This is a genomic window from Mesorhizobium sp. WSM4833, assembly GCF_055811095.1.
The window spans coordinates 1-57,671 of sequence record NZ_JBVVQG010000018.1 but is presented as its reverse complement, the minus strand read 5'-3'; the positions used below and the strand labels follow the sequence as shown (position 1 = coordinate 57,671).

47 protein-coding genes and 7 pseudogenes (1 of these 54 running past the window's edge) are annotated in these 57,671 nt (G+C 59.6%); 24 read left to right on the top strand and 30 right to left on the bottom strand.

Going from position 1 to position 57,671, the window contains the following annotated elements; genetic code table 11:
• The 15 genes from AC0L2D_RS27485 to AC0L2D_RS27415 form a co-directional block, all read right to left on the bottom strand.
• Positions 1-1,829, bottom strand: partial view of an ABC transporter ATP-binding protein gene (locus tag AC0L2D_RS27485; RefSeq protein WP_027162788.1) — the 5' portion only. It extends 76 nt beyond the left edge of the window; the window shows 1,829 of its 1,905 coding nt (coding positions 1-1,829); the start codon lies at positions 1,827-1,829; its stop codon lies off the left edge, out of view.
• Positions 1,829-3,691, bottom strand: coding sequence for an ABC transporter ATP-binding protein (locus AC0L2D_RS27480; RefSeq protein WP_063171287.1), 1,863 nt, complete (start codon positions 3,689-3,691; stop codon positions 1,829-1,831). Before AC0L2D_RS27480 ends, AC0L2D_RS27485 begins: the two co-directional genes overlap by 1 nt.
• Before the next feature lie 92 nt (positions 3,692-3,783).
• Positions 3,784-4,668: an SIR2 family NAD-dependent protein deacylase gene (locus AC0L2D_RS27475; protein ID WP_063173573.1), complete on the bottom strand. Its 885-nt coding sequence runs from the start codon at positions 4,666-4,668 to the stop codon at positions 3,784-3,786.
• Positions 4,669-4,706: 38 nt separating this feature from the next.
• Entirely contained in the window at positions 4,707-4,919 is a 213-nt protein-coding gene (gene nifT, locus AC0L2D_RS27470; RefSeq protein WP_027162785.1) for a putative nitrogen fixation protein NifT, read from the bottom strand.
• Complete coding sequence (locus AC0L2D_RS27465) at positions 4,916-5,236, bottom strand: nitrogen fixation protein NifZ (RefSeq protein ID WP_027162784.1); 321 nt, start codon at positions 5,234-5,236, stop codon at positions 4,916-4,918. The genes nifT and AC0L2D_RS27465 overlap by 4 nt, the downstream gene beginning before the upstream one ends.
• Positions 5,237-5,324: 88 nt before the next feature.
• Entirely contained in the window at positions 5,325-5,519 is a 195-nt protein-coding gene (locus AC0L2D_RS27460; RefSeq protein WP_027162783.1) for a 4Fe-4S dicluster domain-containing protein, read from the bottom strand.
• 31 nt (positions 5,520-5,550) lie between these two features.
• Positions 5,551-7,032 carry a nitrogenase cofactor biosynthesis protein NifB gene (gene nifB / locus AC0L2D_RS27455; protein WP_027162782.1) on the bottom strand — a complete coding sequence of 494 codons (1,482 nt, stop codon included), beginning with the start codon at positions 7,030-7,032 and terminating at the stop codon, positions 5,551-5,553.
• Positions 7,033-7,507: 475 nt separating this feature from the next.
• Positions 7,508-9,262: a nif-specific transcriptional activator NifA gene (gene nifA, locus AC0L2D_RS27450; RefSeq protein ID WP_027162781.1), complete on the bottom strand. Its 1,755-nt coding sequence runs from the start codon at positions 9,260-9,262 to the stop codon at positions 7,508-7,510.
• Between the two features lie 166 nt (positions 9,263-9,428).
• The gene (locus tag AC0L2D_RS27445) at positions 9,429-9,728 is read right to left on the bottom strand and encodes a ferredoxin family protein (RefSeq protein WP_027162780.1); all 300 of its coding nucleotides are present in this window, start codon (positions 9,726-9,728) and stop codon (positions 9,429-9,431) included.
• 12 nt (positions 9,729-9,740) lie between these two features.
• Positions 9,741-11,048 carry an FAD-binding protein gene (locus AC0L2D_RS27440; protein ID WP_027162779.1) on the bottom strand — a complete coding sequence of 436 codons (1,308 nt, stop codon included), beginning with the start codon at positions 11,046-11,048 and terminating at the stop codon, positions 9,741-9,743.
• Positions 11,049-11,059: 11 nt separating this feature from the next.
• Entirely contained in the window at positions 11,060-12,169 is a 1,110-nt protein-coding gene (locus AC0L2D_RS27435) for an electron transfer flavoprotein subunit alpha/FixB family protein (protein ID WP_027162778.1), read from the bottom strand.
• 18 nt (positions 12,170-12,187) lie between these two features.
• Positions 12,188-13,036 carry an electron transfer flavoprotein subunit beta/FixA family protein gene (locus tag AC0L2D_RS27430; protein WP_473543375.1) on the bottom strand — a complete coding sequence of 283 codons (849 nt, stop codon included), beginning with the start codon at positions 13,034-13,036 and terminating at the stop codon, positions 12,188-12,190.
• Positions 13,037-13,204: 168 nt separating this feature from the next.
• Positions 13,205-13,582 carry a nitrogenase stabilizing/protective protein NifW gene (nifW, locus tag AC0L2D_RS27425; protein WP_027162776.1) on the bottom strand — a complete coding sequence of 126 codons (378 nt, stop codon included), beginning with the start codon at positions 13,580-13,582 and terminating at the stop codon, positions 13,205-13,207.
• A gap of 563 nt (positions 13,583-14,145) precedes the next feature.
• Positions 14,146-15,366 carry a cysteine desulfurase NifS gene (gene nifS, locus AC0L2D_RS27420; protein ID WP_473543332.1) on the bottom strand — a complete coding sequence of 407 codons (1,221 nt, stop codon included), beginning with the start codon at positions 15,364-15,366 and terminating at the stop codon, positions 14,146-14,148.
• A 170-nt stretch (positions 15,367-15,536) separates the two neighbouring features.
• Positions 15,537-15,857, bottom strand: a complete 321-nt coding sequence (locus AC0L2D_RS27415; protein WP_063173574.1) for an iron-sulfur cluster assembly accessory protein — start codon at positions 15,855-15,857, stop codon at positions 15,537-15,539.
• Positions 15,858-16,178: 321 nt separating this feature from the next.
• Here AC0L2D_RS27415 and AC0L2D_RS27410 point away from each other — a divergent pair, with 321 nt between their 5' ends.
• The 5 genes and pseudogenes from AC0L2D_RS27410 to AC0L2D_RS27390 all read left to right on the top strand — a co-directional run bounded on the left by AC0L2D_RS27410 (position 16,179) and on the right by AC0L2D_RS27390 (position 21,759).
• Positions 16,179-17,240 carry a hemin-degrading factor gene (locus AC0L2D_RS27410; RefSeq protein WP_473543330.1) on the top strand — a complete coding sequence of 354 codons (1,062 nt, stop codon included), beginning with the start codon at positions 16,179-16,181 and terminating at the stop codon, positions 17,238-17,240.
• Positions 17,241-18,563: 1,323 nt separating this feature from the next.
• Positions 18,564-19,781, top strand: a complete 1,218-nt coding sequence (locus tag AC0L2D_RS27405) for a cytochrome P450 (protein WP_473543329.1) — start codon at positions 18,564-18,566, stop codon at positions 19,779-19,781.
• A gap of 31 nt (positions 19,782-19,812) precedes the next feature.
• A pseudogene (locus tag AC0L2D_RS27400) lies at positions 19,813-19,995 on the top strand (ferredoxin); the annotation flags it as partial.
• A 126-nt stretch (positions 19,996-20,121) separates the two neighbouring features.
• A complete protein-coding gene (locus AC0L2D_RS27395; protein WP_473543373.1) occupies positions 20,122-20,691 on the top strand; it encodes a nuclear transport factor 2 family protein in 570 nt (189 codons plus the stop codon).
• Between the two features lie 426 nt (positions 20,692-21,117).
• Positions 21,118-21,759 (top strand): nitrogen fixation protein NifQ, encoded by a 642-nt coding sequence (locus AC0L2D_RS27390; RefSeq protein WP_473543327.1) that lies wholly within the window; start codon positions 21,118-21,120, stop codon positions 21,757-21,759.
• On the opposite strand, the gene rpoN is transcribed toward AC0L2D_RS27390, so the two are convergent.
• Together rpoN and AC0L2D_RS27380 are read right to left on the bottom strand one after the other, a co-directional pair.
• Positions 21,738-23,147, bottom strand: coding sequence for an RNA polymerase factor sigma-54 (rpoN, locus tag AC0L2D_RS27385; protein WP_473543325.1), 1,410 nt, complete (start codon positions 23,145-23,147; stop codon positions 21,738-21,740). The genes AC0L2D_RS27390 and rpoN overlap by 22 nt on opposite strands.
• 178 nt (positions 23,148-23,325) lie before the next feature.
• Entirely contained in the window at positions 23,326-23,859 is a 534-nt protein-coding gene (locus tag AC0L2D_RS27380; RefSeq protein WP_473543323.1) for a redoxin family protein, read from the bottom strand.
• A gap of 1,616 nt (positions 23,860-25,475) precedes the next feature.
• Between AC0L2D_RS27380 and AC0L2D_RS27375 the strand changes: the two genes are divergently transcribed.
• Positions 25,476-26,684, top strand: coding sequence for a DUF418 domain-containing protein (locus tag AC0L2D_RS27375; RefSeq protein ID WP_473543321.1), 1,209 nt, complete (start codon positions 25,476-25,478; stop codon positions 26,682-26,684).
• 940 nt (positions 26,685-27,624) lie between these two features.
• Here AC0L2D_RS27375 and AC0L2D_RS27370 read toward each other — a convergent pair.
• Positions 27,625-28,842: an MFS transporter gene (locus AC0L2D_RS27370; protein WP_473543319.1), complete on the bottom strand. Its 1,218-nt coding sequence runs from the start codon at positions 28,840-28,842 to the stop codon at positions 27,625-27,627.
• Positions 28,843-29,472: 630 nt separating this feature from the next.
• Between AC0L2D_RS27370 and nifH the strand changes: the two genes are divergently transcribed.
• The 9 genes from nifH to AC0L2D_RS27325 all read left to right on the top strand — a co-directional run bounded on the left by nifH (position 29,473) and on the right by AC0L2D_RS27325 (position 39,331).
• Positions 29,473-30,366, top strand: coding sequence for a nitrogenase iron protein (nifH, locus tag AC0L2D_RS27365; protein WP_027162766.1), 894 nt, complete (start codon positions 29,473-29,475; stop codon positions 30,364-30,366).
• A 92-nt stretch (positions 30,367-30,458) separates the two neighbouring features.
• Positions 30,459-31,961 carry a nitrogenase molybdenum-iron protein alpha chain gene (nifD, locus tag AC0L2D_RS27360; RefSeq protein WP_063171297.1) on the top strand — a complete coding sequence of 501 codons (1,503 nt, stop codon included), beginning with the start codon at positions 30,459-30,461 and terminating at the stop codon, positions 31,959-31,961.
• A gap of 133 nt (positions 31,962-32,094) precedes the next feature.
• Positions 32,095-33,636, top strand: a complete 1,542-nt coding sequence (gene nifK, locus AC0L2D_RS27355) for a nitrogenase molybdenum-iron protein subunit beta (protein WP_473543317.1) — start codon at positions 32,095-32,097, stop codon at positions 33,634-33,636.
• Positions 33,637-33,698: 62 nt separating this feature from the next.
• Entirely contained in the window at positions 33,699-35,201 is a 1,503-nt protein-coding gene (gene nifE / locus AC0L2D_RS27350) for a nitrogenase iron-molybdenum cofactor biosynthesis protein NifE (RefSeq protein ID WP_473543316.1), read from the top strand.
• On the top strand, positions 35,198-36,580 hold the full coding sequence (gene nifN, locus AC0L2D_RS27345) for a nitrogenase iron-molybdenum cofactor biosynthesis protein NifN (RefSeq protein ID WP_473543314.1): 1,383 nt from the start codon (positions 35,198-35,200) through the stop codon (positions 36,578-36,580). Before nifE ends, nifN begins: the two co-directional genes overlap by 4 nt.
• Entirely contained in the window at positions 36,546-37,043 is a 498-nt protein-coding gene (gene nifX / locus AC0L2D_RS27340) for a nitrogen fixation protein NifX (protein ID WP_473543312.1), read from the top strand. The genes nifN and nifX overlap by 35 nt, the downstream gene beginning before the upstream one ends.
• A gap of 14 nt (positions 37,044-37,057) precedes the next feature.
• Positions 37,058-37,537, top strand: a complete 480-nt coding sequence (locus AC0L2D_RS27335) for a NifX-associated nitrogen fixation protein (protein ID WP_473543310.1) — start codon at positions 37,058-37,060, stop codon at positions 37,535-37,537.
• 149 nt (positions 37,538-37,686) lie between these two features.
• Positions 37,687-38,346 carry a response regulator transcription factor gene (locus AC0L2D_RS27330; protein ID WP_473543308.1) on the top strand — a complete coding sequence of 220 codons (660 nt, stop codon included), beginning with the start codon at positions 37,687-37,689 and terminating at the stop codon, positions 38,344-38,346.
• A 94-nt stretch (positions 38,347-38,440) separates the two neighbouring features.
• Complete coding sequence (locus AC0L2D_RS27325) at positions 38,441-39,331, top strand: universal stress protein (protein WP_473543306.1); 891 nt, start codon at positions 38,441-38,443, stop codon at positions 39,329-39,331.
• A gap of 696 nt (positions 39,332-40,027) precedes the next feature.
• On the opposite strand, the gene AC0L2D_RS27320 is transcribed toward AC0L2D_RS27325, so the two are convergent.
• From AC0L2D_RS27320 to AC0L2D_RS27295, 6 genes and pseudogenes are all read right to left on the bottom strand, one after another.
• Positions 40,028-41,962: an acyltransferase family protein gene (locus tag AC0L2D_RS27320; protein WP_473543305.1), complete on the bottom strand. Its 1,935-nt coding sequence runs from the start codon at positions 41,960-41,962 to the stop codon at positions 40,028-40,030.
• 530 nt (positions 41,963-42,492) lie between these two features.
• Positions 42,493-44,649 (bottom strand): peptidase domain-containing ABC transporter, encoded by a 2,157-nt coding sequence (locus AC0L2D_RS27315; protein WP_473543303.1) that lies wholly within the window; start codon positions 44,647-44,649, stop codon positions 42,493-42,495.
• Between the two features lie 32 nt (positions 44,650-44,681).
• Positions 44,682-45,764, bottom strand: coding sequence for an HlyD family secretion protein (locus AC0L2D_RS27310; RefSeq protein ID WP_473543301.1), 1,083 nt, complete (start codon positions 45,762-45,764; stop codon positions 44,682-44,684).
• A 116-nt stretch (positions 45,765-45,880) separates the two neighbouring features.
• On the bottom strand, positions 45,881-46,042 hold the full coding sequence (locus tag AC0L2D_RS27305; RefSeq protein WP_156949320.1) for a hypothetical protein: 162 nt from the start codon (positions 46,040-46,042) through the stop codon (positions 45,881-45,883).
• Between the two features lie 804 nt (positions 46,043-46,846).
• Positions 46,847-47,374 (bottom strand): hypothetical protein, encoded by a 528-nt coding sequence (locus tag AC0L2D_RS27300; protein WP_473543385.1) that lies wholly within the window; start codon positions 47,372-47,374, stop codon positions 46,847-46,849.
• Positions 47,349-47,439, bottom strand: a pseudogene (locus tag AC0L2D_RS27295) (IS5/IS1182 family transposase); the annotation flags it as partial. The gene AC0L2D_RS27300 and the pseudogene AC0L2D_RS27295, both read right to left, overlap by 26 nt.
• 16 nt (positions 47,440-47,455) lie before the next feature.
• Here AC0L2D_RS27295 and AC0L2D_RS27290 point away from each other — a divergent pair.
• Positions 47,456-47,634 (top strand): annotated as a pseudogene (locus AC0L2D_RS27290) (transposase); the annotation flags it as partial.
• 69 nt (positions 47,635-47,703) lie between these two features.
• Here AC0L2D_RS27290 and AC0L2D_RS27285 read toward each other — a convergent pair.
• Both AC0L2D_RS27285 and AC0L2D_RS27280 read right to left on the bottom strand, forming a co-directional pair.
• Positions 47,704-47,862, bottom strand: coding sequence for a hypothetical protein (locus AC0L2D_RS27285; RefSeq protein WP_198032124.1), 159 nt, complete (start codon positions 47,860-47,862; stop codon positions 47,704-47,706).
• Positions 47,863-48,051: 189 nt separating this feature from the next.
• On the bottom strand, positions 48,052-48,216 hold the full coding sequence (locus AC0L2D_RS27280; protein ID WP_156949319.1) for a hypothetical protein: 165 nt from the start codon (positions 48,214-48,216) through the stop codon (positions 48,052-48,054).
• Positions 48,217-49,190: 974 nt separating this feature from the next.
• Here AC0L2D_RS27280 and AC0L2D_RS27275 point away from each other — a divergent pair.
• The 6 genes and pseudogenes from AC0L2D_RS27275 to AC0L2D_RS27250 form a co-directional block, all read left to right on the top strand.
• Positions 49,191-50,666, top strand: a complete 1,476-nt coding sequence (locus tag AC0L2D_RS27275; RefSeq protein WP_473543299.1) for a lysine N(6)-hydroxylase/L-ornithine N(5)-oxygenase family protein — start codon at positions 49,191-49,193, stop codon at positions 50,664-50,666.
• A gap of 1,072 nt (positions 50,667-51,738) precedes the next feature.
• Positions 51,739-52,155, top strand: a pseudogene (locus tag AC0L2D_RS27270) (TlpA disulfide reductase family protein); the annotation flags it as partial.
• A 546-nt stretch (positions 52,156-52,701) separates the two neighbouring features.
• On the top strand, positions 52,702-52,905 hold the full coding sequence (locus AC0L2D_RS27265; protein ID WP_473543297.1) for a CCE_0567 family metalloprotein: 204 nt from the start codon (positions 52,702-52,704) through the stop codon (positions 52,903-52,905).
• On the top strand, positions 52,902-53,219 hold the full coding sequence (gene fdxB / locus AC0L2D_RS27260) for a ferredoxin III, nif-specific (protein WP_473543295.1): 318 nt from the start codon (positions 52,902-52,904) through the stop codon (positions 53,217-53,219). The genes AC0L2D_RS27265 and fdxB overlap by 4 nt, the downstream gene beginning before the upstream one ends.
• A gap of 67 nt (positions 53,220-53,286) precedes the next feature.
• Complete coding sequence (locus AC0L2D_RS27255) at positions 53,287-53,574, top strand: exopolysaccharide production repressor protein (protein ID WP_473543371.1); 288 nt, start codon at positions 53,287-53,289, stop codon at positions 53,572-53,574.
• Positions 53,575-53,754: 180 nt separating this feature from the next.
• Positions 53,755-53,955, top strand: a pseudogene (locus AC0L2D_RS27250) (IS21 family transposase); the annotation flags it as partial.
• Between the two features lie 3 nt (positions 53,956-53,958).
• On the opposite strand, the gene AC0L2D_RS27245 reads toward AC0L2D_RS27250, so the two are convergent.
• From AC0L2D_RS27245 to AC0L2D_RS27235, 3 genes are all read right to left on the bottom strand, one after another.
• Complete coding sequence (locus AC0L2D_RS27245) at positions 53,959-54,267, bottom strand: transposase (RefSeq protein WP_473543369.1); 309 nt, start codon at positions 54,265-54,267, stop codon at positions 53,959-53,961.
• A gap of 1,614 nt (positions 54,268-55,881) precedes the next feature.
• Positions 55,882-56,232, bottom strand: a complete 351-nt coding sequence (locus AC0L2D_RS27240) for a hypothetical protein (RefSeq protein WP_473543293.1) — start codon at positions 56,230-56,232, stop codon at positions 55,882-55,884.
• A gap of 48 nt (positions 56,233-56,280) precedes the next feature.
• Positions 56,281-56,532, bottom strand: a complete 252-nt coding sequence (locus tag AC0L2D_RS27235; RefSeq protein ID WP_473543291.1) for a DNA -binding domain-containing protein — start codon at positions 56,530-56,532, stop codon at positions 56,281-56,283.
• A gap of 126 nt (positions 56,533-56,658) precedes the next feature.
• Here AC0L2D_RS27235 and AC0L2D_RS27230 point away from each other — a divergent pair, with 126 nt between their 5' ends.
• On the top strand, positions 56,659-56,871 hold the full coding sequence (locus tag AC0L2D_RS27230) for a helix-turn-helix domain-containing protein (protein WP_095809600.1): 213 nt from the start codon (positions 56,659-56,661) through the stop codon (positions 56,869-56,871).
• 248 nt (positions 56,872-57,119) lie between these two features.
• Positions 57,120-57,329 (top strand): annotated as a pseudogene (locus AC0L2D_RS27225) (helix-turn-helix domain-containing protein).
• Positions 57,330-57,344: 15 nt separating this feature from the next.
• Here AC0L2D_RS27225 and AC0L2D_RS27220 read toward each other — a convergent pair.
• A pseudogene (locus AC0L2D_RS27220) lies at positions 57,345-57,671 on the bottom strand (DDE-type integrase/transposase/recombinase); the annotation flags it as partial.

Sequence of the window (57,671 nt, the reverse complement as noted above, 5' to 3'; positions counted from 1 at the left end):
TTGTAGAGTTTGGAATAGAGCCCGCCCATAGTCATCAGTTTGTCGTGGTTGCCGGACTCGATAACCTGGCCGTTCTGAAGCACGATGATACGATCGGCACCTCGGATCGTGGCGAGACGGTGAGCGATGACAAGCGCAGTCCGGCCTTCAAGGAGCTTTCTGAGAGCCTTCTGGATCAGCATTTCCGTGTAACTGTCGATGCTGGCGGTGGCCTCGTCAAGAACAAGGATTTTGGCGTCGGCGACGAGGGCGCGGGCGAAACTGACAAGCTGGCGCTGGCCGAGAGAAAGATTGCCGCCGCGCTCGCCGAGTTGAGTTTCATACCCGTCGGGAAGGCTCATGATGAAATCATGGGCTCCGACCACCTTGGCGGCCCCGATCACTTTGTCCCGTGTGGCTTCCGTCTTGTGGTAGCGGATGTTCTCGAAGATCGTCCCGGTGAACAGAAACGGCTCCTGCAGCACCATGGCGATCTGGTTGCCGAGCGATTCCTGTGTGAGATCGCGCACATCATGCCCGCCGACCATCACTTGGCCTTGCTGAGCATCATAGAAGCGGTGGACGAGGGCCATCGCGCTGGATTTGCCAGAGCCGGTCGGCCCGACTAAGGCGACCGTCTCGCCGGGATTAACCCGGAAGGAGACGTTTTTCAGCACCGGATGGTTGGACTCGTAGCCGAACGTGACGTTCCTGAACTCGACCGGGCAGTCAATTTCCGCCGAAAGGACCCTCGCATCCCGTTTGTCCTGGACTTCGACCTTGACGTCGAGCACATCGGTCAGGCGCTTGCCGGAGGCCATTGCGCGCTGCATGACCGAATACTGGAGGGTAAGGGAGCGAATTGGATCGAAGAAGCGTTGAATATAGAATATGTAGGCCACCAATACCCCTACACCAATACGGCCATTCATAATCATGGAGCCCCCGACGACGATGACGACGGCCATAGCGAGACCGGTGAGACTATCGACGATCGGGACCATGACCTGTGCATACCTGGCAGCGGTCAGGTGGGTCCTGAGGTCGGCATGTGCCTTATCGTCATACAATAGGAAGTTTACGCACTGGCGGTCCATGGACTGGACGGTGCGTACGCCCTGAATCGCTTCGGCCAATGCGCCGTTGACGACTGAATTGGTCTCTTGCGCAGCCATGAAGGCCTCGCGAGCACGCGGCAGCCACACGATACGAATAATCAACAGGGCCGGCAAGACCGAGAGCGTCAGAAGGCCGAGGCTGAAGTTGACCGACAGCATTACAAAAATGATGCCAAAGAGAAGCGCAATGTCGCCTACGGAGTAGATCGAGTTTTCGAGAAATTCGTGAATAGAGTTGACATCGCCCTGAAGGCGAGACATCAGGCGTCCTACTTCGGTCTTGTCCATGAACGAGAGCGATACGTTCTGCAGATGGGCAAACATGGCCCGGCGGATGTCGAAAAGGACGCTCTCAGCCATTTTCCCTACCACGGTTTCCTGCGTGTACGCCGCGCCGAAATTAACCAGAATGGCAAGCGCAAACGCGACGGCAGCCTCAACCAGGGCGGAGGCATCAGCGCCTGCCGGAGTTATGGCGTGGTCGATGGCGTAGCGGATGATCAGCGGGATGAGAAGCTGCGTGCCAGTGAAAATCAGCAATGCGGCAAGCGAGACGAGCGCCATGGCTCGGTAGGGGTGAACGAAGGCCCATATGCGGCGAATGATGTTCTTGTCAAAAGCGCGGCCAAAGATCTCCTCCTCGATGCGATGGGACCCGACGACCGCGCGCGGAGGACGTCTACCGCTATCATTCGGTTCGATTTCGAGTTGGTTGGCGTGCCGCTTGGCCATCAGGGCGCGCCTCCAAAAGTGGTCGCAATGTCATCTCCAGGGCGCAACTGAAGATCATAAAGCGCCTTATAGCGTCCTCGCCTGGCCAAAAGCTCTTGATGGGTGCCGCGTTCCACGATCTCGCCCTTGTCGACAAACAGGATCCGGTCGGCGTGCTTGAGGGAACTCAGCCGGTGCGCGATGATGATCGTCACCCTATCTTTGGCGAAATGCTCTATCGCCGCTCGGATGCGCTGCTCTGTGGCGGCGTCGATCGCGGCCGTTGAGTCGTCGAAAACGACGATTGATGGGCGCAACATCATCGTGCGAGCTATGGTGAGACGCTGACGCTGGCCACCAGAAAGAGATCCACCACGTTCGCCGACGACCGTCTTGTAGCTCGCGGGCAAGCCAAGGATGTAATTGTGCAACTGGGCGGATTCGCTAGCGCGTTCAATCCGCTGTTCCTTCGCCCAGGGGTCGCCATAAGCGATGTTGTTCTCGATCGTGGTGGTGAACAGATATGCATCCTGCTGTACGATGGCGACCGCCTTGCGAAGCGTAGCCAAGGTCACCCCGCGGATGTCCTGCCCGTCAAGCATGATGGTGCCGCCAGTGACGTCATAAAAGCGAGGAATTAAGTGAGCGATTGTCGATTTTCCCGAACCCGGCGGACCCACGATCGCGATCGTCTCGCCCCTATGGGCGCTAAACGTGATGTTCCTCAGAAGAACGCGGTTTCCGGCGCCGGGATATGCAAACGAGACATTGTCGAAGCGCAGGGTACCTTCGCTTATCTCGAGCGGTCTTGCACCGGAAGCATCCCTGATCGTGACGTCCTGGTCGAGCAGACCGAAGACGCGCGAACCGCAAGTGGAAGCGCGGGCGAAGCCATTCACCATCAGCCCGATCTGGCGGACGGGCATTTGCAGTATGGTCATGAACGTCAGGAACATCGTGAGCGTCCCAACGCTGATCTGGCCGGCGATGACCTTGTTGCAACCGCTCCAGAGGACCAACCCCATGGCGAAAAAGAAGGCCAGGGTCATTGCCGACGTATTGGTCACGTAGACGTTAACCTGCTCGTGGGCGAGTTTGAGCGCATTCTTCGAGGCGCGGTCGAACTTTACCATTTCATAGGCTTGTGCCGAAAACGCCCGGACAACACGGATGCCCGCGAGATTTTCCTCCATCACGCGGCCTAAGACGGAAAGCCGCTCCTGCAGGTCCAGCCAGATGGCGCGTAGCTTAAGCTGTGTGACCGACGACCGCCAAGCCACGAAAGGCATGAAGCTCAGCGCGACGAGACCGAGCACCGGGTCGGTAGAAATCATCATGCAAGCGCCGATCCCGATCAGCATGATGAGCATAAGCAACCGAACCAGAGCGGTGGAAAAATACATCCGCACGCCGTCGAGATCTAGAATGGCGAGGGTGATCAGGTCGGCTGAATGGACCCGGTCGTGAAAGGAAAAGCTCAGGCGCTGGACCTTCTCATAACAAGCCAGTCGCAATTCGTACGCGGCGTGGTGCCCGACGGCTTCGGCAAAATAGTTTTGCGCCATCGTGAAGAGGCCGCGCAGCAAACTCGCTGCGAGCAGCAGGAGAGCCAGGGTCCAGAGCGATTGTTCTGCAGCCTTCCCCTTGAGATCACTCCCAATTGCCACCTGGGTCTGGTCGACAGCCCAGCCGAGAAGCCAGGGAATTAGCAACTGCAGGATCACGGCTATAATCGTCGAACCGATAGCAAGTGCGACCTGCCACGGGTGCCTCAAATTGATCCGCGTAATGCGCAGTAGTATGTTCAAGCCCCGGCCCCACCCGGCCGCTTTCACATGTGCGGACAATTTGGGAGGAGTCGTGCCAACAGCATCACTGCCCACAGAATATCCTCGACTGAATTTTGTGCCTTCGGAAGCGAGCCGGTCGACTCACACCGAAGACTTCCTCCAAGGTGATCCTGGCCACCATCGGCTCAAGACGCTGGTCCGGCGAGTTGCGCAAGGGCTTCGCTCGCTGGCATGTCGATCACAGTGATTCCGCTTGCCGCAAGGAAACGGGCCTCGTTTCTGGTCAACGCTTGCCCATCCATGATCGCGTAACGGGGGCCTTCCGAGCGCTTCATGATCTGCCTGGCATAAGTGCGCAGCATCTGATCATTGAAGCGGCAGCCGATGAAGAAAAAACCCCGGTGGACGCGTCTTTCCTTGACCACGTCAGGAATGGGCGTCTGGATATCGATCTCAGTCAGGGCTTCGACATAATCGGAATCGGCAATGAGGAAATTTGCGGCCGGCCTGATACTGCCATGAGGCGCATAGAGAACCGTCTCTGCCGCTGCCCCGGCTTCGAGCTCCCTTCCGAACAAGTCGTAGGTTCTGGTCCAGATGTCGCGAACTTCGTTCGCTCGCGTGATGCCTTGTATCTCGGCGACGTCGGTTCGCCCGGCCTCAGCCAGCGCCGCCCTCATGGCGCCTTCATACCAGCTGTCGATGATGAGGGAGAGCGGGAGCTTTGCGAGCCATTTGTGCAGGAGCGTCGGCGCCGTAGGACCTGCGAATATATCTGTCATCCAGGCCTGAAGTGTGCGGCGATGCCGGCGCTGCTCGATGAATTGCGCGACTGACCACATGTTGGTGCGGATCTTCGAGGGGGCTGGCGTCCGAGTGTTGAGCGCGGCGGCGACGGCCTCCGGGGTACACGGCACTGGCGACTCCGCTGAGCTTAGCTGCAGCAGACCCGGACCGAGATATGGGATCACGTGATCCGAGACGAGCGCTTGTCTGGCCAGCTCGAGCAGCTTTCGGGCGAAACTGTCCCGCACGACGACGAGGTGGCCCGAGGTCGGGATCGTATTCATGCTCTTTTCCTCTTGACGCCTCTCATCGAGGGGCAGCATCAGTCCTCGCCGGGAAGCTTCCTTGCCTCGACGGTGATGGGCAGGCGCGTATGTGGCGGAAGATCGGGTAGGAGGAGCCGCCACCCGTTCCTGAGCGTTACGACCCCGCCCCAGAGGTCTTGGTTCTCGAACTTGATGATCGGCTCTTCGAGATCCTTTTTGGGGACATACGCCGACAATCCCGAATCGGTCCTGCGGATCATTACTTTCATCCGACCATTCCTTGTTTGGCTGTTTCTTCGGCGTTGAAGGGAAGGTCGGGTTTGTCGAGGCTCATCAATTCACGCGCTCGCATGCCTACGATCGTCCCACGGTCGATCCATTCGACCGCGTAGATGAAGAACTGCTGGAGAAACGTGCCGATGTCGCGCACATAACCCTCTTCGCCCTTGCGCACGAGATTTTCGCCGATCTGCATGCCAGGATAAGTGCCGTCATTCCTAACGTGACGAGTGGCACGGACCCGCTCTCCCGGCTGAAATTGGGGAGGTTTGCGGACTTCCACCTCCTGTTCGCGTGCGAGCCACATGGCGTTTCCTTGGTTCTCTGGGCTATTGTCATTGATGCGGCGCGCAGGCATTCCCGGGGGCAGCCACTTGTGTGCGTAACCAGTCGACTCAAGCAGGAACGCAGGTCTTCGGCACAGGACACACCGAAGCACATTGCTGCGTTTCGAAAGCTCCTTCGCATTCGGTGCACTTCTGCAGCTCGACCACGTAGCTCTCGCCTTTGAACTTGATCGCGCCCGAGGGGCATTCGAATTCGCAAGCGCCGCATTGTGTGCATTGGGATGCGATGATCTTGAAAGCCATTTTGACTCCTGATTCGAGTAGATGAGATGGGTCAGGCCGTCGCCGCGCGTGCCTGGACGCCGAACTCGGCGGCGTATACCGCGCCAATTGCCGTTTCGATGTAGTCATGGCCGTAAGCGTCGGTTGCTCGAATACCGGCGGCCGCGAGCTGATCCTTGGGCCAGTCCCCTATTTTGACGCAAAGCACGACGTCCACGCCTTCCAGCGCAGCGATGACCCGGTCGAGAGTGGCCTTCTCGCCCCAACCGCCGAGGCAATACTGCTCAACCTTGCGGTGCCCGACAAAGTTGATCCCCCGCGCCGAGGCTTCATACATCTGGAATTCCTTGGCATGGCCGAAGTGTTCGTTGACGCGGCCGCCGCCCCTCGTCGCCACCCCGATGACAAGGGACTTCCCGGAACTCGATGCCTTCATCACTCCGATCGCTTCACTCCTGGCCGCCAGGTGATCGCGGCGCTCGTGCGCGACCAACTCCCGGTAGGCTTCACGTTTGCTGGCATCGTAGGTGAGCTCACCGGGGATGTGATTGAGCGTGAATTCCTGGCCACGATCCTCACCCAGCAGGCCGACGGCATCGGCCCGGCATTGCCGGCAGTGGCGCATCAATTTGGCGCCGCCTTCGAGACGATCCTGAAGGGTCTTCATCTCCATTGCATTTGGGCCACGCTGCCCGGTCAAGCCGTAATGGGTGCCGTGTGCCGGGTCCGAGATCAGAGGCATGACGTTATGCAGGAACGCGCCGCGCTGCTTGACCCACTTGTTCACCTCGATCAGGTGCTGGTCATTCACTCCAGGGATCATCACCGAATTGATTTTGGTGAGGATGCCGCGCGCGCTGAGCATTTCCAAGCCCAGCATCTGCCGCTCGTGCAGAAGTCTGGCGGCTTCGATGCCGCAATAGCGGCGGTGACCGTAAAAGATCCAAGGATAGATTTTTGCGCCGATTTCCGGATCGACCATGTTGATAGTGATCGTCACGTGTTCGACATTCATGTCGGCAAGCTCGTCGACATGGTCCGGCAGCGCGAGCCCGTTCGTGGAGACGCAAAGCCTGATGTCGGGGATTTCCCTGACGACGCGTTCGAACGTGGCCTTCGTCTTCTCCCAGTCGTAGCAGGCATCACCCGGCCCGGCGATGCCAAGCACGGAAAGCTGCGGCACCTCATTGGCGACCGCGATCACCTTGCGTGCCGCCTGATCGGGCGTCAGCTTTTCCGAGACAACCCCGGGCCGGCTTTCGTTGGCGCAGTCATATTTGCGATTGCAGTAGTTGCACTGGACATTGCAGGCCGGGGCAACGGCGACGTGCATGCGCGCGAAATAGTGGTGCGCCTCTTCTGAAAAGCACGGGTGATCCTTGATCTTGTCCCAGATGGCCGGATCCAGATCGTCCGGCCCTATCGACGACCCGCAGGCGGAAGATGCGCAACCACCCGACTTCGCACTCACCAGCAACTGGTCCGAGACCCTCGCGCCGGTCAGGCTCTCAACTGAAATCGCCGGTGCGGCCATTGAACGGCTCCGTTACGGGTTAACGTCGCCGTTCGAAGCGCAAGAGCAATGCCAACTCAAAACGTGGCGCTAGCTCACCAACTGGGTTTGCGCGTCTGATATCATGGAGTTGCTCCGACATAACTTTGTCGGACTTCTTACAGGGGCACGCTTAGAAGGTGAGGAAAACGACTGTGGCCGGACAATCAGCTCAAGAAAGACAACATCCTTGTCGCAAGACCGGTCGGAATTGCGCCGAGAGTGATCACGCGCCGACCGCTCAGCCGGCCCTGGGCCAGGCGCATTCGTCCGTGGTGAAGTTGCCACTGCTCGACTGGGTCTGCAGGGTTCCGATTCAGGAGGGTGGGTCACTCCTTTCTGCGATCGGCAAGATGCCGGAAAGGGCAGGTGATGAAGGGGGTGTGACAGCATCACACGATCGCGCAACTTCGGCCTGGGCTCCAACACAGTTCGCGTTCTCCACGTCATGAGAATGCTAAAATTTCTTCACCTCGATGCCGTGTCGGCGCAAAGCGTATCCGACCTGTCGCGGCGTGACGCCGAGGACACGAGCGGCCTTGGCCTGAACCCAGCCGACTTTCTCCATCGCATCGATCAGCCTGTCGCGTTCCGTAAGGCGCGGGCCTATTGCGGGGAGAGCGGGATCCTTTGCATGGTCGGCAGTATGGAGTCGCACGTTGTCCTGCGGGGCGCCGAAACGCCCGCCCGGCATCGGCAATCCGCCGGGCATCATATTGCTTCGAAAGCGCTGGTTGCCGGTATTGCCGTTGTGCGAATGATCAGCTCTTTTCCAAAGGAGCCAAGACAGGCATTGGTTATTGTTGCAGGCAAAATCCGATGGAGCGATTGTCCTTGAACGCGCCAGCGTGGCCGTCCTTTGTACGCAGTTCTCCAATTCGCGGACGTTACCAGGGAAGTAGCATTGCGAGATAAACTCGAGCGCTGGCGGCGCGAAGGCGAGGTCGAGATTGTTCTCCTTGTTGAACCGCTCGAGGAAGGCGTTCGCAAGCCGAGGTATATCCCCCGGTCGCTCTCTGAGCGGAGGCAGGATGATTGGCACCACATTGATGCGATAATAAAGGTCGGCCCTGAAATCCCCGTGTACGACAGCCGACTCGAGATCCCTGTTGGTGGCGCATATAAGTCGCACGTCGACCTGTAGCGTCTTGCTACCGCCGACACGCTCCAATTCGCCTTCCTGCAAGACGCGTAACAGCTTGGCTTGGAAGGCAGGCGAAATCTCGCCGATTTCATCAAGTAGCAGCGTTCCCCCGTTTGCCAGTTCAAAACGGCCGGCGCGCTGGGAAATTGCCCCTGTGAAGGCACCTTTTTCATGTCCGAACAGCTCCGACTCCAGAACGCTTTCCGACAGTGCGGCGCAGTTCAACTTGACGAAAGACTTCATCCGCCGGCGCGAGAGCCTATGTATGGCTTGCGCGAAAAACTCTTTGCCGGTGCCGCTCTCGCCCCTCAGAAGCACGGTGGAATTCGTCCTTGCTACAATGGAGACCGTTTTGAGCACCTGCGTGAGTGCCGGGCTCTCTCCGATGATCCCGTCTATCTTGACGGGCGCATGCGCGACGGGGACGGTCCGGTCCTCATTAGACGAAGTCTCCGCAGGCCAGTGCTCAGCGACGCGCCGTTCACGATCGGCAATCAGGCCCCGATGGAGGCGAATGGTGCGGCCGACGAGGTTGGCGACCATCGTCAGGAAACAGATGTCCTCATCGTAGCGGGACCCGTTTGCGCTGTCTCTTACGATCGACAACGTCCCAAGGATCGTGTCCTCCGCCTTAACCGGGACGCCGATAAAGGCCATCGGGAGGGAATTGAAGCCAGAATGTGTTTGAAGGCCGCTCTGAAACAACTCGGACGTGCTGAGGTCCGAGATCACGAGCCGCGTGCCCGTTGCGACGATCTGATTTATTGCGGCCTTTGGCATGACGGGGCGATTGCCTGATGGGGCGCTGCCGGCACTCGCGGCGATCTCCGGCTCACCTTCTGAATCTAGGACGAAGATTGCTCCGTGACGCATTTGCACAAATGACGGGAGCGTGTTCACGACGTTGGCCAGCGTAACCTCCAGCCGGGCGGGGGCCGTCAGCGCCTTCGAGACCTCGTAGATTCCCCTGAGCAAGTCATCTGCTTCGAACATCCCCTCACTGGCGGGTTTGCGGAGGGGATCGCGTCGTCCTGCTTCGTTGACCCGATCCGGGGACATGTGAGCCATGGAAGACCTCAGCGGTTGTGGTCAGGGGTGCTCCTCCCAAGCGCCTGTTCATCAGTTCAGGACGTTCACCCCTCCGCACTTGGGGCGAGATGGTGCCGGCGATTGCGCTTTGTCGTTACTTGGGTGTGCACGGCTGCACACCACTGAAAGGGGGTGCCAAGGCCAATCATCCGAACTTGAAGAGGACGCCGAAGCCACCACGCGGATAGTTCCATACGATCTCGCCGCTGGCCTCGCATAAAACGCGGCAGGTGCCACACTCCATGCAGCCATCGGCGGTTATTTCGACCTGACCTTTGTCGTTCAGCTCATAGCATTTTGCGGGACACACGTGGGTCAGTGCGAGCAGACTTGCGCTCGGTTGCTCGTGCGGTCGCACCTTGATATGCGGACGGCCGGGGTCCACCAAATAACGGTTCTGGTAAAGCTTGTCTTCGACACGTAACTTCGTCACGGGGTTGGTCATGTCGTCAGTGCCTCACCGCCACGCCATCGCCAAGCGAACCGCGTCGCTGATCAGCCCCCAGCGCGAGCGCGCCTTGATGAAGGCTGCCGTGGTCGCCTTTTCCTTCTCGATCTTTGGCGTGCCGTCGACACGCATGAAATTCTGCGCGGCTTGCGACATCAACCATGGGTAGGTCGTGAAGAAATTGGAGGCGTTCGTGTGGAGCAAAGCCGGCATGTCTTTGTATTTCCGCAGGTCTTTGATCACGAACGATTTGTCCAGCATTGCCTTGTAAAGGGCGAGGTTGCGCTTGTTCATAGGATCGTTGCGTCTCTTAACCTGGATGATAGCCTCCGCCGCGATCCGGCCCGAGGTCATGGCGAGGTTGGAGCCCTCGCGGTGAACGGCGTTGTTCAATTGCGCGGCATCACCGACAACCACCCAGCCGTCGCCAAAGAGCTGCGGAATAGCTTTGTACCCACCTTCGGGAATGAGGTGCGCCGCATATTCTTTCACCTCTGAACCGGCAATCAGCGGCCGGACCGAAGGATGGTTTTTGAATTCGTCGAGGAGGGCATATGGGCTCTCCACCTTCGCGGCGAAATCCGAGACGAGGCAGCCGATGCCCAGTGAGATCGATTCCTTGTTGGTGTAGAGGAACCCGAGCCCGGCCATGCCGTGGGAAATCGTGCCGACTGCCTCAACGACACAGCCTTCACCTCCTTTCACGCCGAACCGCTGCTCAATGACCTCTTCGGGCAGGAAATGCATTTCCTTGACTGCCAGCGCAACGGATTGCGGCTTCAGCATCTTGCGCAGGCCGCCCCGTGTGCCAAGCAGCCCGCAGACACCTTCTGCAAGAACAACGACGTCCGCGTAAATCACTCCGCCAGCCCGATCGGTGCGGACGCCGATCACCTTGCCCTTAGTATCACGCACGAGGTCCGTCACCGTGGTCTCGCACAAAACCGTCGCGCCGGCCTCCCGCACCCTGCGCGAAAACCATTTATCGAACTGGGCCCGGATGATCGTATAGCGATTGGGCTTTACCTCGTTGAAGTCGTCCGATCGATAGTGAATCCCGGTGTGGGAGGTGTCATCCATAACCCATAACCGCTGTTCAACCAGATGCCGCTCGAGAGGTGCATCATCGCGGAAATCCGGAATGATCCTCTCCAACATGTTCGCATACATGATGGCGCCCTGGACATTCTTAGAACCCGGATATTCACCTCGCTCCAACTGGAGCACATTCAAGCCGTCGCTTGCCAAAGTATAGGCAGCTGCGTTCCCGGACATTCCGGCGCCGATGACAATGGCGTCGAACTCTTCCTTGATCATCTGCATCTGCCTTAGCTCGCAAGCTTGTCGCGACTGTGCGGTGACAGCCGCCGGGTGAAGGCTTCGGTCAAAGCCGGTAGGAAGCGCACCGCGTCGGTGACGATCCCGAGGTGAGCGAAATCGAAAATCGGCGCGTTCGGGTCGGTGTTGATGGCCACGATAAGATCGGCTCCCTCAACTCCAACGCGGTGCTGGATGGCGCCGGAAATGCCGGCCGCTATGTAAAGCTTTGGCCGGATTGTCTTGCCTGTTTGGCCGATCTGCCGATCGACCGACATCCAGCCCTTTTGGACGAGCGGCCGCGAACAGCCGTATTCGGCGCCGATCACGCGCGCGAGACTCTTCACAAGCTGCAGGTTCTCCGCTCCGCCGAGACCAAGCCCTCCCGCAACCACCACATCCGCATAGGCGAGATTGGCGATGCCCGATTGGCTATCCGGAAGGAAGCCCAGCACCTTGGTGACGATTTGATCCTCGGCGAGCGACAGCTTGTGCGGGATGACACGCCCGATCGCTCTGTCGGCCCGCTGCGGCATGGGCATGACTCTCGGTCGCACCGTCGCCATTTGCGGCCTGTAGTTGAGCGTGTAGATCGTGCATAGCAATGAACCGCCAAAAGTAGGGCGGGTCGCGGCGAGTGAACCGTCAGCATCCACGTCGAGTTCGGTGCAGTCGGCCGTCAGCCCGGTCAGCAGGGTGGTTGCGACGGATCCGGCAAGATCCCTGCCGAGCGTGGTTGCGCCCAGAAGCAGGATCTCGGGTTTGTAAGTATCAACCAGATCCGTCATTGCTTTGGTGAAAGGCTCATTGCGATAGTCGGCGAGCAGCGGCGCCTCTACGAGGTAGACGAGATCGGCGCCATAGGCGAAGGCCTCGGCGACGGCGTTCTGGGTGGCATCTCCAAGGGGCCCGAGCACAGCACCCGCGAGCTGGACGCCAAGTTTGTCCGCCAGCTTGCGGCCCTCGCCTAGCAGCTCAAAGGATACCGGGTGGACCTGGCCGCGTTCGAGCTCGATGAAAACCCAGACGTGCCGATAGTCCCTGAAACGCTCAGGAAGCTCTTTCTTCATCCCGGCACGGCCGGGGGGCTGCCGAGGGGCGTCTGAGTTCGTGCTCGACATATGATCTGCTCCTTGCCGTCACACGCCCTCGAAGGCGAGTTCCGGTTCCAGCGCCGGATGGCGGGTGAAGATTGCACCGATCAGCTCGTCGGCGACATCGCGCAGCGTCTTCTCCGCGGTCTCAATTTGCGTGGCCTTTTCCGACCGGGCACTAGGGGCAAAAACGCGTTTGACGACCGTCGGCGAGCCACGCAAGCCGCATTTGGTGAGATCTTCAATGCCGGCGTCGGCCGCGCTCCATTTCACAATCTGGCTGCGGGCGGCGCAAAGCGCGTCTTCGATCGAGCCCCGGCGCATCTCGTTTGTGCCTTCCAGCATGGTGATGAGGCATGGCAGCCTGCTCTTCAGCTTCTGGGTGCCGCCTTCGCAGCGGCGCTCGACCGTGATCTCGCCTGCGGCGAGATCAATGGAGGCGATTTTCGCGACATAGGTGAGTTGAAGCAGATCAAGACGCTTGGCGATGCCGGGCCCGACTTGGGCGGTGTCGCCGTCGATCGTCTGTTTGCCCGTGAAGACCACGTCCGGCGTGCCGAACGTCTCGCCGATCTTCGCGATTGCCTGGGAAAGAGCAAAGGAGGTGGCCAGCGTGTCGGAACCGGCAAAATAGCGGTCGGTCAAAAGCACCGCGCGATCGGCGCCGTAGCCGAGCGCCTTGCGCAGGGAGTCCTCCGCCATAGGTGGACCCATGGTGAGCACGGTGACTTCCCCGCCATAAGCGTCGCGCAGCCTGAGTGCTTCTTCCAGGGCGAACAAATCGTAAGGGTTGATGATGGTCGGCACACCCTGGCGCATGATGGTGTTCGTCACCGGGTGCACCCGTATCTGTGCCGAGTCCGGCACCTGCTTGATGCTGACGACGATATGCATTGGCGTTCTCTGCGTTATCCCGATGCGCGCTGGCGGTGCGCGTTCTTTGTTTGCATCATTCGTGCCAGGCGTTTTGCGGGCGCCCGTGCCGTGTAATTGCGCTGAAGCCCCCGGTTTCGACGTCCGAATTGTCGGCTTGTCGACATTGTCGCGTCGCAACTATGTGGCTTATTCGCCGAACCGCTTCAGGACCGTGTCGAACGGAACGAATGTGCGGCCGGGCGTGTGAGGTTTGTCCGGATCATGGTCTTTGAGCACCTTGAAAACTCGGTGCGTGAGCGGGGAGGAAATCGCGAACTCCTCGTAGGCGCGTTGCAGCATCGCGCGCACGCGCGCTGCAATCACCTGATCGGGCAGACCGGAGAAATCTTCCTCGACAAGGTATTGGCCCACACGCTTGAGAATATGCAGCCGTGAGACATCGAGCACCGTCGGATCATACGTGACGCCAAGAGCAGCAAAGAACTCCTCGGCGGATGACAGGCCTTTCAGGCGCTCGAGGATGTTGGTGACGTCGATGGGCCTGCTGTCAGCGGAACAATTCATTGCATTCTCCCTTGTCGGAACGGTGGTTTGGTCGTTCGTCGCACATTGGACATGAAGCCCCGAAGAAAGCCCCGCATCCGCAGTTTGATGACGAATGCGCTGGCAATCGCCTCGTCGACTCGACTGTCTATCCGGTGCCTGGCGTTCGGCCCGACCGAGGTCTGGCGCGAGCACCAGTGACAAGCCGGATTGCGCGCCTTGAGAGCCGTGGCGGCCGCGCGCCCGACCATCTGCTCGATGAGCTGTAGCGCTCCTTCCCTGAGCCCGCTTGGTGGCAGCTGCACATCCGATGGAAGACAAATTGAGGCGCAAACGCCGCTCTCGGCTGACGCATGGAGGTCCTGTGAGGTCATCCGGCACCATGTCGTGAGCGCATCGAGACCCTCCGTACGACCACGGCGCAGATTGCGTCGATTTCGTCGGTCCCCGTGACCGTGTGCCGATCTCGATCCCAGGCAAGCTGGCTGCCGCAAGCAGGCGGTCGCAAGCTTTCCGCTCTCGAGGCAACGCCGGGAGCCTGCTCGACCTCGCGCAGGGTGGCCTCCTCAAGAAGACCTGGCTGCTCACGAATGGACGCCAGTCCTTCTTCCGCTGAGATTTGGAACGCATTGGAGATCCTCGGCGCTGCGTCCATTCGACCCGGAACTGTGGGCGTGGCGCAGCGTCTCCACGACCGAAGGCAAGACCTCGAGAACCCGGTCCACGTCTTCTTGTCCGTTGTCACGCGCGAAAGAGAAGCGGACCGCCCCATGTGGTATTTTCATTGCCCTCAGCACATGGCTTGGCTCCGAACGGCCCGATGTGCAGGCGGATCCCGAGGAACAGACGACACCCTCGCGGTCTAGGAGATGCAGGATTCCATGGCCGCCCTCAATATGCTCGAAGGCGATGTTCGCGGTGTTCGGCAAACGCTCCAGGGGATCGCCATTGACGAAGCTGTTTGGGACACGCTGGAGAAGCCCTTTCTCGAGCCGGTCGCGGAGCCACTTTAGCCGCGTGGTCTCGTCATCCATGAATTTCAAGGCAAGTTCGGCGGCCATGCCGATCCCGACTATGCCGGGCGTGTTTTCGGTGCCGGCGCGGCGATCGCCTTCTTGGTGACCCCCCTTGATCAGGGAATGGAACGGCACGCCGCGCTTGACGAAAAGTGCGCCTATCCCTTTTGGCCCATGAAATTTATGGCTGGAGAGCGACAGCATGTCGATCGAGGTTGATTTCAGGTCGATCGGGAGCTTGCCGACGGCCTGCACGGCATCAGTGTGGAAAATGGCGCCGACTTCCTTGGCCAATTCGGCGAGCTTGGCGACGGGGAAGATCGTGCCAGTTTCGTTGTTGGCCCACATGATCGAGACGACCGCCACGTCTGAGGTGAGCGCAGCCCGATAAGCGTCGACATTCAGCTGGCCGTGGCGGTCCACCGGGATCCTGTGCACCTTGGCGCGGCCCGTCTGCTCAAGATGAGCGCACAGGGTCAGCACAGCCGGATGTTCGACAGCGGACGTCACGATCTCTGTTCGGTCAGGCAATGCCTCGAGCGCCGAAAGAATGGCCGTATTGTCGCTTTCCGTACCACCCGAGGTGAAGGTGATCTCATCGTCGAACTCCGCGCCGATCAGCGCCTGCAACTGACGCCGCGCCTTTGCCAATGCAGCGCCGGCAAAGGCGCCAAAACGGTGCGCAGACGAAGGGTTGCCGAATTGATCGGCAAGGAACGGCAACATGGCTTCAACGACCGCGGGATCGACCCGGGTCGTTGCGTTGTTGTCGAGATAGACAACTGTCATCGGTGGTCTCCAATCGAGCGGAATGCCGTCAAGCGCGGCCTGGTCGCATCGAGCCTGCGCCGTTGAGAGTGCGATCCAGAGTCTGCGCAAGTCTCCACAGATTGAACGCAGGCCCGGGACCAGGGCCACCGCCAAGCTCACCGAAGGCGCCCTCTCTCCTTCTTCGACGATCAGCCGAATGACTTGCCGCAGGAGCACTTTTGTCGCGCGTTAGGATTGTCGAAAACAAAGCCGGAGGATTCGAGACCCGTGATGAAGTCGACGGCCATGCCGGCGACATGCGGTTGCGAGTCGGCGTCCACAAACAATTTGATCCCATCTGTCTCGACAATGGCGTCGCCCTCGCGCGGGACGCTCTCCAGGCCCAATGAGTATTTGAAGCCGGAGCAGCCGCCGGCCTCAACCATGATGCGAAAGCCGTCTGCGGGCTCGCTAGCGGCGGACAGAGCGGTCTTGACGGCGGCAACGGCCTTGTCGGTGAGCGTGATCATGGCTCGCTTCTCCTTGATGCGGACGAATTGCGGATTACCGCGCATGGAGTGTGCCAACTGGAAAAGCCCTTTTCGAACAGCGCTACATCCCCAACACGCCCAGGATTCCCCTTTCGGAACTGCCGCGTATACGTCGAGCATCGACGCGTATTGTCGGATTTGTCGGTTCCGCCACACCTGCATGGACCCCGGTTCCTCCTCGAACTGCATGCAAGCGAGGTTTCCGGGATGGTTTCGGGAATTGGTACGCCTTTTGAGGCTCCTCTTGGCGAGGACTAAGGCTCCCAACACCGACAGTATGCGCAACGCAGGGGTTAAGACATGCACCAGCGCGAGGAACTTTCGCCGGAGGCAATCCGGCGCGCACGTGAAGACTGTCCCACCATCCGCGGCCGCGATCTCGCCGCCAAATTGGGCATTTCGGAAGCTGAGCTCTACGCGGCACATTGCGGTTTTGGCGCGCTGCGCATCGAGCCGCGCGTCAATAATGTGCTTACCGGCCTCGAGGCCGTCGGCGAGGTGATGGCGCTGACCCGCAATGACAGTGCCATGCATGAGAAGATAGGCGTCTACGACAAGGTGTTCACCGGCAACCATCGCGCCATGGTGCTCGGCAATGACATTGATTTGCGCATCTTCCCCAAGGTGTGGACGCATGGCTTTGCCGTGGAGACACGCGAAGCCGAGGACATCCGCCGCGGGTTGCTGTTCTTCGACGCGGCAGGCGAGGCAGTGCACAAGGTATATCTGAGACCGTCCTCAAACCTCCATGCCTATCGAAAACTGATAGACGAGCTCCAATCCTCCAACCAGGAACCGATCATCTCGGTTGAGACGAGGTCGGCCGAAAAGGACGCAAAGAATCCGGACCAAGCCGCTAGGGTCGATGACCTACGCGAGCACTGGAGTCAGCTGACCGACGTGCACCAGTTCTACGGCATGCTGAAGGCGCTCAACCTCAGCCGCCGCCAGGCGGTACGCATGGTCGGCGAGGACTACGCCTGGCTGCTCGACCATGCTGCGCTTGGCTCGATGTTCCATCGTGCGGCCGAAGACGAGATGCCAATCCTGTGCTTCGTCGGCAATCGTGGCTGCATCCAGATCCATTCCGGCCCAATCAAGACGATCAAGCAGATCGGACCTTGGATCAATGTGCTCGACAAGACCTTCCGCCTGCATCTCAAGACCCACCACATCCGCGAGGTTTGGGCTGTCCGCAAGCCGACCAGGGACGGCCACCTCACATCACTTGAAGCTTATGGCGCCGACGGCAAGATGATCATCCAGTTCTTCGGGATGCGCGAGGAAGGCGAATCCGAGCGCGATGACTGGCGGTCACTGGCCGAAAACCTGCCGCGCATTCCCCGTTCAACCGCTGCTTGAGACAACACCGATGCATATTGATTTCCGTTCTCGAGCGGTGTGCGGGCCGCTCCTTTAGACTTTGCTTACCATCGCTGTGTCCGCGGAGGCCAACCAGGGCATAATTGCCATTCGCGGCCCGCCGCGGATCGCATCGACCGAAGGCTCCATTCCCCAGAGCGCTTCCGCCCTTGGCGAGGATCGCCGCCATAGCTGCCGTTGCGGTGAGTCAACCGGCACCCCGCGATAAAGCTGGCAGGCCGCGTCCGCTGGCTTCAGACGGGTGTTTGTCAGTCAATTGTCCGGGGTGCCGCCATTTACGGCTGCGGGCGGGAGGCATTGGTTCATGTGAAGTCGATTGGCGGCTGCGTTAAATTTCCAGAGGACGGCCTCCACAAAGGCGTCCTCGATTTTTCTCTCAGCAGTAGGATCCCGAACTCGAAAAACTAGCGTCCGAATGCAAATTTGAATGCGGGCCAAGGCAGACCCAACCAAAGAACGTTATCGCATCGTGTTCGGCGCTATCCGCAGCGCGGGTAGATTGTTGCCACGAACAGCAGCACAGCAACAACGGCCGGGTTGGCGGCACGACCAGGGCGGTCGAGGAGTGGGCATCGTGGGCTCGGCATTGCACGTTCCTCCGGCTACCAGCAGATGCTAGACGACCGCCGTCGCCGGGCCGATGTGATCCCGACGCAGACCAGTGTGGCTGCCGATCCCAGGTTGAGCCATTTGCGGGCGCCTTGAGGGCATAGGCGCCCTCCGACGTAGGCCTCATGTCATAAGCTCGGTTGATCACGGCCCTGATCTACGGCCTGTCCAGCCGCTCGACGGCAAAGCAATCGTCTCGCGTAAGTGATCGGATAGGGAGGCTTCTTCCAGGGGCGCGCAGGCCATGATGTCGTCCGTCCTCGAGCTCCCTCGGAATGTCTCAGCAACCCGGGTTTATCGAGCAAGTGTCGATGACGACGCAAAGCCGCTCGCTCGCTACAGCGCTTGTGGAGGGCGCGCGGCGAGCGGCTATTCTGCCGCCCAACTGCGTCTGGAGTGGCAGGCGACCTCGTTCGATACTTGGCCTCGGACCACGAGCCGCCCCGTTCTATCGTCATGTACTATCCTGTCGTGTCTGGAACGGACAAGAATGTCTGGGCCCTGCCAAAAGGGTAGCCTCATACAACCGCTACAACGCAGAAATGAGCGCGCGCCAATAGTGCGCTTGCTCGGCACGCAACTTGCTCGATTTTGTCATCGGAGGCGATGTCGGCCGTGCGTTGCGGAGCTCAGCAGTGACGAACGGCTGCGATCTCGGTCGAGCGCATAAACACCTGAACGCAGGAGAACCAAATGGCGACCAACCCGGTTCCAGATCATGTCCCGCCGGAGATGGTGCGCGACTTCAGCCTCTTTTCGTCGCCAGGCATGTCTCCGGCGCCCAACGGCGACCCGCACGCAGCAGTCGCTTGCGTGCATGCCGGACCGCGAATCTTTTATTCCCCCTGGAACACGCGTACGGGGGAGGGTGCCTGGGTCATCACTCGCGCCGCAGATCAGCGCCGGGTGCTGCAGGAAACCGAAAACTTTTCCAGTCATCGCAACGTCTTCGCATCCGCGCTGGGCGAAGACTGGCCGACGATCCCGCTCGAACTCGATCCCCCTTCCCATGCAGTCTTTCGCTCGTTGCTCAATCCGCTCTTTTCGCCCAAGCGCGTAACGGAACTGGAGCCCGCCATCCGTGAGCGAGCGATAGCACTTATCACGAGGATCGCCTCGTTGGGCACAAGCTGCGATGTCCTGAAGGATTTCGCCTTTCCTTTCGCGGTCAGCATCTTCCTTCGCTTCATCGGACTGCCGGAGCACCGTCTTGAGACGTTTGTTGCCTGGGCGAAAGATCTGCTCCACGGCGATGATGTGAGACGGCCGGCGGCAGCTCGGACGATTGTGGCGTTCATAGACGAACTGGCGGCGATGCGCCGCAAAAAGCCCGTCGACGATTTCATGAGCTTCATTGTGCAGGCGCAGGTCGAGGGCCGCGGACTGACAGACCAGGAGGTCCGTGGCATTGGCGTGCTCGTTTTGGTGGCGGGGCTCGACACGGTCGCTACAGCCATAGGCTTTGACTTGGCCTATCTAGCGCGAAACTTGGAAGATCAGGAATTGCTGCGAAAAGAACCGGACCGGATCGTGCGCGCAGCCGAAGAACTGCTGCGCGCCTTTCCGACCGTTCATTTGATCCGCGTCGCACGAAAAGATATCGACTTCGAAGGCGCGCCGATCCGCAAGGGGGACTTCGTTTCCTGCGCCACGATGATTGCAAATCGTGACCCGGCGGAATTCGAAGACCCCAACACGATCGATCTGACGCGAGAAGGCATCCGCCACGCCGCATTTGGCTATGGTCCCCACCGTTGCCTTGGCTCACATCTTGCCCGGCGGGAAATTGTCATTGGCCTGGAGGAGTGGCTGGCGCGCCTGCCGTCCTTTCGGATCAAGGAGGGAACAGCACCCATCACCCATGGCGGCCAACTGTTCGGGATTGAAAATCTGATCCTGGAGTGGGGCTAAACCTAGCCCGGCCTGAGCCGGGGCACAGACGTTGGAGGTCGCCTTGCGCATCACCGTTCACCAAGCCAGATGTCAGGGGCATGCGCAATGCGCGGCGCGAGCGCCGGCAGTCTTCAAGTTGGATGAGGCGGGTTACATCCTCCCCGGCGACATCGAGGTTGCGGACGGGGAGCAAGTGCTTGCGTCGGATGGGGTGCGATCCTGCCCCGAACTTGCGCTGGAAATCGACGATCCACCCGCTGTGCGAATCGTTTCGGAAGCCACCCTCGAACCGAAGCCAGAAGTCCCGGAACAAGTCGGGACCGCCGAATTTGCGACAGACCAGACAGGCCAGGCAAAAATCGTCGAATTGCTCGACCGCGAGGCGATCCGTGACTGCCTCTATCGGTATTGCCGCGGGACAGACCGCGCCGATGAGGCGGTGCTGCGCAGCGCGTACTGGCCCGACGCGGAGGACAGCCACGGGGCGTATCGCGGCTCGGCCGAGGGCTTCATTCGGTATGCGCTCGATGTCTTCAAGACCGGACCGCGCAACATCCATCAGATCACGAACATCCTGATCGAATTCATCAACGCGGCGGAGGCTACGGTCGAGAGCTATTTCAACGCGCTGCAACGCGGACCGGACAAAGACGGAGAAATGCGTCAGATGTTTCTATGCGGGCGCTACTGCGATCTGTTTCAAAAGCGGGAAGGGGAGTGGCGGATCGCCGAACGGACCGTTGTCTATGACTGGCTGGAGGAGCAGATCCCAACCTTGGTTCTGGAGGCAGAACGCTTCGGCACGCGACAGCCGATTGGAGCACCGTATCCGAACGATCCGGTCTATGCGCTGGGCAAGCGTTCCACTGCTTCTCACGACAATGCGTTCACAACTTCGGAACCGCACCAGTATGACTACGGACTGTGACACTTCCAACGTCACCGCGACACCTGAAGGGAATGGCCGGCAGGAACCCCGGCGTGAGAGCGACAACGCTCTGGTCTGAAACCGTGAGCGCACCGAGGACGCCGGTGGCATCGATTTGCTGGAGCTTGGCAGAGCCCCTCATCATCCCGAACCCGGATCAGATCGCTTTACCGACCCAGTTGAGAGAGTTCGACCAGGGACAATGCTGCCAGACCGAAACTGGGAGAGACCGAATCATCCCGCAATCAACAACGCTATGGGTCATGGCCTGGCGCGTGACTCGAAGGCCAACTCGAGGCCGGTCATGCGGTCGACCCGCGGCCCGCTGCATTGGGTTTGAGCCCGCGCCGGCGTGTGCCCCGGTAGCCGCACCCATGTGCTCGGCAGGGCCGCTGCATCGCGAAAACAAACCAGGAGTATGGGACCATGTCCGCCCATAAAGACGCATGTATCGGCGCCGGCCAATGCCCCACCATCGAGCCCGAGAGGGGGTTCGACAAGCATGTTCTTGCCTGCGTTCTCTCGTGTGCGCTCAAGGAGGTTGAGGCTGGCGAAGCGACTGCGACGGAGTCGACAGGCCTGTCCCTCGCCGAGCTGCGCCAAGTCCTGCCTGGGGGTTTGTCCGCGACCGCACTGGCAGCCTTAGCCTCGGAGGACGTCAGCGATCCTGAGCCGGGCATGGAGGAAGAACTTCTGCGCGGCCTGCTCCTGGCGCATGCCCGGCCGAGCGACCCGGCGAGCGCGCGCTTCGCCAAGATCGTTGCCCGGCGTGCCATGCGCGATGATCATCTGTGGCAGGATCTTGGTCTTCTCAATCGGGCCGAGCTCAATCGCCTGCTTGCCACGCATTTTCCAATGCTCGCGGCCGGCAACACACGAAACATGAAATGGAAGAAGTACTTTTACCGCAAACTCTGTGAGGCCGAAGGGTTTTCGCTATGTACTGCGCCCAATTGCCGGGAATGCCGCGATTTCGACAGTTGCTTCGGCCCGGAGGAGCACGAACGCGAAGAACGCATCACATTTGACTTAGGGGCTACGCCTGGTCACGAGGCCTTGAGCCCTTGATCGCCGTCGCGCCACAAGCGCTTTTCCCGGCGTCGCTGTATGGAGGAGGGGATGTTCATCGCCTCGCGATATTTGGCGACCGTGCGGCGAGCGAGATCTATGCCGCATTCCTTGAGCCGGTCAGCGATGTCGTCGTCAGAGAGCATGTTATCAAGCGATTCTTCGGCGACCATCGCTCTGATCCGATGACGGACAGCTTCCGCGGAGTGCGCGTCACCGCCTTCGCAGGAGGCGATCGCGACAGTGAAGAAATATTTGAGCTCGAACACGCCGCGTGGGGTAACCATGTACTTGTTCGACGTCACTCGGCTGACAGTCGACTCGTGCATGTTGATCGCCTCAGCGACCGTCCTGAGATTGAGCGGCCGCAGGTGGGCGACGCCATATTCCAGAAAAGCATCCTGCTGACGTACGATTTCCGTGGCGACCTTAAGGATCGTCTTGGCGCGTTGATCCAGGCTGCGGATCAACCAGTTCGCATTTTGCAGACATTCATTGAGAAAGGTCATGTCCTTTGATTTTTTGGCGGCTCGACAGGAAACCTCCGCGACATAGCTTTGGTTGATCAGCACCTTGGGCAGCGTGTTCGGATCAAGTTCGATCTGCCATCCACCTCCGGGCGAGCGCAGCACCCATACGTCCGGTATGACGCATTCCGGCGTTCCAGACTGGAATGTGTTTCCAGGCTTGGGGTCAAGCGCGCGGATTTCCTGCAGCATGTCGAGAAGATCTTCTTCATCGACGCCGCAACGCTGCTTCAATGTCTGAAAATCGCGTCGCGCAAGCAGCTCAAGGTTGGCAACCAAAACCGCCATCGCCGGATCGAAGCGGTTTTTCTCGCGCAACTGTATCTCGAGACATTCGCTGAGCGATCGTGCGAAGATTCCCGGAGGATCGAGGCGCTGCAAGACGCCCAACACCCGTTCCACTTCAGTCAGCCCGACGTTTAGGGTCTCAGCCAGATCGGAAGGACTCACCCGAAGATAACCGGTGTCATCCAGATGACCGGCAAGCTGATGAGCTATCACCCGCTCGTGCGGTGTGAAAGCGGTGAGGGAGATCTGACGAGCGACATGGTCGTGCAACGTTTCGGCTAGGGCGACAAACTCCTCGTAAGCAGGACGTTCGCCCGGCGTGGCGTTTGAAGCGTTTGGCTGGGACTTCCCTTGCCTGGGCAGGTCCGGGGACCCTGCCCAGGTTGGTCCTTCAGCCTCGCCAGACAGCCCTTCGTCTTTTGGCGCATGCTCCAGCAGCGGATTTTTCTCGAGCTCCTGGTCCACGAACTGATGCAGTTCGGCATGCGTCAGTTGCAGCAGGCGAATTGACTCGATCAGTTGAGGCGATGCCGCAAGAGACTGTTTCTGAAGGAGGCTGAAGGACGATTTCATGGTCGGTTCGGTATTCCTGTCAAAGAAGCTCTTGGCCGTGGCTAATTGGATCTCTCACAGGTCGACGCTGCAAAGCCGCGACGTTTGAATGACATCACGGGCCGCGGGCTTCAGAGCCTCGCCCTCTGCGTCCCATAGCGTCGGCAAAACGCAGTTGCGCATGCCGATCTGGACCAGGTCACGCGGCGTCCTTCAACGATTGAAGGACGTTCTGCGGGGATGAGACGCCATAGGGGTCGGTCTCGCAGTTATCGGAGAAACCTTCCTCCTCGAACCACCGCTCCACCACGCCATTGTTGAGCAGAGCCGCGTAGCGCCAGGAGCGCATGCCGAAGCCCAGATTGTCCTTGGCCACCAGCATGCCCATTTTGCGCGTGAACTCGCCAGACCCATCCGGAATCAGTTCGACCTTCTGCAGCCCCAAGGACTTTCCCCATGCATTCATGACAAAGGCATCGTTGACGGAGAGGCAGTAGACCGCGTCGACTCCTTGTTTCTTGAACTCCTCGTAGAGATCTTCGAAATTGGGCAGTTGGTAGGTCGAGCATGTCGGTGTGAATGCGCCAGGCAGAGAGAACAGGATGACACGCTTGCCGGCAAAGTAGTCGTCGGACGTTTTTTCTTCCCAACGGTACGGATTTGGCCCCTGGACTGAATCATCGCGAACGCGCGTGAGAAACGTGACGAAGGGGACCTTCTTCTGACCGGTCATCAACTTGCTCCTTTTGAAGAAACTGGCGCACTGGATTTTACTGAGCCTGGTGGATTGCCGCGCTGGGGTGCTGCCGGGGTGCGAGACGGTGCCCGCGATTCCCACTCTTTCCCCCGTCGGGTGTATGGGGAACGGCCCGGCTCCAGATGCTCGGATCTCCAAACCGGGCGATGCGCACTCTTCAGCGAGGACAATCAATGCCGCCCGTGCCGATCGTTTTGAGCTTCGCGTGCCAGCCATGGTTCGGTATCCGTCCTCATCGTGTTCGATGGGCTTCGAGCATGAGGAGCAAGAGGCATGCCATCGCAATTGAAGCTGCTCTGCACCAACGCTTCGCGCTCGGGACGACGTCTTTCGCCAAGCCGGATGCGTGCCATAGCCGTCCCGTGTGTAGCCCGGATATTTACGCTCCGCGCCGGCCTGCAAACGACGCACCACACAGCGTAAGCCTATGCCGAGGGCACCGCAGCGAGGGCAAAGTGCGCCCCAGTGTGTTTTTGTGTGCGCAGAGGCATGACTGACGCGAACACACGCCTGTGGCAGCAATCCATGGCGGCCACTGTTCGGCAATCGGGTCAGAGTCGATGAAAATCGAATTCGGCTCGGCTACGATGATGACATGCTTGGCGTTCCAAAGGTGTCGCCGTGTGCGCCCCTCAAACCTTCTGTGTCGGAAACCGGACTAGAATTGTCGCAAGGCCGACCGAAAGGTCGCCAAGCCGCCGCTGGTTAGCGGGAAGGGGCGGAACGGAAACGGAGCGCCAACTGGGCACGCAAATTGCCGTCGCGGATATGTCGGTGGGACGTTCGCAATTCGAGCGAGAGCCTCGGCTGCGCCCATGACTCGGCATTTGCCGATGATTGGCCGGTCTCGCTGGCTCGCACCGAAGTGTGCTGCACGTACGCTTCCTGACCTTCAAACGGCCATTGAAGAGCAGGTTACTCTCCCAAGCTCGTCGGCTCCTCCCGTGGGACGAGTTCGATGCCATGAAGCTGTCGGGGTAATTGCAACGGTGAAGCCGTTGCGCTGACACCTTGCAATATCAGAACATCGATATAGGTGCGGCCCTTTCAGGGCGTCCTCCCGCCAAGTCACCTTGGCGATTCCCTCTTGTCGAGCACCGCGCTTCCAACTCGGCGTAGCCCCTACCGACCCAGGTGGGACCGGCCCGGTGAGCCGATGGCCTCAATTGCGGCCAAGTGTGCTTGCCTCGGTCGCACCGAGGCGCAAGCGCTTCCCCGGCTCTTCACGTCCAGCAGGCGCCGAAACCCGATCCGCTGCTGTTCGGCGAATCTTGAAGATCATCTGGCGACGGTGGCTAGGGCCAGCCGTTCACCAAACGGCTGAAGCTGGCCGAGGCCCGGAAGCGTGCTGGTCGCGGATAGTCCTTGTTCAGTGATCTTTCGGACCGCTCATCCGTGCAAAACGTCGGCTTCGTGACACTTGTGCCGGTTATCGAGTCCGCGCCACAGGCTAGGCGACCCACGTCCGTGATTGCGGGCAGGCTTTAGGCTCGAACCGCCATTGGCACGAGCTTTGCGCCCGGGGCGAGAGGACGGCAGCAGCCGACAAGCCCTTATCGCGGTTCCCGCGATGGACACAAAAGGAACCCACCATGGCAGTGCCGCACCGAATCTTGGAGAACGGGTCACGAGATGGGTGGCCTGCGGCTCGGCTGATCGGCATCGACCTTGCTCGCGGCTTGGCCGTCTTCGGCATGTGTGCCGTCCATGTCGGTCCCGGCAGGGGCGACGGACTGGCCGGGCGTATGATGGAATTCCCCTTTGGGCGGTCGTCCGTCCTGTTTGCCGTATTAACGGGTTTTTCGCTCATCCTGATTGCCGGCCGCAACCCGCCGAAATCGGCGCTAGCCGGTAGACAGGCCATTGCCAAGGTTGTAATTCGCGCCCTTATCCTGCTCGCCCTTGGCGAAATCCTCGCCTATGTCAACGCGCCCGTCTCGGTCATTCTGGCATACTACGGCGTCTGCTTCCTGTTGGTCCTACCGCTATGTCGGCTCAGCGCACAGCGGCTCGGATTGCTCGCGGCGGCAACGGCATTGGTTCTCCCGCAGGTGCGTTTCCTCCTTCTCAAAATGTTTGGCTCCGGGCGCTCAGACCCCGAGGTGTTCACCCTGCTGGTCAGCGGCACCTATCCCGCCTTGACCTGGGTTCCTTTGCTGATCGCAGGCATGGCCATTGCGCGCTTTGACCTTCGCACGCGCGCAATGCATTTGCGCCTCGGTGTAGCCGGCGTCGCGCTGGCCGTGTTGGGCTTTGGAGGATCCTGGCTCGCGCTGCATTTGATGCCTGGGGTAAGCGCAGAGCTGGCCAACTTGCAAGAACTTGAGCTGACTCCTCAGCCCTGGTGGTGGCTGGACTTGGACGATCTCACAACGAGTTGGCTATGGATTGCCTCGCCTCATAGCGAGACGACGTTTTGGATTTTTGGCAGCGCCGGTTGCGCAATGATCATCGTGGCGGCTTGCTCGCTTGCTATGGATGCGCTCCCGTTCATGCGAAAGCTGGTCTCACCTATAATCGCGGTCGGCTCGATGCCTTTGACGGCCTATCTTCTGCACATTCTGGGAATATATATGCTTGGAAGACCTCACTCACTGTCCGCGCTGTTTGGCCTCATCGTGGTTGTAAGCGCTTTCGCGGTGCTCTGGCTGCGCTTCTTCCAGCGAGGACCGATGGAAGCGCTGATGGGTTGGATCGTCGATCGAGCGACGCGACGTCCGCTGAACACCATGTCGCCCCGACTTTCGGATCGACAGTTACGCACGCCAAAGAAAGCGAACCTGACCGATGGGCCGACATAGCTGATAACTAAAATGTCGCGGCTGCTCGGTACCATCTGGGGGCAATCGCCAAATCTTGCAACCATTGCCCTGCGCGCGGCTTTGACGAAACGAATTTCGAGTATGCTGGCGCTTTTGCGCGATGTGTTTGATGCATCTCCCAAAGTCCTTAATTTCAGACCGAAGGACACCTGTCGATTTCCACGGAGGTTGTTCCAGCGAATAGGCCCGTTCCGGCGCTGAAGCGAACTCGCATTGCGATCAGGCGGCGCCATGCGCGCAGGTGCTTGCCAAAGCTATCGGCGTCGGTCGATCATACCGCGTCCCTGGCTTGGTAGAGCTTGCTGATTGGGCCACGGATGACCGTACATCGCATTCGCTTGCCGTCGACAGCAAGCTGGTCAGGTCGCTCTCAAAGAGAGGATTAACGAGCTGACAGTGAGTTGATGCTTCGTGAGGTCATTTCGGCGAGCGACATTCTGGTTGCGCCTTTTCTTTGGTCGGCATTCGCGCAGCCTATCGTGGGTTGGAATTGACACTCGGATCATGCAGGCGTGCTGCCGGGAATGCCGTGGTCGCAGCGACTGTTGCGCATGAGGTGGCGCGCACAAGTCGACCTACGAGCCGGCCCGGCGTTCGCGCGGAGTTCCAAATCGAGACCGGGACGGTCGGCGCCTCAAGAACGGCGCCCGGTCGCCCTGCTGCCAAGCGCGACCGCGCTCGCCCGGGCTGCGCAACCTGACCAACTCCGCCCGGGCGAACGCTGAGGCACTTCCCGGACGCGCGAACGGTTAAGGCCGGCGAGGCGCACGGCACTGGTCAAGGCCCCGTCGGCAGTAGCCGCGATCCATGCGGCTTAGAGACTAGGCCTGACCGACAAAGTAGCCGTGGGCAGGATAGCGCCGCGCGGCTGGTACGGCTGCGTCGCAGGCGCTGAGCTGAAGGTCTCGCCCGTCAGAGGTTAGGTTGCGCGTTTCGGGCCGAACAGGAACACTGTGAGGGCGGCAAGGAACGTGGCCACTGCGCTGTAGGCGAACACGCTGGCGATGCCGGCATTATTCACAAGCACTCCGCCGAAGATTGCGCCGGCCGCGATGGCAATTTGGAACGCTGAGGTCATCAGCACACCGGCGCTTTCGGCCTGCTCGGGAACGGCGCGCAGCACCATCCAAGTCTGTACCCCCACCGGCACTGCACCGAAGCCGAAACTCCATACAGCAACCGCAATGGCCGAGGCGAAGGCCGATGCTCCAGGCATCAGCAACGAGACAGCGGCTATGGCCATGAGCAGCGGCGGCAGCGCCGCGACTGCCTTGAGGCTGTGTTTGGCCAGGTATGCGCCGGCTAAATTGCCGAAGAATCCGCACACCCCCGAAACGAGCAACAGCAGCGAGATCGTCTCGATCCGGAGCGCGGGAATTTTCTCGAGATAAGCCCGGACATAGGTGAAGCTGGCGAAGTGCCCAGAAGCGACCAGCAGCACCACCACAAGCGCGACCTTGATGGTTGGCTTCTTGACCACATGCAGCAGGCCGCGCAATCCAGCCATTTCAACCGGCGGCAACATCGGAAGGGTTGCGAGTTGCACCAGCAATGTAACGGCATTGACGGCTGCGGCGATCATGAAGGTGGCTCGCCATCCCCAGATGTCGCCGACATAGGCGCCGATTGGAGGCGCGCAAACGATAGCGACCGAAACGCCGGTGAGGATGATTGATAGGGCGCGCGGCAGGAGGTGATTTGGAACCAGCCGCACCGCCAGCGATGCCGAAATCGACCAAAAGCCTCCAAGCGCAATGCCGAGCACGACGCGTGCCGCCAGGAAAACCGGCAGCGACCAGGCCACCCCCGCCAGAAGGTTGGATAGGATCTGAAGCAGCATCATCGCCCACAGGACGACTCTGCGGTCGAGGCGCTTTGTTATGAAGGCGATTGTCGGCGCCGAAATCGCCGCGGCAATCGCAGTCGCAGTCATCGTCTGTCCAGCCGCACCCTCTGTGATATGCAGATCATGCGCGAGCGGCGTCAGCACGCTGGCAGGCAAAAGCTCAGCCGCCACAAGCCCGAAGGTGCCCAGGCCAAGCGATATGACCGCGCCCCATGCGGGACGAGATCGTCGATCCGGGTTTTCTGGGCCGTGCAGAAAAGTCTCCATGAAGCCTGTCGCGGATTGGGTCATGAATATGCTCGCCAGCTTGGGTGCAACTGCAACATGGGTTGGCTGCATTGACCGCGTTCATGCCAGACACGCCCTTGCCGGCGGCGTCGCACGAAGGGAATGTTCATCGCTGCCCGACATGTTGTGACAGCGCCGCGTGCAATATCAGTGCCGGTTTCTCCGGGTCGGGCGGGATCTGATCGTCGGTAGTCGTAGCATCACGCATGCTCCATGCCGACTGCGCGGGGCCAGTCTCGAACCAGCCATGCGCAACCAGCTGCCGGCAGGCACGTCTGATGACCCGCGATGGAGGCGCGCAAGCCGATCGCTTTGCCGCCGCCCGTACGCAGCAAAAAGTGGGCTCTGGCTCGAAAGCCCAAGTTCTTCCGGTGTCGGCTTCGAAGCTGACGCCTTGTGTCGGGCAATGTCGGCTCCGCTACAGGGCTTGTTGCGACAATCACTTGTTTGGCAGCAAACACTTGTTGGCGCTCAGGCTAACTCGCGAGACACTAAAGAAAAAATCCCTGTTCGTTATCGCCCAGTCTACTTGGCACGAGTCTTGAGACCCTCTCGGTGTGAGGCGGCATGAGCTGCCCATCGGCATTCATAGTGCGGGCAAGCCGCGACGATGGAAAAGGAAGGGAATCTATAATGTCAGGTCTGCGTCAGATCGCCTTTTACGGAAAAGGCGGCATCGGCAAGTCCACCACCTCCCAAAATACGCTCGCCGCCCTGGTCGACCTCGGGCAGAGAATTCTCATCGTCGGCTGCGACCCCAAAGCCGACTCCACCCGCCTGATCCTGAACTCGAAGGCTCAGGATACTGTCCTGCATCTGGCGGCACAGGAAGGTTCGGTGGAAGATCTCGAACTGCAGGACGTGCTCAAGATTGGCTACAGAGGCATCAAATGCGTGGAGTCCGGCGGCCCGGAGCCGGGTGTTGGCTGCGCGGGCCGAGGCGTCATCACATCAATCAACTTCCTCGAGGAGAACGGCGCCTATGACGATGTCGACTATGTCTCCTACGACGTGCTCGGCGACGTGGTTTGCGGCGGTTTCGCGATGCCGATCCGCGAGGGCAAGGCGCAGGAAATCTACATCGTCATGTCCGGGGAGATGATGGCGCTCTATGCCGCCAACAACATCGCCAAGGGCATCCTGAAATATGCCCATTCGGGGGGCGTGCGGCTCGGAGGCCTGATCTGCAACGAACGTCAAACCGACCGTGAGCTCGACCTTGCTGAAGCCCTGGCTTCCAGGCTCAATTCCAAGCTCATCCACTTCGTGCCGCGCGACAACATCGTTCAGCACGCCGAGCTCAGGAAGATGTCAGTTATCCAGTACGCGCCGGATTCCAAGCAGGCCGGGGAGTACCGCGCGCTGGCCGAGAAGATCCATGCCAATTCTGGCCAGGGCACCATCCCGACGCCGATCACCATGGAGGAGCTCGAGGAGATGCTGCTCGACTTCGGCATCATGAAAACCGACGAGCAGATGCTTGCCGAGCTGCAGGCCAAGGAAGCGGCCAAGACGGCCGCCCAGTAACGACCGATATCGGTCGCCTCTCGAGTTGGGGCGCCTTGCCAAGAACGGCGCCTCATCGGTGGGGCGTCATCAGACACCTTGAAAGGGGTCCCATGAGCCTGGAATACGAGAATGATGGTGCTCTCCATGCGAAGCTTATCGAGGAGGTGCTATCGCAATATCCCGACAAAGCGGCGAAGCGCCGCAAAAAACACCTGAACATCGCAAAGAGCGGGGATGAGGCTACCGGGGAAAGTGAGATCCTTTCCGAATGCGACGTCAAATCGAACATCAAGTCCATCCCCGGGGTGATGACGATCCGTGGCTGCGCCTATGCCGGCTCAAAGGGCGTGGTCTGGGGCCCAGTCAAGGATATGGTCCATATCTCGCACGGCCCCGTCGGCTGCGGCCAATATTCCTGGTCACAGCGCCGCAATTACTATGTGGGCACAACGGGCATCGATACGTTCGGGACAATGCAGTTCACCTCCGACTTCCAGGAGAAAGACATTGTCTTCGGCGGTGACAAGAAACTGGAGCAGATCATCGACGAGATCGAGGTGCTGTTTCCGCTGAACAACGGCATCACCGTGCAATCCGAATGCCCGATCGGTCTCATTGGTGATGACACCGAGGCCGTTTCTCGCAAGAAGGCCAAGGAGTACGAAAAGACCATCGTGCCGGTGCGCTGCGAGGGCTTCCGCGGCGTCTCGCAATCACTCGGCCACCACATCGCCAATGACGCGATCCGCGACTGGGTCTTCGACAAGAAGGACGTCGACTTCGAGGCCGGTACTTACGACGTCAACGTGATCGGCGACTACAATATTGGCGGCGATGCCTGGGCCTCGCGCATCTTGCTTGAGGAGATAGGATTGCGCGTGGTCGGCAACTGGTCGGGCGACGCAACACTGGCCGAGATTGAACGCGCGCCAAAGGCCAAGCTCAATCTCATCCACTGTTACCGGTCGATGAACTACATCTGCCGACATATGGAGGAAAAGTATGGCGTTGCCTGGATGGAGTATAATTTCTTCGGACCGTCCCAGATCGAAACCTCCCTGCGCAACATAGCCAAGCATTTCGGGGCGGAAATCGAGGAGAAAACCGAGAAGGTAATCGCCAAGTACAGACCGCTTGTCGACGCCGTCATCTCCAAGTACCGGCCCCGCCTCGAAGGCAATACCGTCATGCTCTACGTCGGTGGTCTGCGCCCCCGCCACGTCATCACAGCTTACGAGGACCTCGGCATGGTCATCGTCGGAACCGGCTACGAGTTCGGCCACAATGATGATTATCAGCGCACCGCTCATTACGTAAAGAACGGCACGCTGATCTACGACGACGTTACCGGCTACGAGTTGGAGAAGTTCATCGAGGGAGTTCGCCCCAACCTCGTGGGCTCCGGCATCAAGGAAAAATACCCGGTGCAGAAGATGGGCATTCCGTTCCGTCAGATGCATTCCTGGGACTATTCGGGACCTTATCACGGCTATGACGGCTTTGCCATTTTCGCACGTGACGTGGATCTTGCAATCAACAATCCGGTCTGGGATCTCTACCACGCTCCTTGGAAAGAACGCCCGCCTACTAGGCGGGCGATAGCTGCCGAATAAACGCCCAGTCCTTGGTCCGGTCTCTCCAGAGAGACCATGAACCCCGCGAGCTTGTGAGCCTCGCGGTTACCGGAAACGTCTCGACCTGTCTGAGCTGCCGGATAGCGCGGCCAGATTAAAAAGAGGAATACCAATGCCGCAGTCGGCCGACAAGATTCTCGACCACGCTCCCCTGTTCCGCGAGCCGGAATACAGGCAAATGCTCGCCGAGAAGAAGCTGAATTTCGAATGTCCGCACCCGGATCAGATCGTTACCGATCAAGGCGAATTTACCAAGACCTGGGAGTACCGCGAAAAGAACCTCGCCCGCGAAGCGCTTGTGATCAATCCCGCCAAGGCTTGCCAGCCCCTCGGCGCGGTGTTCGCGGCCGCGGGCTTCGAGCGGACCATGTCCTTCGTCCACGGCAGCCAGGGCTGCGTGGCCTATTACCGCTCGCACCTGTCACGCCATTTCAAGGAACCTGCTTCGGCGGTTTCCTCCTCGATGACCGAGGATGCGGCAGTGTTCGGCGGCCTGAAGAACCTGGTCGACGGGCTCGCCAACACATACCAACTTTACGACCCGAAGATGATCGCAGTGTCGACGACATGTATGGCCGAGGTCATAGGCGACGACCTCCACAGCTTCATCCAGAACGCCAAAGACGAAAACTCGGTCCCACGCGACTTCGACGTGCCCTTTGCCCACACGCCAGCCTTCGTCGGTAGCCATGTCGACGGCTATGACGGCATGCTCAAGGGCATTCTGGAGCACTTCTGGAAAGGCCAGCAGCGCACGGAAACCAAGGGAAGCATCAACGTCATTCCGGGCTTCGACGGTTTCTGCGTTGGCAACAACCGGGAGCTCAAACGTCTGCTCGATGTAATGGGTGTGTCCTACACCTTCATCCAGGACGCGTCCGACCAGTTCGACACCCCATCGGACGGGGAATACCGCATGTACGACGGCGGCACGAAGATCGAAGAGGTGAGGGGGGCACTCGACGCCGAGGCAACGCTTTCGCTGCAGCACTACAACACGCGAAAAACGCTGGACTATTGTGGGCAAGTTGGGCAGGCCACGGCTTCCTTCCATTATCCGCTCGGCGTCCAGGCGACTGACGAATTGCTGATGAAGGTCTCGGCGCTTTCCGGCAAGGAAATCCCCGAGGCAATCCGGCTGGAGCGCGGCCGACTGATTGATGCCATGGCGGACAGCCAGTCCTGGCTGCACGGGAAGAAATACGCGATCTACGGCGACCCTGACTTCGTGTACGCCATGGCCCGCTTCGTCATGGAAACGGGCGGCGAGCCGACACATTGCCTCGCCACCAACGGCACCTCGACTTGGGAAGCCGAGTTGAAGGAACTGCTTGCATCCTCTCCCTTCGGCAAGGACGCTCAGGTCTGGGCGGGCAAGGACCTCTGGGCTATGCGGTCGCTGCTCTTCACCGAGCCAGTGGACCTGCTGATCGGCAATTCTTATGGCAAGTATCTGGAGCGCGACACCGGCACGCCGCTGATCCGGCTGACGTTTCCGATCTTCGACCGGCACCACCACCATCGCTTTCCGCTCATGGGCTATCAGGGCGGCTTACGCGTTCTGACCACCATCCTCGACAAGATCTTCGACAAGCTCGATCGCGAGACGAGCCAGACGGGCGTGACGGACTATTCCTATGACCTCACCCGCTAAAAGACACGGACCGGCTTTTAGCCCAGGCGGTTTATTGCCAATTGGCTTTGGGGACTGACGTGATGAGCTCGCTCAGTGCGAAGGTCCAGGACGTTTTCGACGAGCCCGCCTGTGACAAGAACCGTGGCAAGGATGCCAAGGCGCGCAAGCAGGGCTGCGCAAGGGCGCTGACGCCAGGAGCGGCAGCGGGCGGTTGCGCCTTTGACGGAGCCAAGATCGTCCTGCAGCCGATTACCGACGTTGCGCATTTGGTCCACGCGCCGCTCGCTTGCGAGGGCAATTCCTGGGATAACCGCGGTGCAGCTTCGTCCGGGCCAAGCTTGTGGCGCACCAGCTTCACGACGGACCTCACCGAACTCGAGGTGGTGATGGGGCAGGGCGAGCGGAAGCTCTTCAAGGCGATCCGCGAAATCAAGGAGGCGTATGCGCCACCGGCAGTCTTTGTCTATTCGACCTGCGTGACGGCGCTCATCGGCGACGATATCGAAGCTGTCTGCAAACGCGCCGCCGAAAAATTCGGCTTGGCCGTGGTCCCGGTCAATGCGCCGGGCCTGGCCGGTTCCAAGAATCTCGGCAACAAGCTCGCCGCTGAGGCGTTGCTCGACCATGTCATCGGCACGGCGGAACCCGATGACGCCGGGCCGCACGACATCAACATACTTGGCGAATTCAACCTCTCCGGCGAATTCTGGCTGATAAAGCCGCTCCTCGACCGGCTCGGGATCCGGATTCGCGCCTGCATCCCGGGCGACGCGCGCTATCTCGACATCGCTTCCGCGCACCGAGCTCGGGCAGCTATGGTCGTGTGCTCGACGGCCCTCATCAATCTAGCTCGCAAGATGGATGAGCGCTGGGGCATCCCTTTCTTCGAAGGCTCCTTCTACGGGATTTCGGACACTTCGGAAGCACTCCGCAAGATCGCTGAGCTGCTGGTGAGGAAGGGAGCCGATCCGGAGATCCTGGACCGCACAGAGACGCTGATCGCCGAGCAGGAGGCGATTGCATGGAAGAAGCTCGAAGCCTACCGGGCCCGCCTCCAAGGCAAGCGGGTGCTGCTGAACACGGGTGGTGTCAAGTCCTGGTCGGTCGTCCACGCGTTGGTGGAGATCGGGATCGAGATCGTCGGCACCTCGGTCAAGAAATCGACCGTCGAAGACAAGGAGCGCATCAAACTGGTCCTCAAGGACGACAAGCACACATTCGAGCAGATGCCAGCGCGCAACCTTTACGCCATGCTCTCTGGAGGCAACGCCGATATCATGCTGTCGGGCGGGCGCACGCAGTTCGTCGCGCTAAAGGCCAAGACGCCCTGGCTCGACATCAACCAGGAGCGACAGCACCCTTATTCCGGTTATGACGGCATGGTGGAACTCGTGCGGCAGATCGACCTCGCCATCCACAACCCGATCTGGGCCCAAGTGCGCGAGCGCGCTCCGTGGGATTGCCCACCCCATGTGAAGGACGAACTGCCGGGCACGAGCAACGACACCGAGAACCTGCACGCCGTCGGAAAATCCGCCGGCAAGACGCCGTCGAATTGGGTGGATGTTGAGGAGATGCGATGACCCGTATCCTCCCCCAGACCAAATCAGCATCGGTCAACCCGCTGAAGTCGTCACAGCCGCTTGGTGCAGTCTTGGCCTTTCTCGGCATCGACGGCGCCGTGCCGCTGTTCCACGGCACTCAGGGCTGCACCAGCTTCGCCCTCGTGCTGCTTGTGCGGCATTTCAAGGAAACGATCCCCCTGCAGACCACCGCGATGGATGAAGTAACAACCATCCTCGGCGGGTCGGACAATCTGGAAGAGGCGATCCTCAATCTCAAGACCCGCACGAAGCCAAAGCTGATCGGGGTCTGCACGACGGCCCTGGTGGAAACCCGTGGTGAAGATTCGGCAGGCGACATCGCCGAAATCAGACTGAAACGCGCGGCAGAACTCGCGGGTACGGAGATCGTCCTGGCCAACACGCCGGATTTCGCCGGCGCCCTCGAACAGGGCTGGGCCAAAGCTGTCACCGCGATGATGGAAGGCATTACGCGACCAGGCGAACGGGCGCGCAAGAAAGAGAAGATCGCAATCCTGCCCGGTTGGAATCTCACCGTGGCTGACATCGAGCATTTGCGCGAGATGGTCGAAAGCTTTGGGCTGCAATCGGTGATTTTCCCGGACCTCTCAGGCTCGCTCGACGGTACCGTGCCAGACCACTGGGTCCCGACCACCTATGGCGGTACGAGCATCGAGGATATCCGCGAGCTCGGCACGGCTGGTCACTGCATCGCCGTCGGCGAGCATATGCGCCGCCCCGCCGAGGTCCTGTATAGGGCGACCGGCGTGCCCTACGTGCTGTTTCAGTCGCTGACTGGATTGAAGGGCGCCGATCAGCTCTTTTCCCTGCTGTCGGCTATTTCTGGCAAGCCTGTGCCGGCAAGTGTCCGCCGCCGGCGGGCGCAATTGCAGGATGCGTTGCTCGACGGACATTTCCATTTCGGAGGCAAGAAAATTGCGATCGCTGCTGAACCAGACCAACTCTATCAATTGGCAACCTTCTTCGTTGACCTGGGCTCCGATATCACGGCGGCGGTCACGACGACCGATATGTCGAAAATTCTGGAAAAGGTACCGGCAGAGTCGATTCAGGTCGGCGATCTCGGCGATCTGGAAGCGCTTGCGGGCGGCGCGGATCTTCTGGTCACCCATTCACACGGACGCCAGGCGTCGCAACGCCTTGGCATCCCGCTCATGCGCATCGGCTTCCCCGTCTTCGACCGGCTCGGCAGCCAGCACAAGCTCTCGATCCTCTATCAAGGAACCCGTGATCTGATCTTCGAGGTTGCCAACCTGTTCCAGGCCGACCGGCGCGCGCCGACGCCTGAGGAGCTTGATCCATTCCGCAGGCGGCAAACGCCAGGTGAGCCCGATGCGTCGCCTCTCACTCGTCACTGACGAGGTTCACCGTCCGATGCGTGAACGACAAGCAGGCGCCTTGCGGGTGGCAATCGCTACTCAGGACGTCAAGCAACTCAATGCCCATTTCGGGGCGGCCAAGCGCTTTGTTATCTACGACATGACGCGTGAGGAGTGGGAGCTCGTGGAAGTCATCGAGTTCGACGACGTCTCCGACGAAAGTGGGAAACATCGGGCCGAGAGGGACGACCGTATCACTCCGAAGGTAGAAGCGCTGAAGGGCTGCCACCTCCTGTTTTGCCTGGCGATCGGCGGACCTTCGGCAGCCAAGCTTGTTTCGGCAAAAATCCATCCGATCAAGGTGCGGCAGCCTCAAAGCATCCAAGAGGTGCTGTTTCGCACGCAGACAATGCTCAGGACCTGCCCTCCGCCTTGGCTGCGCAAGGTCCTGGCTGAGGCAGGCGTCGCGAAACAGAAACCGTCCTTTGAGGACGACGACTGAAATAAGGAGGCGAAATGACCGATCCTTCGGTTAGCCCTGCTGTCGCCGAGGACGAGGTGGCGCTTGCCAGCCCGTTTCTCCAATGCCTCGTGCGGCTAATCCGTGCTCAGGATTCCCACGGGTCATGGGACGGCAAAGCGGACGCTGAGTTGCTGGCCGACTTCATCGTCAGCAAGGAACAGCGCCGTACGATTCCAATCATCGGCGATCCCGATCCGGACGTGCTGTGGAGGCTCGACAAGTTCTACACTGCCTCCGCCCTTGCAATCGAGGAGCGCTGCGGCCTGATGGCATCGCCGATGATCGAAATGAGCCATGAGGGCTTCGGGCGCGTGCTTTTCGCCGCCGGGCGGCTGGTCGTTCTGTCCATGACCCTGCGTGACGTCCATCGGTTCGGCTTCGAGACGTTCTCCAGACTCGCCGCGGCCGGTACGAAACTGGTCGATGAGGCAATGGCAGTCATCGACACCTATCCCGAGGTGGCGCGTGCGTAATGGAAATGGGTTTTGAGCAAAGGGGCCATGACAGATCCTGAGCGGCGCGATCGCCTCTACTCAGCCGATACGGTCCAGGCTAATGGGCTCTTGAGGCAGCGACGATGAAGCCACTCGTCCTGATCTGTTCGCAAGATGCCGAGCTCTATATGTTCCTCAGCCATATACTGGAGGCGGACGGCTTCGCCAGTGAGCCGGCAGGCGGCGCAAAGGAGGCACTTGCACTGGCGGACGAACGGGAATTTCAGGCCGTGGTGCTGGACTGCGGACCAGCGAGCATAACCGGCTCCCCAATCTGCTGCCGGCTCAAACAGCACCCCCGGACCGGCGGGCTGCCCGTTATCGCCCTGATCGCGCCCGGCGCCGAGAACCAGCACCTCAGCCTCCTCAAGGCTGGCATTGACGAGAGCTTTGTGCGGCCAATCGCGCCGGCCAAGCTGCTGGACTGTCTCCGAGCGAAGCTGGCGCTGCCCCTTCGGGGCGAAAATGGTCTTGAAAACGGCGGCTGGCTCTCCTGTGGCGGCCTCGAGATGAAGCTCGATGCCCACCGGGTTCGCGGCAACGGCCACGACATTCATCTCGGACCCATCGAGTTCAACGTGCTGCGGCTTTTGATCAAAGCCCCCGGGAAGGTCTTCAGCCGGGACGAACTTATCCGCGCGGCCTGGCCGCCCAACATCCATGTCGGTGCACGCACCGTCGATGTCCATATCAGCCGGATCAGAAAAGCCCTTCAGGCGGCTTCGCCCGGCAGCGTCATTCGAACCGTCAGGTCGGCCGGCTACTCGCTCGATAATCCGGACGGCTAAATCACCTGCCAGGTCTGGTCCCACAGCCCTTTCCTCGCTGTGAGCCGGTTCGCGGCTTGAATGCCTAAACGAATACTCGGGAAGAAGCAGGCACATGGGTTTCAAAAGCGTACTCTGTGTGACCGGCGCTGACGGTTCCGATCAGGACGTCAGAACTGCCGCCGGCTTGTGTGCCGAAGTCGGCGCGCATCTTTCCGTACTGATCCTACCGCCTCCGATGCTCATCATGTCGTATTATCCATCGATTGCAGATGGTGTCCCCGAATGGCCTCTGGGACGTGGGCTGGCAATTGCCCGATTGAACGATCGTTTTCGGGAAATCGATCGATTTACACAGGACGTGGCGAGATTGGAAAGACGCTCCAAAGATCTTCAGAAGCTGCTGGGATCCATGTCGCTCTCATTTGACATCGACACCGACTGCTGCGATCCGGCTAGCCTGGGTGAATTGGCACGACAGCGGGCGCGCTGTTCCGACCTCACCATCATCGGACCGGGCCTTCTCAATGACGAGACTCTCGGCCCTCCTGTAGTCAATGGCTGCTTGTTCGATACGGGAACGCCGGTGCTCGTTGTGCCGAAGGGGGCTGAGGCGACCCTGTGGCCACGGCGCGTCCTGGTCGGTTGGGATTCGCGCGTCGAGGCTTCCCGTGCCGTTCGCGAAGCGCTGGGTCTCCTCTGCGTTGCCGAGAACGTTCGTGTCGCCCTGGTCGATCCGAAGGCGAACTACAACGGGAAGGGCGCGGAGCCTGGAGCCGACATCGCTGACTATCTCGCTCGACACGGTGTTCGGGTGTCGGTTGACGTGTTGGCAAGTGCCGGCAAATCGGTCGCCACGGTGCTTGCGCAGCACGCAATCGACACGTCTGCCGAATTGATCGTCATGGGCGCTTATGGCAGCCGTGGATTACGTGAGCGGCTCTTTGGCGGTGTGACGAGATGGACATTCGAGAAGCCGACATTGCCGTTGTTTTTGGCGCGTTGACTCGTTCGGAGTTGCGACCATGCTGTTCTGCGCTCTGCTTCCCGGTGACCTATTCTGATGCCGGCTGGAGAATGAACGCAACGGGGAGACCCCCCTTGCAGCCTTCTGCACGCGTCGCCACCCGGCATATGTTCTCCCTGCTTCAAGTGCTGCTGGGGTTCTGCTCACGCAGATGCACGCGCAGACCAAGTGCCGCGCAGGGCCGCTACTCGGGGCAACCAAAGCAAGGCTTCTAGATTGGCGAAGCCGAGAAAAAGAGGCGTTTCAGCGCGGCAGCCGAGTTCTGACCCGTCGCCCCCAGCCTGCACCCGCAGTGGCAGACCATGTCCTGCCATCGTTCCCTGGCTCCCGTTGTGAACGCAATAGCGCTGCCGCAATCCACATACTGAAGGCGGGCGAAATCGAGCAACTCAAGATCAGACCCGACTCGTTTGGGGCGTCCGCAGGAATCTTCGAATGTCCGCGCCGACCGGCTTTCTTCGGGTGCTCGGGAAAGCCGAACCACACCCGCATTGCGGCAACAGGATGCTGCTGGCGGTTGGCATGGATCAGTGCGGCGGTGAGGGTGCTCGAGCCGCATAACTCGGCCGGCAGGCCTCGATAAGGTTCAAAAAATTCGCTGCAGTCCTCGCTGAGGCTTAGCCCGCTTGAACCGCGGCGATCCGCGATCCGCTTGCCCGCACGCTTAGTGCCGATTCATGACTGCGAAGAGATGAGCTTGGTAAAAATGGGAGCGAGGATATGCCGGCTCGCCGGCGAAAGGTGGAGCGCGTCAAGGTAGAAGACGTCTTCACCTGATCTCAGCGGGCACTTTTGCTGCCCACACAAAACTGGGACTATGTGGACGAACTGCACGGTTGGTGGCAGCAGATCGGCGACGACTTGATTGTTCTGCCAAGACCTCTCGGCCGGCATGGTGGAGCACGGCGCATCGCCCTTCATGAAGTCCGCACGGATAAGGCAAGTCAGCACATCGGTGGGCGGTTCTGGGGCTGGTCCAACCACGGCGGTCTTAATGCCATGCGTCGCCAGTGTGGCGGCGGTCTGTTCTATGGCGGACGTGAAGTTAGCTTTGGAAGCCTCCTGTGAAGGCCAGCCTCCATCCCTTGAAAGGAAGCTGCCTCCACGCCCCGAGTAGGTGTTCCAGCGGCCTGCGAGGATCACGAGTGTGACGTTGCGATCGGCAAGCACCGATTGGAGCGCGGACCCATTGAACGCCGGGCAATCCCCTGTCAATGGACTGGCGGGAAGCATCGTCATGTTGGGGAAAGGAGCGCACCCCGCTTTTGTAATCTGTCTGACGCGCACGCCTGTGGCCCGGGCGGCCTCACTTAAAGAAGGGGCAAGATGGGCAGCCTGAGAATCCCCCCACAAAACGATAGTCGGAGCGACATTGCCGGAGCCGAGGACGCATTCGCCCGTTTTGGGAATGAGCCCGCCACGCTCGAGGCAGGAAGATGCTTCGAACCTGGCCCTTTCCGCTCTAAGCGCTCGAACAGACGGGCCGCCATCCGGACCGCGACTGGGGAAGCCGGAGCTGTTGATGATCACCAAGGACAGACAGCAGACCGCAGCCATTGCGCCGGCGGTCGGTACCAGCCAAGTCCAACCTGTAGCTCTCCGGCGGAACGGGCGCTCGACAAAGCGCCATGAGAGTGCAGAAACGAGCAGCGCGGCCATCAGGACAGCGACACGTTCAGAAACGAGCAACTCGCGATTTCGATAGATGCCAGCAAAGACCAGCAACGGCCAGTGCCAGAGGTAGAGCGAGTAGGACATCAAGCCGATGAAGCCGCCAGGTCCTGTCGACAGTGCCTTTGCGACCATTGTCTCGCGATGAAAGCCGGCGGCGATGATGAGCGCGGCTCCCATGCAGGGAGCAAGCGCGTAGAGGCCGGGAAAAGGCGTGTCATGATCGAGCAGGAAGAGTGAAGCGGCGATGAGCCCCAGGCCAGAGGCAGCGAGGAGTTCTGCAATCGTTTGGGTTGGCCTTATTGCCTTAGCAACAGGCAGTGCGATCAGCCCGCCCGCGAGCAGTTCCCAAGCGCGCGTCGGAAGCATGTAGAATACGAAGGGCGAATCGCTCTGGAGCCAGTGCTCGGCGGCGTAGATGGACATCACGCACAGCGCCGCGACGATGATTGCCGCCCAAGGTCTCAGCCACCTCATCATGAGTATGACCGCCAAAGGCCACAGGAAGTAAAACTGCTCCTCGACGGCCAGCGACCATGTGTGCAGGAGCGGGAGCGAGGTCGCGGCTTCAGTGAAATAGTTTGTGTTGCGATAAAAAAAGAAGTTGCTGACGGAAACCGCGACGGCGATGGCGCTGTTGCCGAACCCAACGAACTCTCCCGGCGGCAGCACAAACCACGCTGTCGCAAAACAGGCGGCGAGCATTGCGAACAGGGCTGGGAAGATCCGCCGAACGCGGCGGTGATAGAAGTCCAGTAGCGAGAATTCGCCTCGGTCTGTCCGCTCGATGATGTCGGACGTTATAAGGAAGCCGGAGATCACAAAGAAGATATCGACCCCAACGAACCCGCCGCTGACCGCTGAAAAACCAGCATGATATAGGACAACCGGAACAACGGCGACGGCCCGTAGACCGTTAATATCCGCTCGGTAGTTCATGCAACTGATTCGTCCTCAGAAGGTCACGAGCAGCGTTTTTCATGTTCGTTGCTGTTCGTAAAATCGATCGTTTCGATAAGCGCATTTACGATATGAATGCGGGCTATCAAATTCGACTAAGACGCCGACTGATCGCGACGCGAATTCAGGTTCTACCTTCAGGAAGGCGGTGGGCTTTCAAGGACGCGTCTTCCAGCCGACTTGCTGGGCGGCAAGCGCTATCGCGGGCAGTGGGAGGCGTGGACCACAAGCAACATTTGCCCACCTTGCGAAATCGATGAGACCGTCCTGGGGCTTAAAGAATCTGGTCTTGTCACCCCGATGACACTGCCAAGTACCATCCGCGTTCGCCCCGGCTGCGCAATCCTGACCAACTCCGCGCGGCGAAGGCAGACCGCCCGCATGATACACCCATGATGCGACGGGCGGCCGCTGATTTGGAGTGCGCCCCTGAGGCCGGAAAGCAACAACATTTCGCCACCCTGGCTTATGGCCTTGGGAGATTCTGCGATCAAGCCTCACCCCAGCTGTTAGCTGGATTCAGTTTGCGCTCGCCACAAGCGGGCGTAGGCGCCTTCACTTGTCACCAGATCAGCATGCTTTCCCTCCGCAACGACCCGCCCCTTGTCCAAGACGACTATTTTGTCGGCCCTACGGATGGTGCTCAGTCGATGAGAGATGACGACGACAGTCTTGCCGTCCCGACGCAGATCCTCAACCACCCGCAGGACAAACGCCTCGGCGACGGAGTCGAGTGATGACGTCGCTTCATCGAGGATCAGGATCTCCGGATCCCGGTACAAAGCACGAGCCAACGCCAAGCGCTGCTTCTCGCCCCCGGAGAGGCGCACGCCGTTCTCGCCGAGATTGGCCTGGAAGCCACCCGGCCAACGCTCGATCACGTCCCTCAGCCCTGTTTGAGCGCAGATTCGATGGATTTTCTCGATGTCCGGCTCGAATTCGCCAATTGCGATGTTGTCGATGACCGAGCCCGAGAACACGTCGATCGATTGGGGCACCGCAGCGACAACCTTGCGCAGGGATACGGTCGAGAGGTCTTGGATAGAATGGGGGCCAATCCGGATGTGCCCACCCTCAAGGGGGTAGACATTCTGCAGCAGCGCCGCAAGGGTGCTCTTGCCCGAGCCACTTTCACCCACAACCGCAGTCATTTCCCCGCGGGGGAAGGTGACGCTAAGATCCTGGAAAAGGTCCAGTTGCCCGCCATAGCGGAATGTGACATTCCCCAGGCGGATGTCGCCTATGCTGCATTTGGTGGCGTCGATGCCGCCACCGCTCTCCGGCTCCAGGTCGAATATATCGAACAGGCGATCCGCCGCGATAAGAGCATCTTGGACGATGCGGTTGGTCTGGATCAGACTGGCAACCGGACGGGTGACATAGCCCAGTAAGGTATAACAGGACAGTAATTCGCCGGGCGTGACGGTTTGATCGAGGACAAGGGTCGTTCCGGACCACATCAGCACGATGGTGAATAGAGTTGCAAGGAAAGTCGAGGCACTGTCCCCGAAGATCGAGATCAGGCCGGATCTGTAGACGGAGTGCAGCATCTTGATGAAGCGGGTCTCCGCCCTGAAGTTGGCGAAGCTCTCCATGCCGGAGTTCTTGATCGTGGAGACAGCTCCGAGTGACTCCACCAGTTGCGTTTCCAGTTCGGCAGCGTTCTCCATTATGGCGCGCTGTCTATCCCTGTTCAGCCGGTTGGTGATCCAATAGACCGAGAGGTACAACGGGATGGAGATCGCCACGACCAAGGCAATCTTCCACGAGTAGATGAACATGAGCCCTAACGAGAACAGTATCATCAGCACGTCGACGAACATATTGATCGAGACGTCGTTCAGGAAGCTCCTGATCTTCACCGCGTCATTCATGCGGGAAACTATTTCGCCCATGCGCATGCTGTCGAAAAATTTCTGAGGCAAGGTCAGGATGTGAGTGTAGTAACCGAGGATCAGCTGGACGTCGATCTTCTGCCCCGTTTGCAGGACGAGCCGGTTTCTGAGGAGATCGACCAGGATCTGCACAACCAAGATCAGCAGCATGGCGACGCTCATCAGGTTGAGCAGGTTGCGGTTGCCCGCTGTAATCACATGGTCGACGATCTTCTGAACGTAAATGGCCGTCGAGAGGCCAAGGATCGTCGTCACCAGCGCCCCGACGAGAGCCTGCGCCATTGCCGCCCTGTGTGGTGCGAGCAGACGCGCGAAACGAGCTAGGGGCGAGGTGGTCTCGTCGCGGCGCTTGAAGGTGTCTGCCGGAACCAGGAGCACCAGGGCTCCAGTCCATTGCTTTTTGAATTCCTCGTGCGCCAGCTTGCGGACTTCACCATAGGCTGGGTCCATGACGGTGACCCACATCGGGTCGACCGCCTGGATTACAACGAAGTGGTGCAGGACCTCCTTGACGATCACGTGGGCGATGGCGGGCTTGGGGATCTTGTATAGGCTGTCGAAGCCGCCCTTCACCCCCTTGGCAACAAAGCCCAGCTTCCGAGCCGCTTCCATGAGGCCCAGCACCGTGGTGCCGGAGCGGCCGGTCGAGGCATACTGGCGAATGCGCGACAATGGCAGCTTGTGGCCATAGAAGGCCGCGACAGAAGCAAGGCTGGCGGCCCCGCAATCGGCGATGTCGCGCTGCTTGAACTTGACGGCTTTGCTCGACATGGCGGCTCGCTTACTGTTTGGAAAATGAAGGATCAGTGGCCCGCCAGGAGCGGATTGAGCCAATCGTCGACCTCACTGTAGAGGAGTTGCAGGAGAGTGCGGTCGCCCAGGATGAAGCGGGCCCGGACGGTCATGCCTTTCTTCAGGTGACCGGTGACCCCGTGCTTGAGGGCGAGATGGCGGCGCGAGAGCGCGCAGCGGACCTTGAAGACCGGGCTCCCGTCGTGGAGAATGAAGTCCTGCGCCACGTCAAGCACTGTCGCGTCAATGATGCCCGATTGATTGTAGTTGAAGCCATCCACCTGCAGACGCACCGGCTGACCGGGGCGCACAAAGCCGATGTCGCTCGGGGAAACGTAGATCTCCGCCACCAGTTCGGCGTCCGGCGAAACCCAAGCGACCGTTTGCCCGGCCTGGACATAGCTGCCTGGGCTGAGAGCTGTGAACTGCTGGAGAGCGCCCGACACAGGGGCTCGAATGCGGGTCAGATCCCGTTCGTTCTCGAGCTGATGCAAGGTGGCCGTAAGTTCATTGAGGCGCAGCCTAGTATCGAAGAGCTGCTGGCTCCATTCGGCAGCCTTGCGGCCGGCGAGGATCTCGCCCTGAACCTCAATTGTCTGGAGGGCGAGAGCCTTATCCTCAACAGCCTTTGCAGGCGCTACAGCGGCGGAGAGCAGTCGCTTAGCACGGTCGAGTTCCGCGGCGGCATTATCGCGGGCGTTTTGGTTCTCGCGCAGCAGGTTGAGGAAATGCGCGCCCTCGGCCGTGGCGGACTCGGTCAAGAGGAGGATCGGGTCTTTGGACGTGCCGGAAGAGATCAGGGTTTCGAGGTCACGGGCAAGATCGCTCTGCGCGCGAATATCGCCTGTAAGCGCCCTGAGCTTTTCCTCAACGACCTTATCATCGAGGGTGAGGATCTCCTGCCCGCGGGCAACCAGATCATTGTCAGCGGCAAGGATGCCGGAGATGCGTCCCGAGAGCGGCGCCACTAGGGGCGTCTTTTCGATGGTGGGGCGAATGCTACCGGCACTTTGGACAGACACCGGTATGGTGATGAGTGGCAGCGACAGCAATGCCCCAACCACACAGAGCACAAGTACCTTGTAGATGGCCAAAGATCGCCCTGATCGCCGAGCAAGGATGCTCTCTGCAGTGCAGTTGGCCCGTTCAGACGAAAGAGGAATCAATGAGCTATCGTCAGTATGAAGCATAGCTTTGGCGGAAATTATGTTCAATCCGTGTATCCATGGTTGATAAGCAACTCACCTATACTCGCAGCTACAAAAGCTAATAGCGTAACAGCTCCCAAAATCCAAAAGAACCCTCCCGAAATTGAAGATGCTTCTTCAGGGCTCAATTCGGTCACAGCATAAGCCGACAGGTCCGTTTTCATTGTTTCTCCTTCCTTGAAGCTAAATTAGGATGCGGAATCAGTGATTCCGCTCGGCGGCTTTCGCGACGTGTGCCGCCGCACAACGAGAACATCAAGAATCGTGCCAACTCGCAGAAATCTCAGAACGGCGCTTACGCATTTTAGATTTACCGGCTTACTTGAGAGCGCGGCGGAACGCCGGGCCGAACATCACCGTGTCGCGAACTCGACAAACCCGACAGCAGGGGCCAACGCGAGGTACTTGGCGCTGAAGTCACGTTACCGCCCTTTCCGTCAACATGCTGTTTGAGCTGAACCTGCGATGTGTTCTGCCGAGAACCTCCGAAGTCGATCTCGCGGCAGGGCTGTTTGTCAGCTGGGCCAATGAAAATGCGGTGTCTAAGCCGGACCCCGAGGTGTTTTCATGCGGGCTTCGTAAACGCCATCATCGAACCGTTTGTTGGAATCTCAAGGCAGACAATCGGACCCGACGATCACAGGCCGCGGCGCTCGCCCACTGCCAGTCAGACTTGGCCCATATTCTGATGGCCGTCAAAACAGTCGCCTTCATCCGGCGAACCCATTCTTGCACAGGAAGATTTGTGTGAGGATACCGAAAGCTCATTGGAGCGGGTTCGGAATAGCCACGATTGCGAAGCAGGAATTCCAGCGGCGGAGCCTGTGGGCAACGGCTCCTCTTTTGTGAACCACTTCAGGCATTGAGTAAAGAACACTGGTACATTTCGGACAGGTGGTCGAATGGCAATCATCAGGACCTCACCTGGTCCGCCGATCAGGGTGAAGAACCTGGATGGAGCGCTGCACTCAGCCTAACCCGAGTGGGCGACCGGCAATATGCCTGACCAGCGAATTGATGCTTTCGTTGCCCGGAAGGACCGCTCTCCTCGGTTCTTGCTCTCTCAGTTGAACTTGATGCCTAGCCTGCACCAACACGCCATAGCGCTCTACCTCCCACTTCTCGACCTGCGGGGAAAAACCGACCTTTTCGAAATGAGCGGTGCCGTTAGCCGCCACGCCCCAGTAGCGGGAGCCGACCCCGATGTTGAACAAATCCGCGACCTCGTACTTCAACACCGCCTCGATCTGGACACCATGCCCATCGCCGTCCTCGGGGATTTGCCCGATGAAAGAGCGCATATGGTGCTGATCTTTGCCGTCGAGCCGCGTGAACAGGAGCGCCACCTCAGCAGAAAGGCTGAGGTGCCCGGTGAGTTGCATCTGGCCGGCCAGGCCGAGTCGCAGCGAATGCCAATCGCCGCGCGATCGACCGAGACAGTTATCTAGGCCCCCTTTTTGCCGTCGCGGCACCGTCGCGCGCGGCGGTGATGGCATCCATCAGCCGGTCCCACACGCCCGCCTTCCGCCATCGCGAAGCGGTTGTAGCAGGTGGTTCGTGGTTCGTGGGCCGTACCGGCAACGCCCAGCATCCCGCCTAAAAGCAATCGGCGCTGGAAGCGTGCTTCAGCAAACGGCTCTACCGTGATCGCAATCTGATCGAGCGCTTCTTCTCCAGGCTGAAACACTTCCGCCGCATCGCCACCCGCTACGACAAGCTCGCCAACAAATTCCTCGCTATGGTCCAGCTCGCCTCAATGCGCCTGTCGCTGCGCGCTTATGAGTCTACGGCCTATGATACTGTTCGCCCACCTGTCAGTAGCCATTTAGCTCTTATGTTTCAGGATTTTATCTACAAATATACCCATAATTACTAGTCCAGCAATTCCGAGAATGGCGAAGCCAAGAGGTAACAACCATCCCCCCGAAACGGAGGATGCTTCTTCAGGAGTCAATTCTGTAACATCATAAGCTGGCATATCCATAAGGTCTCTTTCCTGGCTGGTTGTTCCAATGATAACATTCTGGCAGCTCTAGCTGACAGCAGGGTGAAAGCTTCCCGATATTTTTCGCCGCAGCGGTTCAGCGTAGGGTCGCTATAGTGGCCTCGCATCATTGTGAAGACTGTTTACTGGAGGCGTAAGCTGGTAGAATCGCGTCCCCTGCACATCGTCTTAATGATGCTTCAGATATCTTTCCAGTGCTGCTAAAGCCAGCCCTAACGCACCAATTGCGCCAAATCCTGCCACCGCTCCCCAGAACCACCATCCTCCGGACGTTGCACATGCTTCTTCGCGCGTTAACTCGGTCACACCACAGGCTTGAATATTGGTCTTCATCTTTTCTCGTTTCCTAGAGCTTGAATATCAGGGGTGAAACAATAGCTTCACCGTAGCAGCGTGTGCCGCTGTACAACGAGATCATCAAAGGTCGTGCCAACTGACAGAAAACCCCAAACAGCGTTTATGCATGTTCTTTGACGGCTTAGTTGCGAACGCGGCCGAACATCACCATGTAGCGAATTCGACAAACCCGACAAACCCTACAACAGCCTACCAAAGGTTCGTTCTGATCGTCTGGAGAGGATGCTCTCTTCCGTACATGTGATTGTTCTCCGTAGAGAACAGGCAGATCAGTCAACGATGCTGTCGGCCGGCAGACCGGCGGTCGTCCTTTCATAGACGCCAGAGAGAATGAATCCGTGATGCCGGTCGGCGGCGTGTGGTGCCATGCAAAGAGACGTCAGAGGCATCCCAATCCCACGGGGGGTCTTAGAACCCTGTCAGCAGATTTAACGGCTGCATGGAATGCGCGCACATCACGGCAAAGCATCGCGGATGGCGGACCCGACAACAGGAAACCTACAAGCAGCACTAAGTCCGTCGCGTTGGGTTTGGCGATGAGGTCAGGGCCCTTATGTCGGACAGCGGCCGGACGGCCTAAGCAATGAGGTGTCCACTGGGGCGTAGTTGCCTGCCGTTACGAACTCGACCGATCGGCCGCTTGGGCCTTGCCCGGCGTACGGTTACCCCTCACTGTCCAATATCGGTCAATTTCCTTGTGGCACGCTAGATGCAGGGGTCCTTCCGAACACATCAAGGATGCGTCCTATGATCAGGCCCACGGAAGAATGCTATCGCCGTATTCGAGACCGCGCCCTCGCGGATCCCCAAGCTGCTCAAACCTCGACGGGAGGGAGCGACTGCGCCCGATTAAAACACGGGATAAGCTTGGAAAGCACCTCGCTGACCGAGACGCGATCATTCGAAGCGGGGAGCGGGCCGTCGATCGCGCCGCCCCACACCTCGCCGACATGAGTGTCAATCTCCCCACTATGCTGGGATCCATGGGCTTCACAGCTGACCACACGAAAGCTTCTAGCAACTCCAGCGGCACGGAGGAGAATGCCCGTGTGGAGCGTAAACCAAGTGGCCGATATTCGCCGCGATCGTCGCCTGATTGGGAAACACCTACACGAACAGAACGAGTAGAGCTCTCTTGCATTGGAGTGGGTGCCGGGCCGTCCAATTTGAGCCTTGCGTGTCAGATACACGAGCAAATGGGGCAAGGGGCCCTGTTCCTGGATCGGCAAGTCGATTTCCGCTGGCACCCAGGTAGCGCATTCGATTCCTCGGAGCTCCAGGTCAGCCACTTCAAGGATCTGGTCACGCTCGTAAATCCGCGATCAGCCTACACTTTCATAAACTACCTGCACGAGAACGGGCGTCTTTACCATTTCCTGAATGCACAGTTCGAGGCCGTGCTCAGAACTGAGTTCGAGCAATATCTGAGCTGGGCCTTCCAAAGGAACCCGCTTGTTCGCGGCGGCCAGACAGTGCGCGAAATTCGCTTTGACGGCGAGTTTCGGGTGCGCACGGATAACGCGGCTCTCGGCGCCAGAAACGTCGTGATCGGCATTGGCAAGCAGGCGAAAGTTCCGCCTCAGTTTAAGGGGTGGACTGGATGCAACCTGTTCCACTCATCTGAACTACTGCACATCCACCCTGAGGTGCACAAAAAACGTGTCTGCGTGGTGGGCGGAGGACAGTCGGGAGCCGAGGTGCTGTTGCATCTCGTCGGTCGGCCGGAAGAAGGGCGGCCTGCCTCAATCACTTGGGCCTCGCAACGCGAAAACTACCTGCCCCTCGACGACAGCCCGTTCACAAACGAGTTGTTCATGCCCTGCTTTTCGGATCGTTTTGCGGCTATGAGCGAGTCACACCGCAGGCTGTTCCTGCGGCGTTTTATGCTTGCTTCGGACGGCATTTCGGAAAGCACGTTGCGCGCTGTTTATCGGGCGCTGTACCGCCACGCATTTCTTGAGCCAAACCGATGCGCAATCGCACTGCGGCCGGGCTGCACGGTGTTGCACTGCACCAATGCCGGCGCGGCTCACAGGCTGACCCTGCGGCACGGCATGGACGAATTCGAAGAAGTCACGGCCGACATCGTCATCCTGGCCACCGGTTACGAGAACGCGGTACCAGCCTTCCTGGAACCGATGGCGGACCGGCTGGAAAAGATCGACAATGAACTGGCCATTGGCGACGATTTTTCGGTGAGCTGGGACGGACCGTGTGACAGACGCATCTTCGTACAAAACGCGAGCCTCGGGCAGCGCGGACTGGCTGATCCAAATCTCAGCTTACTGGCCTGGCGAGCGCGTCGCATCCTCGACAGCCTTCTGGGGCGCGCGCCTCGCGCCGACTCTGAGTATCCCGGCTTCATCAGCCCTACCTCCGTCGACAGCTGGTTCGACCCCGTTGCAGAAATGGGTGGCGGGATATGACCCGCCGACTACGGATCATCGGCAGTGGCATCCAAGGAACGATGTCGGCCTTCGCCGTAGCGAAAGCCGGAGCCTTCTCCGAAATCATCGCAACTGAAATAGCTGGACTCAGCTGCCCATCTCATTACTCCGCGGCGAGCATTTCCCCTTCGGCCGCAAAGACCTTAGCAGGTCGCTCACTCGAAAATGCGCAGTGACCCTGGTGGCCATTGCTGGGTCGACGCGTCAGCGGAGGGTACCGACCCGTAGCAGTGGGCCTCGTGGCTAATCGGTGGAGCTCATGTCGCGCATGTGCCGGCCCTGATCGCCCAGCCTCAATGGGACCGTGTCGCAGAAACTTGTATGGGGCAGGGCTTGCGCTGGGTCAGACTGCACGAAAGGTCGCCGACCGAGCAGTCGCATCATCAACAGCATGGTCGGCCGTGTACCCTTTTTGTGCATCAGTCAACATGCGAAAAGCCTCCTGTTCGTAGGACGGTGGTCTAACATCCCGCTTGCAGTCGGGCTCGGGTCAGGCTGTGCATCGACGCAGACGCTACCCACGGCATCTGTGGCGGCGGTGCTAAGCACGTTCCGCTCTGGGTATGTTGCGGGGTTTCGTTGTCCCTCCTCACTGGAGTGATCGTCGAGGCTTGTAAACATCTGCGGGGCAGTACGTCTAATGGAGGTGCATGCGGCATCCGCCGTCTAGCGAAACAGCATACGCACCATCCGGCCGCTCGCGCTCGATACGCCGGGCCTTATCGACCCGGCGCTGTGAGGGCTCTTCGCTGTTCTAAGCGAATTACGCGCACCAGAGATGCGTGTCCAAAACCTGACAGCCGGCAGAAAACATGTCGGGATCGAAACAACCGTCCTCTTGGCTCTGTTCGACTTATCGAAGCCAATAAAGCGTTTGCAGCGTGCCAGGCGCGCTGGCACGGCCTTTGCTCATTGAGGGGCGGCGATGGTGGGTGACCCGCATGAGACACGCAACAGGAGTGATGGCCTCCCGTGTGTTCCGTTCCTGAGGGTAGAGCCAGATCGCTTATGGACGCCAACGAGGTCCGGGAAAACGCTTTTGGAGAACAACATGGTGTTGCGTATTGAGCCCCCGGCTCCTGCGATCAAAGTCAACGACCGGCTCCGTGGGAAGCCGCTCGCGAACTTTCAGCCAGGCAAGGTGTACCTTGTTAAGTTTTGGGCGACCGGGTGCGGACCTTGTGTGGCGGCGATGCCCCACCTGATGCAGCTACAGGATAAATATCAAAATAGCGGATTTGAGGTCATCGGAGTCGCAGCTAGCGAAGATGGCCCGACCACGGAGGAGACGCGGACGAGCTTGGATGCTTGGCTGGTTCAGAGATTCCCAAATTTAAATTATCGGATTGCCTTCGATTACACAGGCGAAATGAACAGGCTTTGGATGAAGGCGAGTTCTTCTCTCGGGATTCCTGCCTCGTTCCTGGTGGACCGCAACGGCCGCATCGCATTCATCGGCCACCCGGCGAACTCGATGAGCCGCCGGTTGCGCAGGTGTGCCCGAACTCGGCGTACCCGAAAGCCGAAATCCTCCGTTGCGGACGAGGACTGGAATTTGAGGAAACGAAATTTCTCCCTGCGCCTGGCCTGCCGTCAACAATGAGCGCCTTGCCCTTGTTGGAAAAAATCTGGAGGTTTTCCGATGCTCATGAGTCCCAGGGCTCATGCAAAGGAAATCGGGGACCGAGCTGCTGGCCGGCTTCATCATTCACGGGAACTGCGCCGCAAGTCCGATCATTCGCAATCCGGATCCGGATGTGGAGGCACTATGTTTTGAGGCCAGCGGAGATAGCGATCGAGGTGAGCTCAGGTGTGATGAAACTAACATTGAGAGTTTCTGGGCCTCTGGCTCGTGCTTTTCGCGGACGCAGCTGTTCGTTCCTGTCGAGGCGTCCGCCGGTTGGGCATTCGCGACTTTCCGGGAAGTCGCGGACGGAACCAAACTGGTCGATGATGCGACTGCAGCTATTGTGACATCGCGGGGGCGTGAAAGACCGATTTCCGAGGAAGGATCATGTCGAACTTGGATGAGATGGTGAAGAAGGTCCGAAAGCTTCAACTGCGCGCAGCAATTGCTAAGACGAACCTGCGCGACCTGGCCGAAGGTCTTCCGGTGAAATGGACCGAGATAGAGGAAGTGGCTGAGAAGGCGCACGCCGTCTATGCGGAGTTGCACGGTGCCAGGAGAGAGCTCACGAAAATGAAGAATTTACAGTGAGAAGCGCATTCATCACCCGCGACGGCTCCATATGGATGCCGGAATATCTGACGACTATAAACGGCAAGATCTGTATCGGCTGCGGGCGCTGTTTCAAGGTCTGCTCTCGGGAGGTCATGCACCTTTACGGCGTAGATGACACGGGTGAAATTCTCGGCGCCTGCGACGGCGGTGACGATGATTTCGATGGTGAGCTCAATCGCATGATAATGGTGGTGGACCATGCTGGACGATGCATTGGCTGCGGAGCCTGCGGCCGTGTCTGCCCAAAAAACTGTCAGACTCATATCGCGGCCGACCAGATCTCGGCCTGAGCAGCATGATTGACGAGAAATCAGGAGAACGGCATTGCGCTTGATCAACTTTTGTCGGCTCCTGGGGATGGTCCTGTGCGGCAACGCTGTGGCGGTTTACTTCGCCTCGCATTCGTTCCGTCTTGCAGTCATCACGACGCTGGGCTGTTCGCTAGTTCTTCAACTGGGCTATTTCTCAAGTGTGCTCTTTCTAATTTGGCGATCCAGCTGCGCTGGCAAAGCCGGGCAAGGGGCTGACGTTTTCGATAGGTCGCAGGAAGTTTGGTGCCAGTCGTGCGACGATGAGCATAGAAATGAAACTCAAGATGTGCGACAGCGCAATCAAACGCTCGGCATATCGCTGCTCCTCCCTTGACGCGCCGTAACAAGATCAGAGCTCAGACTCCTCACGTTGTTCAAGTTTGACTACTATTAAGGCCACGGTTCTCTGTGCGGTCGGAGCGATAGGATTCTCATCGTTCTAAGGCTCATGGGAATACAGTTTCAGTCTCCGGGCAATTATAGTCGATCGCAGCGCAGAACACGCCGGTGCTTCGTCCGGCGCTACGCCAACAGCTGGGCGAAGGCGCAGGGCTCGACGTTGGAGGACGCCTATGTGCCGCTGTTCTTCCCGCCCGGCGACGCGTGCCACTTCGACTGGAGCCACGAGATCGTTCTCATCAACGGCGTGCCGCTAACCGTGAAGGTGATCCATGTCCGGCTCTGCCACAGCCGCATGATGTTCGCCCGGGCCTACCGGCTACGCCGTCCGCGCCACGTAGATCTCGTTGCGGTGCAGAAGCGCCCACGCAATCCGCGCCATCTTGTCGGCCTGCGCCACCGCCACGGCTTTCGGGCGCTTCCTCGCGACAAGCTGCGTTGCCCAAACCTTCGCTCCTGCCGACTGACGAGCGTATCGCACCACGCTATAATGCCGACGACAAGCAGGGGGCGAAGATGGCTGCCTCCTTGTTTGCTGATGCCCATCAGCCCGCTGACGGCCACCGCTCGAATGAGCTCTCGGCGTCAGGCCGAGCCAAGTGGCGAACGGTCGTCCTGAACGGAACAGTGAAGCGTCGGGGCACGCTCGCAGCGATCGCGCTTGCTATGAGTGTCCGACGCCGGATCGTGGCGAGACGTTTGCTGGCGAGGTGCCCGCAATGTATTCGAGAATGCGGGTCCCCAGCACCGTCACTTGTTGGAGCAAATCTAATGTACGCAAATCTCCCGTTGAGGCCCATGCAGTGCAACGCTAATGCCGGATCTTGTTCGGAACGTTGCAGGCAGCCTCATCGAAAAAACGGTGTTTCTTCGTGCTTGCGCCGAATCTTGAGCGGGTGAACGCGGTGACCAGACAGGCTGCCCAAAGCCGGTTCACCTCCCTGCTGCATCACGTCGATGAGGCCGCCCTAATCGGGCATTTCGGCGACAGAAGCGGCAGGCGAGTGCTGGGGTCGATGGGATGACAGTGGCGAGGTACGAAGAGAGGCTGGAGGATAACCTCCGCGATCTCTGCGAAATGGTCCACGCCGGACGTTACTGGCCGCAGCCGGTGCGACTGGTCTAGATTCCCAAAGCCGATGGCGGTAAGCGGCCACATGGGGTGCCGGCGCCGGAAGACAAAATTGTCCCATGCGTGGTCGCCAGGTGCTGAGTGCGGTCTACGAGGCCGACTTTGCTGGTTCTCCTACGGCTTTCTGCCGGGGCGGTACCCGCACATGGCGCTTCATGCAGGTGCACACGCCGATCAGGAGCCAGCGTGTGAACTGGGTGCTCGATGCCGACATTCGCAGTCTCTTCGTCTCGTCTCGCCGCTCTCTATGACGCCGGCCCGCAGCCACAGCCTGATAAGCCGTAGGATACGCACGAGACGACAGCGGTACCCCGCAGGGGCGGGTATCAGCCCGCTCATCGCCAACAACATCTTCCTCCACGGCGTCTGAGACCGCGCGGCCAGAAAAGCCGGCGCATGGGCTGGTTGGAGTCCAGACCCTGACGGCACGCGCAACCACGCATCACTAGCACTTGGGTATAGGCAAGGAAATGACGCGGGTTACTCTCGGGAAGAGCCGGGTGCGGGAAATCCGCCCCCCGGATCTGTGAGGGCGAAAGCCGAATGGCTGAGCTCCTCGACCGCGACCTGACGCCCCGCATTTTGGCACGCTCAAAGAGATGGGTCTGACCAAGTCTTGAGTGTAGCAATATTAGGTGTTGGCCTTCAGTCCCTTTCTTCTGGACGGCAAGATTGAGGACCAAGGCCACCTGCCGAACTCTTTTCAACCCCGCAAAAAGAATGCGATAGTTCCTGCGAGTAGATCTCTCGCATCCGCGGCACCGGGGTTTCGGTCGCGCCGCCAAGACCACCCCCGCGCTGGGCGCCGCGAAGAACCTGGATGAAGTCTTTTAGCCGGTGGGCATTATAATTGCACGCAACCCGAGCCCATGCAGAAGCCGTTTCATGAGGAGCGCGTCTTTGAGCGCAAACTTGCTTCATTTGCCCCTAGATTTTTGTTCTTTCGATGGCTGTGGTCAGAAAAGTGCATGGTGAAATTGGTACAAGGATTTGTTCAGCATCCCCTCGGCTGGCAGGCCAGCCCTGTGAAAAGCTACGTATACGATCTCGTTGGCGAGCGGCAATCATGGTCACGGCGGACGGTCGCCAGCAAGTAGTACTGCGAAACGCTCATGCCAGCTTGTTGTGGAGGGCGCGGAGGTTTTCCGTCCTGTTCGGCTTTCTGTCGACGCGATCTGCCTGGCCGACCGGATGAGACAGTAGTTGAATGCGTTCGAACGCCTCAATGCTCTTCAAGCGGACCGAAACAACTTCCCGACAGGCTGCTTCCGCCCGAAGCGCGCGCCAGCCGTCTGCGCTTTGTCCTCCAGGAGCTTGACGGCTCTCTAAGTGGTGCATGAGATCGCAAAGGCCCGGATGGGCCGGCAATGCGCGGCTGACTGGACGGATCCGCGCAACCAGCTTCGCGATCGCATTCGCCGTGCTGTCCGGCGCGATCACATGCTCATGGATCGTGGCCATCGGGATTTCCTCGCCTGAAAGTAATTGGAATAGCTCACCTAAAGCCGGTCAGCGCCCGAACAGCTCTTTGTATCCAGTCGTAATCATCCAGTTTGCCCGATCGAGATGGCTGCGCACCGCCATTCGGGCGCGCTCAGGCTCTCGCATCGGATCGATGCCGAGGACGAGCTGCGCCATCTCGTCTGCGCTGGCACGGTCGGCGGACGCGTCCAGGAGCCTCATATAGATCGTGAAGTGCTCGGTATCATAGGCAGTCAGGCGGTCCGACCACGGGACTTGGTCTTGAACTCTGCGTTTCATAGCGACCTCGTGCGGCTCGGCTTGTCGTCATCGGGTAGGGGAAGACATCTCCTCGTTGGGCTAATCATATCGAATAGGAATGATCGTTCCTAGAACGATAGTTCCGGTTCTGGCCCCTTTCTTGACATGGACCTCAAGGAGGTCATGGCCATCAACATGCGTCGTTTGCGCCATGATCAGGACCTGACGCAGGAAGAACTGGCTGCACGCGCAGAGCTGAGCATGCGCTATGTGGGCTCAATCGAGCGTGCCCGGGTTTCCGCAAGCGTCAGTGTGCTGGGCCAGCTCGCAAAAGCACTTGACGTGGATCCTTGTGAGTTGATCAGGCCGCGGCAATAACAAAGGCGATCCGGCCGATTATGCTGCTACCATCGACATGGTCGAGAAGCTGGGCTACGGCGTTGGAGGTTGAGCAGGCAACGATCTCGATCCGCGATCTAAATGGACAGAAGCATTGTCTGATGCGGAGATCCCTTTGATCTTCCCGCCAACCCCGGCTGCTGGGAACAGCTGATAGCGGCGCGCAAGAACAAGAGCCTAACCCAGGCCAAGGTTGCCGAAGCGCTTCGTCGCCCGCTGACCTTTTCATGGACATGCGCAAGCTGGTTGAACGGAATACTCGCAGGACAGGGAAGAGGCCGGCTTGACACAGGAGCAGCCTGCCGAGATCTCCGGCTTCAGCCAGCAGTACATTAGCGGGTTGGAGAAGGGCAAAAAGGAACCCCACCCTAGTCACGCTTTACGAACTGGCACAGGCCCTTCGCGTCAGCCATATCGACCTGGTGCTACCTGGCTGACCAGGATTAAGCGCTAATCGGCCGCCGATCGTGGAGAGCCTGATCCAGAGCGTCCAGGACAAAGCTCGCATGTGCCGTCCGGCTCACCCGCCAGCCAACGATCCGGCGGGCGTAGGTGTCGATGACAAAGGCGACATAGACAAAGCCCGTCCCGTCGCAACGTAGGTGAAATCGGAGACCCATAGCATGTTCGGCGCCGGAGCACGGAACTGGCGGTTGACGTGATCAAGAGGGCAAGATGCAGCCTTGTCGCTCACCTCGTGCTGATCGGCTTGCCGCGGATGATGCCTTCGAGGCCCATGGCCTTCATCAGGCGGGCAACCGTGCAGCGGGCGACATCGA

Coding starts and splice junctions, on each gene's coding strand:
- AC0L2D_RS27475 (WP_063173573.1), bottom strand. CDS start 4,668: ATGAATACGATCCCGACCTCGGGCCACCTCGTCGTCGTGCGGGACAGT.
- nifT (WP_027162785.1), bottom strand. CDS start 4,919: ATGAAAGTAATGATCCGCAGGACCGATTCGGGATTGTCGGCGTATGTC.
- AC0L2D_RS27465 (WP_027162784.1), bottom strand. CDS start 5,236: ATGTGGCTCGCACGCGAACAGGAGGTGGAAGTCCGCAAACCTCCCCAA.
- AC0L2D_RS27460 (WP_027162783.1), bottom strand. CDS start 5,519: ATGGCTTTCAAGATCATCGCATCCCAATGCACACAATGCGGCGCTTGC.
- nifB (WP_027162782.1), bottom strand. CDS start 7,032: ATGGCCGCACCGGCGATTTCAGTTGAGAGCCTGACCGGCGCGAGGGTC.
- nifA (WP_027162781.1), bottom strand. CDS start 9,262: ATGGCTCACATGTCCCCGGATCGGGTCAACGAAGCAGGACGACGCGAT.
- AC0L2D_RS27445 (WP_027162780.1), bottom strand. CDS start 9,728: ATGACCAACCCCGTGACGAAGTTACGTGTCGAAGACAAGCTTTACCAG.
- AC0L2D_RS27440 (WP_027162779.1), bottom strand. CDS start 11,048: ATGATCAAGGAAGAGTTCGACGCCATTGTCATCGGCGCCGGAATGTCC.
- AC0L2D_RS27435 (WP_027162778.1), bottom strand. CDS start 12,169: ATGTCGAGCACGAACTCAGACGCCCCTCGGCAGCCCCCCGGCCGTGCC.
- AC0L2D_RS27430 (WP_473543375.1), bottom strand. CDS start 13,036: ATGCATATCGTCGTCAGCATCAAGCAGGTGCCGGACTCGGCACAGATA.
- nifW (WP_027162776.1), bottom strand. CDS start 13,582: ATGAATTGTTCCGCTGACAGCAGGCCCATCGACGTCACCAACATCCTC.
- nifS (WP_473543332.1), bottom strand. CDS start 15,366: ATGACAGTTGTCTATCTCGACAACAACGCAACGACCCGGGTCGATCCC.
- AC0L2D_RS27415 (WP_063173574.1), bottom strand. CDS start 15,857: ATGATCACGCTCACCGACAAGGCCGTTGCCGCCGTCAAGACCGCTCTG.
- AC0L2D_RS27410 (WP_473543330.1), top strand. CDS start 16,179: ATGCACCAGCGCGAGGAACTTTCGCCGGAGGCAATCCGGCGCGCACGT.
- AC0L2D_RS27405 (WP_473543329.1), top strand. CDS start 18,564: ATGGCGACCAACCCGGTTCCAGATCATGTCCCGCCGGAGATGGTGCGC.
- AC0L2D_RS27390 (WP_473543327.1), top strand. CDS start 21,118: ATGTCCGCCCATAAAGACGCATGTATCGGCGCCGGCCAATGCCCCACC.
- rpoN (WP_473543325.1), bottom strand. CDS start 23,147: ATGAAATCGTCCTTCAGCCTCCTTCAGAAACAGTCTCTTGCGGCATCG.
- AC0L2D_RS27380 (WP_473543323.1), bottom strand. CDS start 23,859: ATGACCGGTCAGAAGAAGGTCCCCTTCGTCACGTTTCTCACGCGCGTT.
- AC0L2D_RS27375 (WP_473543321.1), top strand. CDS start 25,476: ATGGCAGTGCCGCACCGAATCTTGGAGAACGGGTCACGAGATGGGTGG.
- AC0L2D_RS27370 (WP_473543319.1), bottom strand. CDS start 28,842: ATGACCCAATCCGCGACAGGCTTCATGGAGACTTTTCTGCACGGCCCA.
- nifH (WP_027162766.1), top strand. CDS start 29,473: ATGTCAGGTCTGCGTCAGATCGCCTTTTACGGAAAAGGCGGCATCGGC.
- nifD (WP_063171297.1), top strand. CDS start 30,459: ATGAGCCTGGAATACGAGAATGATGGTGCTCTCCATGCGAAGCTTATC.
- nifK (WP_473543317.1), top strand. CDS start 32,095: ATGCCGCAGTCGGCCGACAAGATTCTCGACCACGCTCCCCTGTTCCGC.
- nifE (WP_473543316.1), top strand. CDS start 33,699: ATGAGCTCGCTCAGTGCGAAGGTCCAGGACGTTTTCGACGAGCCCGCC.
- nifN (WP_473543314.1), top strand. CDS start 35,198: ATGACCCGTATCCTCCCCCAGACCAAATCAGCATCGGTCAACCCGCTG.
- AC0L2D_RS27335 (WP_473543310.1), top strand. CDS start 37,058: ATGACCGATCCTTCGGTTAGCCCTGCTGTCGCCGAGGACGAGGTGGCG.
- AC0L2D_RS27330 (WP_473543308.1), top strand. CDS start 37,687: ATGTTCCTCAGCCATATACTGGAGGCGGACGGCTTCGCCAGTGAGCCG.
- AC0L2D_RS27325 (WP_473543306.1), top strand. CDS start 38,441: ATGGGTTTCAAAAGCGTACTCTGTGTGACCGGCGCTGACGGTTCCGAT.
- AC0L2D_RS27320 (WP_473543305.1), bottom strand. CDS start 41,962: ATGAACTACCGAGCGGATATTAACGGTCTACGGGCCGTCGCCGTTGTT.
- AC0L2D_RS27315 (WP_473543303.1), bottom strand. CDS start 44,649: ATGTCGAGCAAAGCCGTCAAGTTCAAGCAGCGCGACATCGCCGATTGC.
- AC0L2D_RS27305 (WP_156949320.1), bottom strand. CDS start 46,042: ATGAAAACGGACCTGTCGGCTTATGCTGTGACCGAATTGAGCCCTGAA.
- AC0L2D_RS27300 (WP_473543385.1), bottom strand. CDS start 47,374: ATGCCATCACCGCCGCGCGCGACGGTGCCGCGACGGCAAAAAGGGGGC.
- AC0L2D_RS27285 (WP_198032124.1), bottom strand. CDS start 47,862: ATGGATATGCCAGCTTATGATGTTACAGAATTGACTCCTGAAGAAGCA.
- AC0L2D_RS27280 (WP_156949319.1), bottom strand. CDS start 48,216: ATGAAGACCAATATTCAAGCCTGTGGTGTGACCGAGTTAACGCGCGAA.
- AC0L2D_RS27275 (WP_473543299.1), top strand. CDS start 49,191: ATGAGTGTCAATCTCCCCACTATGCTGGGATCCATGGGCTTCACAGCT.
- AC0L2D_RS27265 (WP_473543297.1), top strand. CDS start 52,702: ATGTCGAACTTGGATGAGATGGTGAAGAAGGTCCGAAAGCTTCAACTG.
- AC0L2D_RS27255 (WP_473543371.1), top strand. CDS start 53,287: ATGGTCCTGTGCGGCAACGCTGTGGCGGTTTACTTCGCCTCGCATTCG.
- AC0L2D_RS27240 (WP_473543293.1), bottom strand. CDS start 56,232: ATGGCCACGATCCATGAGCATGTGATCGCGCCGGACAGCACGGCGAAT.
- AC0L2D_RS27235 (WP_473543291.1), bottom strand. CDS start 56,532: ATGAAACGCAGAGTTCAAGACCAAGTCCCGTGGTCGGACCGCCTGACT.
- AC0L2D_RS27230 (WP_095809600.1), top strand. CDS start 56,659: ATGGACCTCAAGGAGGTCATGGCCATCAACATGCGTCGTTTGCGCCAT.